This window comes from uncultured Zhongshania sp. (genome assembly GCF_963975605.1).
Lineage (GTDB): Bacteria > Pseudomonadota > Gammaproteobacteria > Pseudomonadales > Spongiibacteraceae > Spongiibacter > Spongiibacter aquimaris.
In genome coordinates, this window is record NZ_CAXBHN010000023.1 from 1 (window position 1) to 46,906 (window position 46,906).

The 46,906-nt window shown below is 50.6% G+C and carries 48 protein-coding genes and 1 riboswitch; of the genes, 13 read left to right on the forward strand and 35 right to left on the reverse strand.

The features are described from left to right. Positions 1-236: 236 nt before the first annotated feature. The gene (locus AAC007_RS14840; protein ID WP_339677815.1) at positions 237-1,367 is read right to left on the reverse strand and encodes a PilT/PilU family type 4a pilus ATPase; all 1,131 of its coding nucleotides are present in this window, start codon (positions 1,365-1,367) and stop codon (positions 237-239) included. A 259-nt stretch (positions 1,368-1,626) separates the two neighbouring features. On the opposite strand from AAC007_RS14840, the gene AAC007_RS14845 reads away from it, so the two are divergent. Beyond that, positions 1,627-3,360, forward strand: a complete 1,734-nt coding sequence (locus AAC007_RS14845) for an HD domain-containing phosphohydrolase (protein ID WP_339677817.1) — start codon at positions 1,627-1,629, stop codon at positions 3,358-3,360. A gap of 394 nt (positions 3,361-3,754) precedes the next feature. Here the strand turns inward: AAC007_RS14845 and ilvA are convergent, their stop codons facing one another. After that, positions 3,755-5,272: a threonine ammonia-lyase, biosynthetic gene (ilvA, locus tag AAC007_RS14850; protein ID WP_295874870.1), complete on the reverse strand. Its 1,518-nt coding sequence runs from the start codon at positions 5,270-5,272 to the stop codon at positions 3,755-3,757. 102 nt (positions 5,273-5,374) lie between these two features. Then, a complete protein-coding gene (locus tag AAC007_RS14855; RefSeq protein WP_339677819.1) occupies positions 5,375-5,578 on the reverse strand; it encodes a hypothetical protein in 204 nt (67 codons plus the stop codon). Between the two features lie 127 nt (positions 5,579-5,705). Here AAC007_RS14855 and rpiA point away from each other — a divergent pair, with 127 nt between their 5' ends. Then, the gene (rpiA, locus tag AAC007_RS14860) at positions 5,706-6,377 is read left to right on the forward strand and encodes a ribose-5-phosphate isomerase RpiA (RefSeq protein ID WP_339677820.1); all 672 of its coding nucleotides are present in this window, start codon (positions 5,706-5,708) and stop codon (positions 6,375-6,377) included. Positions 6,378-6,523: 146 nt separating this feature from the next. On the opposite strand, the gene AAC007_RS14865 is transcribed toward rpiA, so the two are convergent. Together AAC007_RS14865 and AAC007_RS14870 are read right to left on the reverse strand one after the other, a co-directional pair. Next, positions 6,524-7,183 carry a fumarylacetoacetate hydrolase family protein gene (locus tag AAC007_RS14865; RefSeq protein ID WP_295874862.1) on the reverse strand — a complete coding sequence of 220 codons (660 nt, stop codon included), beginning with the start codon at positions 7,181-7,183 and terminating at the stop codon, positions 6,524-6,526. Between the two features lie 32 nt (positions 7,184-7,215). Beyond that, positions 7,216-8,625 carry an FAD-binding oxidoreductase gene (locus AAC007_RS14870; RefSeq protein ID WP_295874860.1) on the reverse strand — a complete coding sequence of 470 codons (1,410 nt, stop codon included), beginning with the start codon at positions 8,623-8,625 and terminating at the stop codon, positions 7,216-7,218. Positions 8,626-8,717: 92 nt separating this feature from the next. On the opposite strand from AAC007_RS14870, the gene serA reads away from it, so the two are divergent. After that, a complete protein-coding gene (serA, locus tag AAC007_RS14875; RefSeq protein ID WP_295874857.1) occupies positions 8,718-9,944 on the forward strand; it encodes a phosphoglycerate dehydrogenase in 1,227 nt (408 codons plus the stop codon). Between the two features lie 25 nt (positions 9,945-9,969). Next, a complete protein-coding gene (locus tag AAC007_RS14880; protein ID WP_295874856.1) occupies positions 9,970-10,341 on the forward strand; it encodes a hypothetical protein in 372 nt (123 codons plus the stop codon). A 172-nt stretch (positions 10,342-10,513) separates the two neighbouring features. On the opposite strand, the gene AAC007_RS14885 is transcribed toward AAC007_RS14880, so the two are convergent. The 3 genes from AAC007_RS14885 to AAC007_RS14895 form a co-directional block, all read right to left on the reverse strand. After that, positions 10,514-11,143, reverse strand: a complete 630-nt coding sequence (locus AAC007_RS14885; protein WP_295874854.1) for a DUF998 domain-containing protein — start codon at positions 11,141-11,143, stop codon at positions 10,514-10,516. Positions 11,144-11,223: 80 nt separating this feature from the next. Then, complete coding sequence (locus AAC007_RS14890; protein WP_295874852.1) at positions 11,224-12,171, reverse strand: alpha/beta hydrolase; 948 nt, start codon at positions 12,169-12,171, stop codon at positions 11,224-11,226. Positions 12,172-12,250: 79 nt separating this feature from the next. Continuing rightward, positions 12,251-13,018 (reverse strand): SDR family NAD(P)-dependent oxidoreductase, encoded by a 768-nt coding sequence (locus tag AAC007_RS14895; protein ID WP_295874849.1) that lies wholly within the window; start codon positions 13,016-13,018, stop codon positions 12,251-12,253. A 177-nt stretch (positions 13,019-13,195) separates the two neighbouring features. Between AAC007_RS14895 and AAC007_RS14900 the strand changes: the two genes are divergently transcribed. The 3 genes from AAC007_RS14900 (at position 13,196) to mscL (ending at position 15,252) form a co-directional block, all read left to right on the forward strand. Beyond that, entirely contained in the window at positions 13,196-14,263 is a 1,068-nt protein-coding gene (locus tag AAC007_RS14900) for a nitronate monooxygenase (RefSeq protein ID WP_295874846.1), read from the forward strand. Positions 14,264-14,301: 38 nt separating this feature from the next. Beyond that, the gene (locus AAC007_RS14905; RefSeq protein WP_295874843.1) at positions 14,302-14,691 is read left to right on the forward strand and encodes a hypothetical protein; all 390 of its coding nucleotides are present in this window, start codon (positions 14,302-14,304) and stop codon (positions 14,689-14,691) included. Positions 14,692-14,796: 105 nt separating this feature from the next. Continuing rightward, positions 14,797-15,252 carry a large-conductance mechanosensitive channel protein MscL gene (gene mscL, locus AAC007_RS14910; RefSeq protein ID WP_339677822.1) on the forward strand — a complete coding sequence of 152 codons (456 nt, stop codon included), beginning with the start codon at positions 14,797-14,799 and terminating at the stop codon, positions 15,250-15,252. A gap of 45 nt (positions 15,253-15,297) precedes the next feature. On the opposite strand, the gene AAC007_RS14915 is transcribed toward mscL, so the two are convergent. Then, complete coding sequence (locus AAC007_RS14915; protein WP_339677824.1) at positions 15,298-15,819, reverse strand: hypothetical protein; 522 nt, start codon at positions 15,817-15,819, stop codon at positions 15,298-15,300. Between the two features lie 293 nt (positions 15,820-16,112). After that, positions 16,113-16,652, reverse strand: a complete 540-nt coding sequence (locus AAC007_RS14920) for a DUF924 family protein (RefSeq protein WP_295874834.1) — start codon at positions 16,650-16,652, stop codon at positions 16,113-16,115. Between the two features lie 146 nt (positions 16,653-16,798). Between AAC007_RS14920 and AAC007_RS14925 the strand changes: the two genes are divergently transcribed. The 4 genes from AAC007_RS14925 to AAC007_RS14940 all read left to right on the forward strand — a co-directional run bounded on the left by AAC007_RS14925 (position 16,799) and on the right by AAC007_RS14940 (position 20,705). Next, positions 16,799-17,032, forward strand: coding sequence for an exodeoxyribonuclease VII small subunit (locus tag AAC007_RS14925; RefSeq protein WP_295875476.1), 234 nt, complete (start codon positions 16,799-16,801; stop codon positions 17,030-17,032). 3 nt (positions 17,033-17,035) lie between these two features. Next, entirely contained in the window at positions 17,036-17,953 is a 918-nt protein-coding gene (locus AAC007_RS14930; RefSeq protein WP_339677827.1) for a farnesyl diphosphate synthase, read from the forward strand. Between the two features lie 146 nt (positions 17,954-18,099). Further along, complete coding sequence (gene dxs, locus AAC007_RS14935) at positions 18,100-20,028, forward strand: 1-deoxy-D-xylulose-5-phosphate synthase (RefSeq protein WP_339677829.1); 1,929 nt, start codon at positions 18,100-18,102, stop codon at positions 20,026-20,028. A 326-nt stretch (positions 20,029-20,354) separates the two neighbouring features. Beyond that, a complete protein-coding gene (locus AAC007_RS14940) occupies positions 20,355-20,705 on the forward strand; it encodes a DUF2200 domain-containing protein (protein ID WP_339677831.1) in 351 nt (116 codons plus the stop codon). 75 nt (positions 20,706-20,780) lie between these two features. On the opposite strand, the gene ribA is transcribed toward AAC007_RS14940, so the two are convergent. The 4 genes from ribA to AAC007_RS14960 all read right to left on the reverse strand — a co-directional run bounded on the left by ribA (position 20,781) and on the right by AAC007_RS14960 (position 24,297). Next, a complete protein-coding gene (ribA, locus tag AAC007_RS14945) occupies positions 20,781-21,365 on the reverse strand; it encodes a GTP cyclohydrolase II (protein ID WP_295874820.1) in 585 nt (194 codons plus the stop codon). 89 nt (positions 21,366-21,454) lie between these two features. Beyond that, positions 21,455-22,096, reverse strand: coding sequence for a TIGR02281 family clan AA aspartic protease (locus tag AAC007_RS14950; RefSeq protein ID WP_296435258.1), 642 nt, complete (start codon positions 22,094-22,096; stop codon positions 21,455-21,457). Continuing rightward, positions 22,096-23,577, reverse strand: a complete 1,482-nt coding sequence (gene thiE / locus AAC007_RS14955; RefSeq protein ID WP_339677833.1) for a thiamine phosphate synthase — start codon at positions 23,575-23,577, stop codon at positions 22,096-22,098. The genes AAC007_RS14950 and thiE overlap by 1 nt, the downstream gene beginning before the upstream one ends. Positions 23,578-23,691: 114 nt before the next feature. Then, positions 23,692-24,297, reverse strand: a complete 606-nt coding sequence (locus AAC007_RS14960) for a hypothetical protein (RefSeq protein WP_339677835.1) — start codon at positions 24,295-24,297, stop codon at positions 23,692-23,694. Between the two features lie 233 nt (positions 24,298-24,530). On the opposite strand from AAC007_RS14960, the gene AAC007_RS14965 reads away from it, so the two are divergent. Next, complete coding sequence (locus tag AAC007_RS14965) at positions 24,531-24,935, forward strand: PaaI family thioesterase (protein WP_295874810.1); 405 nt, start codon at positions 24,531-24,533, stop codon at positions 24,933-24,935. Positions 24,936-24,953: 18 nt separating this feature from the next. Here AAC007_RS14965 and AAC007_RS14970 read toward each other — a convergent pair whose 3' ends face one another. Then, positions 24,954-25,718, reverse strand: coding sequence for a sulfite exporter TauE/SafE family protein (locus AAC007_RS14970; RefSeq protein WP_339677837.1), 765 nt, complete (start codon positions 25,716-25,718; stop codon positions 24,954-24,956). Positions 25,719-25,826: 108 nt separating this feature from the next. Then, positions 25,827-27,623, reverse strand: a complete 1,797-nt coding sequence (locus AAC007_RS14975; protein ID WP_339677838.1) for a monovalent cation:proton antiporter-2 (CPA2) family protein — start codon at positions 27,621-27,623, stop codon at positions 25,827-25,829. A gap of 286 nt (positions 27,624-27,909) precedes the next feature. On the opposite strand from AAC007_RS14975, the gene AAC007_RS14980 reads away from it, so the two are divergent. After that, positions 27,910-28,212, forward strand: a complete 303-nt coding sequence (locus tag AAC007_RS14980; protein ID WP_296435211.1) for a hypothetical protein — start codon at positions 27,910-27,912, stop codon at positions 28,210-28,212. 130 nt (positions 28,213-28,342) lie between these two features. Here the strand turns inward: AAC007_RS14980 and AAC007_RS14985 are convergent, their stop codons facing one another. The 19 genes from AAC007_RS14985 to AAC007_RS15075 all read right to left on the reverse strand — a co-directional run. Continuing rightward, entirely contained in the window at positions 28,343-29,173 is an 831-nt protein-coding gene (locus AAC007_RS14985) for a TIGR03619 family F420-dependent LLM class oxidoreductase (protein WP_339677839.1), read from the reverse strand. A gap of 166 nt (positions 29,174-29,339) precedes the next feature. After that, positions 29,340-29,978, reverse strand: coding sequence for a glutathione S-transferase family protein (locus tag AAC007_RS14990; RefSeq protein ID WP_339677841.1), 639 nt, complete (start codon positions 29,976-29,978; stop codon positions 29,340-29,342). Positions 29,979-30,089: 111 nt separating this feature from the next. Then, entirely contained in the window at positions 30,090-30,905 is an 816-nt protein-coding gene (locus AAC007_RS14995) for a thiazole synthase (protein WP_339677843.1), read from the reverse strand. A gap of 103 nt (positions 30,906-31,008) precedes the next feature. After that, positions 31,009-31,224, reverse strand: coding sequence for a sulfur carrier protein ThiS (gene thiS, locus AAC007_RS15000; protein ID WP_339677844.1), 216 nt, complete (start codon positions 31,222-31,224; stop codon positions 31,009-31,011). Positions 31,225-31,399: 175 nt separating this feature from the next. After that, positions 31,400-32,506 carry a glycine oxidase ThiO gene (gene thiO, locus AAC007_RS15005; RefSeq protein WP_339677845.1) on the reverse strand — a complete coding sequence of 369 codons (1,107 nt, stop codon included), beginning with the start codon at positions 32,504-32,506 and terminating at the stop codon, positions 31,400-31,402. Positions 32,507-32,509: 3 nt separating this feature from the next. Next, a complete protein-coding gene (thiC, locus tag AAC007_RS15010; protein WP_339677846.1) occupies positions 32,510-34,423 on the reverse strand; it encodes a phosphomethylpyrimidine synthase ThiC in 1,914 nt (637 codons plus the stop codon). 111 nt (positions 34,424-34,534) lie between these two features. Beyond that, positions 34,535-34,643, reverse strand: a riboswitch (TPP riboswitch). 89 nt (positions 34,644-34,732) lie between these two features. Then, positions 34,733-35,929 carry a formate-dependent phosphoribosylglycinamide formyltransferase gene (gene purT, locus AAC007_RS15015; RefSeq protein ID WP_339677847.1) on the reverse strand — a complete coding sequence of 399 codons (1,197 nt, stop codon included), beginning with the start codon at positions 35,927-35,929 and terminating at the stop codon, positions 34,733-34,735. Positions 35,930-35,966: 37 nt separating this feature from the next. Then, complete coding sequence (locus tag AAC007_RS15020) at positions 35,967-36,443, reverse strand: phosphatidylglycerophosphatase A (protein ID WP_219042873.1); 477 nt, start codon at positions 36,441-36,443, stop codon at positions 35,967-35,969. An 18-nt stretch (positions 36,444-36,461) separates the two neighbouring features. Continuing rightward, complete coding sequence (gene thiL, locus AAC007_RS15025; RefSeq protein WP_339677848.1) at positions 36,462-37,430, reverse strand: thiamine-phosphate kinase; 969 nt, start codon at positions 37,428-37,430, stop codon at positions 36,462-36,464. 18 nt (positions 37,431-37,448) lie between these two features. After that, positions 37,449-37,952, reverse strand: coding sequence for a transcription antitermination factor NusB (gene nusB / locus AAC007_RS15030; protein WP_295874775.1), 504 nt, complete (start codon positions 37,950-37,952; stop codon positions 37,449-37,451). A 104-nt stretch (positions 37,953-38,056) separates the two neighbouring features. Next, positions 38,057-38,536, reverse strand: a complete 480-nt coding sequence (gene ribE / locus AAC007_RS15035; RefSeq protein WP_295874772.1) for a 6,7-dimethyl-8-ribityllumazine synthase — start codon at positions 38,534-38,536, stop codon at positions 38,057-38,059. Between the two features lie 36 nt (positions 38,537-38,572). Continuing rightward, the gene (gene ribBA / locus AAC007_RS15040; protein ID WP_339677849.1) at positions 38,573-39,700 is read right to left on the reverse strand and encodes a bifunctional 3,4-dihydroxy-2-butanone-4-phosphate synthase/GTP cyclohydrolase II; all 1,128 of its coding nucleotides are present in this window, start codon (positions 39,698-39,700) and stop codon (positions 38,573-38,575) included. A gap of 36 nt (positions 39,701-39,736) precedes the next feature. Then, positions 39,737-40,390, reverse strand: a complete 654-nt coding sequence (locus AAC007_RS15045; protein WP_339677850.1) for a riboflavin synthase — start codon at positions 40,388-40,390, stop codon at positions 39,737-39,739. Next, positions 40,391-41,548: a bifunctional diaminohydroxyphosphoribosylaminopyrimidine deaminase/5-amino-6-(5-phosphoribosylamino)uracil reductase RibD gene (ribD, locus tag AAC007_RS15050; protein ID WP_339677852.1), complete on the reverse strand. Its 1,158-nt coding sequence runs from the start codon at positions 41,546-41,548 to the stop codon at positions 40,391-40,393. A gap of 2 nt (positions 41,549-41,550) precedes the next feature. Next, the gene (gene nrdR / locus AAC007_RS15055) at positions 41,551-42,024 is read right to left on the reverse strand and encodes a transcriptional regulator NrdR (RefSeq protein ID WP_219042880.1); all 474 of its coding nucleotides are present in this window, start codon (positions 42,022-42,024) and stop codon (positions 41,551-41,553) included. 125 nt (positions 42,025-42,149) lie between these two features. Beyond that, complete coding sequence (gene glyA, locus AAC007_RS15060; protein ID WP_295874756.1) at positions 42,150-43,412, reverse strand: serine hydroxymethyltransferase; 1,263 nt, start codon at positions 43,410-43,412, stop codon at positions 42,150-42,152. Between the two features lie 515 nt (positions 43,413-43,927). After that, positions 43,928-44,374, reverse strand: a complete 447-nt coding sequence (locus AAC007_RS15065; RefSeq protein ID WP_339677854.1) for a hypothetical protein — start codon at positions 44,372-44,374, stop codon at positions 43,928-43,930. A gap of 183 nt (positions 44,375-44,557) precedes the next feature. Then, complete coding sequence (locus AAC007_RS15070) at positions 44,558-46,576, reverse strand: ATP-binding protein (RefSeq protein ID WP_339677857.1); 2,019 nt, start codon at positions 46,574-46,576, stop codon at positions 44,558-44,560. Continuing rightward, positions 46,573-46,906: Shedu anti-phage system protein SduA domain-containing protein (locus tag AAC007_RS15075; RefSeq protein WP_339677859.1), on the reverse strand; the 334-nt coding region annotated here is incomplete at its 5' end. The genes AAC007_RS15075 and AAC007_RS15070, both read right to left, overlap by 4 nt.

Consider the following 46,906-nt stretch of genomic DNA (forward strand, 5'->3'; position numbering starts at 1 on the left):
ATGCCTTAGCCGAGATTGCAAAGGATAAATAGAGTGGGGTTTATTGAGCGCTTACTTTATTTTCATAGTAAATCCACGACCTAATACAAGAAGGTGCATTACTCCGAACATGTATAGCTATGGCTAATTCCCTGACTAATATAATTTAGCCACTATTCTAATTAAAAAATATAACTTAGAGCCTCTGCTAATTAAATGAATCTTTATGCAGGGATGACTCAATTAAATTAGTAGCCTTAGTGATCTTCAGGAAAACGTGCCCCCTCCGCATCTATTTGTAGAGATGGTGCATCATCTGTGGAATGCTTTTCCGACAGGCGGATACGTAAGGCAAGATTTGTATGGGAATCCGCGTTGTGAAGCGCCGTTTCTAAAGTAATCCTACCAGACTCATACAAATTGAATAACATCTGATCGAAAGTGTGCATCCCAGATTCATTACCTTTGCCCATAGCATCTCGAATTTCATCCACACGACCATGCTGAATTAAATCGGATATATGTGATGAGAGAAGTAATAACTCTGTACAGAGCGCTCGATCGCCGTCTATCGAAGGCACTAATCGCTGAGCAACAACTCCTTTTAAATTAAGCGACAAATCCAGAAGAAGTTGTTTATGAGCCTGTTCCGGGAAAAAATTTAGTATGCGCTCAATCGCTTGGTTCGCATTATTCGCGTGCATTGTTGCTAAACATAAGTGCCCAGTTTCAGCGTAAGCTATTGCGTGTTTCGCCGTTTCAACATTGCGAATTTCTCCGATCATAATGACATCGGGGGCTTCTCGCATTGCGTTGACCAATGCGTCGTCAAAGGTTTTTGTATCAATCCCAACTTCACGCTGATCCACAAGCGATCTCTTGTGCGGAAAAAGAAATTCAATTGGATCTTCAATAGTCAGAATATGGCCATCCACATGCTCGGAGCGGTGTCCAATCATGGCGGCAAGCGTGGTGCTTTTACCTGAGCCCGCGGCGCCAACAACTAACACCAAACCGCGTTTGAGCATAACCAAATCACCGCATGGCTTGGGCAAACCGAGCTGAGTAAATGAGGGAATTTTTGATTTTATTAGGCGGGCAACAAGGGCAACTTCACCGCGCTGATAGTAGACGTTTATCCTAAAACGAGCCAACCCCGAAACTGAAACAGAAAGATTTGCCTCGAAGGTTTCCTCAAAATCAGAGGTTTGACGATCTGTCATTATCTCGTAAGCCATTTGTTTAACTTCACCAGGCTCAAGTATTCCAGTCTTAACGGGATGTGTAATACCGTTGATTTTAACGTGAGGGGGAGCACCGCAAGTTAGAAACAAATCTGACGCTTCCTTCTTAACCATTAAGCTAAATAGCTCATGAATATCCTGCATATACGCCCCCAAATAAGTAAGCCATAAAAAGACCAAGCCCCTTCATCATACAAGTCTGCCTAGGCTTCAACCATAGGGAAATCACAAATGAAGCGAGACACAAAAATCGACTTTGTGAATTAGAAGCTAACACGAAGTGCCTGTTTTAGAAAAAATAAGTAATCTCCCATCTCCCTTTATTGTATTTCGCCTAAAAACATAGCTAATTTATTGTTTTATGCTATATATGCACAGATGGTAGTAAGCGGCGATACGTGTCATGGCAGACAAAAAGAGGCTTAAGAAGCCGAAGTCAGGGAAGCTAGAGCCTGATGATTTATATGCGATTATAAATACATCGAAGGACTTTCATTGGATTCTTGACGAAGACAGGATCGTAAGATTTGTCAACGCCAGCTTCGACTTGGGATTCGAGCCCGATGAAATTGTCGATACGCCATTCATTGAGTACCTACACCCCGAAGACCTAAAATCCGCACAAAATTTCCTTGAAGAGCTACGAGCGAACCATACGCCATCGCTCCGCTGCAACTGGCGAATACGCTCAAAAAAAGTAGGCTGGGTAGCGGTGGAAGCTTGGGGATCTCCCCTGCCGCAAACCAGCAACATGACAGGGTCAGTTTTACATATGACCGATGTTTCACTTCGTTCTAACATCGCTGAAAATTCAAATTTAACCAAACAAGCTCGAAATCTTCTAGAGATCGCAAATTTTCTTCCCGATGTTTTTTGGATTACAGAGTTAAAAACCAATACTGTCCAGTATATTAGCCCCGGCTATGAGCGGGTGTGGGGAAAATCCTGTGCAAGCCTTTATGAGGACGCAGATTCTTTTTTGTATTCAATTCATCGCGACGATATATCTAGGGTAATCCAAGCTCGCAATAATCGATTCCAGCACAAGAGCTATGAAGTGGAGTTTCGAATTGTTCGACCCGACGGTGAGGTTAGGCATATTTGGGCTCACGGCCATACACAAATAAATTGCAGCACAAATGAGACTGATCGGTTTATTGGGATCGCAACAGACATTACCGAAAGAAAGCAAAATGAATTAAATTTGCGTCTTTTTAGAAAACAAATAGACGGCGCTAACGATATTATGATTTTGCTAAATGCGGCGACGTTAGAAGTAATTAACATAAACGACCGAGGCTTAAGCACCCTAGGCTATACCGTAGAAGAGATATTGAACACACCGTTTAATAGTATAACCGCCTCCAACCGCGACGCCTTGCTTTTAAAATTAAACAATCGCGACATGGGAGCGCCCTCGATTAGGTACGAAGACGAGCTTATTTGTCGCGACGGATCAACTTTCCCCGTCGAGATTAACGTAAATATAGTGTCGACTGATTTAGAATATCTATATGCCGCAATACGTGACATTTCAGATAAAAAGCGTCTTGCGGATAGCATGAGATCAACCGTCTACGCCCTGGCAAGTGCGCTGGAAACAAGAGATTTGTATACGTCTGGACATCAAGAACGAGTAAGTCTACTCGCTGCAGCAATAGCTGAATTATTGGGTTTGCCACCCGGGGTCATTCAAGGCTTAGAATTGGCCGCAACGGTTCATGACATTGGGAAAATAGCCGTTCCCTCTCAAATACTTTCAAAACCAGGTCGATTACTGCCACCGGAGTTCGAGTTAATCAAACTGCACGCGCAGACCGGTTACGATATCCTAAGTAAAGTCGACTTCCCCTGGCCCATTGCCAAGATAGTTCAGCAACATCATGAACGATGTGATGGGTCGGGTTATCCATTAGGCCTTTGCAAAGACGAGATATTGATTGAGGCCAGGATTATTGCCGTCGCAGATGTGATTGAGGCAATGACCTCTCACCGCCCATATCGACCGGCTCTCGGCATCAATGCCGCTCTAGATGAAATTAAACGTGGCCGCGGAAAAATCTACGATGAAACAGTTGTAGACACCGCACTATCATTGCACTCTCTGGACAAACTAATGCCTTTGATAGCTTGCTAGTAAAAGAAGTTGTAGACACGTAAATTAATTAACAACGGCTCACACCGCAAAGCCCACAAAATTTTCAAACACACGCGCAAAGCAGCCTTGGCTAGTCAAGACGCAGAGCGCCAGCCTATCTGTCTCAAACATGTAGTAGAACACTTCTCAGACTTAAATGCTTTTAAGGAAAGCGTAAACACGCTTTCCATTTCTGCTAGGGAGCTTGAGAGATCCTCCACTTTCGAGTGATATCTTATCTGAGCATCAATGAATCACAAATCGACAAGCTTAGATGCCCCCACTAATTACAGCGCCACCCCGTGAAATACTTTCCTCCAAAAAAATAGCCCTCACAAGGAGAGCCATTTTTTCAACGCAATGGATAAGCTACAACACCTACACCAAACTCCAGCTAACTCAAAAACAATTGATACGCAGGATTGTCGCTTTCTTCATGGTAGGGGTAGGCTAGCTTATCTAAGAACGATTCTATTTCTGATCGCTCTTTTTTGTCCGCCTGTAAACCCACTAATACCCGACCATAAGCCGCGCCGTGGTTGCGGTAGTGGAATAAGGAGATATTCCAGCGATTGCCGAGTTTGGTCAAAAAGTTCATCAAGGCGCCGGGGCGCTCGGGAAATTCGAAGCGGTATAGCAATTCATTTTTTACCGCCGCAGGTCGGTGCCCACCGACCATATGGCGAATATGCAGTTTCGCCATTTCGTTGTCGGTAAAGTCCGCTACGGGGTATTCCATTTTTTGCAGCGTTTCGACCAATTCCTGCCGGTCACCGCCACCCGCTGCCACCGAGATGCCCACAAAGATTTGGGCATCGCGGTCATCACCAAAGCGGTAGTTAAACTCAGTGATATTGCGCTTACCCAAGGCACCACAGAACTTTTTAAAACTGCCGGGACGCTCAGGTATAGTGACGCTTAAAATTGCTTCGCGCTGCTCGCCAATTTCGGTGCGCTCGGCGATATAACGCAGGCGATCAAAATTGGTGTTGGCGCCGCTGTCTATGGCCAGCAATGTTTGACCACTGCAGTCATTTTGCTCTGCGTATTTTTTCAAACCCGCCAAGGCCAACGCACCAGCGGGCTCGGCAATCGAGCGGGTATCGTCAAAAATATCTTTGATCGCTGCGCAAATTTCATCGGTGCTTGCTGTTATTACGCCATCGATGGTTTTACGCAAAACACGGAAAGTCTCTTTGCCAATTTGCGCAACGGCAACGCCGTCAGCAAACAAGCCGACTTCTGGCAGAATAGCGCGCCGGCCTTTTTCCATCGCTAATTTAAGGCAGGCTGCGTCTTCTGGCTCTACCGCAATTACTTTGACTTCGGGGCGTACATATTTGATATAGGCCGCCACGCCCGCCGCTAAACCACCGCCGCCAACAGGGACAAACACTGCGTCGAGTGGACCGGTAACTTGGCGAAGAATTTCCATGCCCACGGTGCCCTGACCCGCAATCACTTCTGGATCGTCGTAGGGATGAACGTAGACCATGCCTTTTTCTTCTACTAACTTCTTGGCGAAACTTGATGCCTCGTCGTAGGTGTCGCCATGCAACACAACTTTGCCACCGCGCGCGCGCACCGCATCGACTTTAATTTGCGGGGTGGTTCTTGGCATAACGATTGTGGCTTTTACGCCGAGCTTTAGTGCAGAAAGCGCAAGACCCTGAGCATGGTTACCGGCTGAGGCGGCGACCACACCTTTGCTGCGCTCCTCCTCAGTCAGGCTCATCATTTTGTTGTAGGCGCCGCGCAGCTTAAATGAAAAGACCGGCTGCAAATCCTCACGCTTTAACAAAATTTCATTGCCCAAGCGTTTGCTCAGCAGGGGCATATAATCAACCGGCGATTCGATAGCAACATCGTATACGCGGGCTTTGAGGATTTTTTTGATGTAACTCTGTGGCATAACTCTGTGCGGCCTCCATTGCTACGCTAACAACAGCGCAAAAATTCAAGCTGGCAAGTCTACCGCGTCTACAGCCAAAGCGCAGCAAGACCGCGAAAACAACTAGCTGCCACCCCCGCAGCCACAGCCACGCCACTCGGCCATATCCGCTAAGGTCATCAGCTCTTCGGCGGGAGAATCGCCATGCTCAAAGGCCTTTTTGTGCCCATCGCCCTCGCTTGAGACCAACCACGCTAAATCCTCGGCAATCGCGAGCCGCTTGAATTCGTCAAACCATACCTGGTAACTTTTATAATTTGAATTCATACCCCACTCCCATGTCTAAAGGGCAGTTAAACAAGTAACGAGCAAGACGGCCGCTCGCAATTAGCGCTCGTGAATTTTATACTTGCCCGCAAACCCCGCCACCAGCGTACAACAGCAAAGGCCGACAATGACACAAGATGAGCTAAAACTTGCGGTAGCCCAAGCCGCAATAGACCACATCAAGCCCGCCATCCTCGACGGCGAAATTATCGGTATTGGCACCGGTTCCACCGCCAACTTCTTTATCGACCTTTTAGCGGAATTTAAAGACGACATAAAAGGGACAGTCGCTAGCTCGGAAGCCTCTGCGCAGCGTTTACGCAAGCACGGTATCGACGTACTCGAGCTGAATTCCACCGGCACTATCGCGGTCTACGTTGACGGCGCTGACGAGGCCAATGATCGTCTGGAGTTAATTAAAGGCGGCGGCGCAGCCCTCACCCGTGAAAAAATTGTCGCGGCGGCCAGCAAGGAATTTGTGTGTATTGCCGACGGCAGCAAATTGGTTAATCAACTCGGCGCGTTTCCTCTCCCTGTAGAAGTCATCCCCATGGCCCGCAGTTACGTGGCGCGGGAACTGGTTAAACTCGGCGGCAATCCGGTTTACCGCGAAGGCGTAGTCACCGACAACGGCAACATTATTCTCGACGTCTACGACTTTATGATCAGCACGCCGCGCACAACCGAAGAGGCGATTAACAATATAACCGGCGTAGTCACCAATGGACTGTTTGCCTGTCGGCCAGCAGATGTATTGTTATTAGGAACGGCGGAAGGTGTAAAAACGCTGAAGGCGTAAGGGGCGAAGTCGGATGTCGGATGTCGGATGTCGGATGTCGGATGTCGGATGTCGGATGTCGGAAAATTTCTACATATACGCAGGCACTGTCAAATGCCGCTTTTGAATTTTCGTCAGACCTCCGACGCCAGACCTCCGACCCGCCTTTAAAGCACTACCGTTTCAACCCGCAAATAATCCCCTAGCTCAGCGACTAGCTGGTCTCCCGAACTCAAGGGACCGACGCCCGCCGGTGTTCCCGTTAAGACCACATCACCGGGCATTAAGGTGAAGCTGTGACTTATTTCGCTCAGCAAGTTTTCGACGCTGAATAACATATCACCGCAGCTACCTTGCTGCTGCACGCCGCCGTTGCGCGTTAAGCGCAACGTGAGGGAAGCGAAGTCCAGGTTTTGATCGAAAGCCGCAAATTCAGATAAAGGACAGGCACCGTCAAAGGCTTTTGCGCGCTCCCACGGATGGCCTTTTTTCTTTAGCTCGTCTTGCAGTTCGCGCAGCGTTAAATCCAAGGCGAGGCCAATGCCGGCAATGGCTGCCCGACACTGATCTGGCGCCGCCTTAGTCAAAGGTTGACCAATCAACAGCGCCATTTCCAATTCATGATGGCAGGCACCAAAGCCTTCCGGCAGCGCCACGGGCTCGGTCATGGCCACCATCGCGGTCGCTGGCTTAATAAATAGTAGCGGCGAGCTAGGCACGGCATTGCCCAACTCTTTGGCGTGATCAGCGTAATTCCTGCCCACACACACCACCTTGCCCGGCGTATACGAGTATTCACTGCCTACCGCTAAACGATGACGATACATTGCTGCACTCCGTCTTACTAAACCGAGGTCTTTTAATCGAAAATTTTGCCGGGGTTCATAAGCCCCTTAGGATCAAAAACCTGCTTCACCTGACGCATTAAGGCAATTTCGGTTTCTGAACGGGAATACGGCAAATACGCTTTTTTCAGCAGACCGACGCCGTGCTCAGCCGATACGCTGCCGCCATACTTGGCGACAATCTCAAACACGCCGGTGCTGACTTTGCCGCATTTTTCAAAGAACTCATCCTTATCCATATCGTCGGGCTTAAGGATATTCAGATGCAAATTACCGTCGCCAATATGACCGAACCAAATAATTTCAAAATCGGGGTATTGCGCATCTACCAAGGTCTCAACGGCCTCTAAGAAATCAGGCACCCGCGAAATAATGGTGGAAATATCATTTTTATAGGGCGTCCATTTAGAAATAGTCTCCGAGATATCTTCCCGCAGGCGCCACAGATTTTTAAGCTGCTCCAAGCTCTGGCTCATTACCCCGTCAGTCACCCAGCCCTCTTCAACACAGGCCTCGAACAGCGCCATCGCCTGCGCCTCAACTTCCTCATTCAGACACTCAAATTCTAACAGCGCGTAATAGGGGCAGGTCGATTCAAAGGGACGCGGCACATTGCTATGGGCAACCACCTTTTGCAGAGCTTGTTCGGAGAAAAATTCAAAGGCGGTCAGATCCATCTCGGCCTGAAAGCGATTAAACAAATTCATAATGCCGCTAAAATCTTCTACCCCGAGAACAAAGGCCGTGAGATTTTTGGGAGCGCGGGTGAGCTGCATGGTTGCTTCAACAATCAAGCCCAAGGTGCCCTCGGCGCCAATAAATAGCTGACGTAAATCGTAGCCCGCATTGTTCTTTAGCAAACCGCGGTTCAGCTCCAGCATATCGCCATTGCCCGTCACCACTTTTAAACCGGCCACCCAATCGCGGGTCATGCCGTAGCGAATCACCTTGATGCCACCCGCATTGGTGGCGATATTGCCGCCAATTTGCGAGGAGCCCGCCGAGGCAAAATCGACGGGGTAAAATAAGCCACGCTCCTCTGCGAAATCTTGCAGCTGCTCGGTGATAACCCCCGCCTGACAAACCACTGTGCGATCGATGGGGTCAAAATCGCTGATATGACTCATATAGTCAAAAGACACCACCACCTCACCGCTGGCCGCTACCGCGCCACCACTTAAGCCGGTGCGACCGCCGGACGGCACAATGGCAAATTCTAAATTATTAGCCAGTTTAACCACTGCCTGAACCTCGGCTGCGGTGCGCGGAAATACCACCGCCAGGGGCGCCGGAGTGTGGGCTTTTGTCCAATCTCGACCATGGCTAAACAGGATTTCTGCGTCGTTGCGTACTTTGTCGCTGCCGACGATGGCCTGTAGCTCACTAATAATGGTTTCGGAAGACGGAATAGGGCTCGCCGACATGGTAAAAATGCCTCTCTGAATCGCGCTTAGAAAAGGCGGATATGATACCATACTGCGCTTTCACTGTACCTCAGAGTGGGGCGAGCAATCTCATGGCAAAAACATCCCTCGACAAAGCCAAAATCAAATTCCTGTTATTGGAAGGGCTTCACCAGTCCTCTGTCGATGCGCTTCACGCGGCTGGCTATACCAATATTGATTACTATCAGAAGGCCCTGCCCGACGAAGAGCTAAAACAAAAAATTGCCGACGCCCATTTTGTTGGCATTCGCTCGCGCACCCAGCTCACCCCAGAGGTATTGGACGAAGCCAAAAAGCTCATCGCCGTCGGCTGCTTCTGCATCGGTACCAACCAAGTTAATTTACAGGCGGCTACCGAGCGCGGCATTGCGGTATTTAACGCGCCCTTCTCAAACACCCGTTCAGTCGCCGAATTGGTTATTGCCGAAGCCATACTATTAATGCGCGGCTTGGCCGAGAAAAACGCCGCCGCGCACCGCGGTGAGTGGATGAAAACCGCCGTTGGCTCCTACGAAATTCGCGGCAAACGCCTTGGCATTATCGGCTACGGCTCTATCGGCATGCAGTTGTCTGTTATTGCCGAAAGCCTGGGCATGGAAGTGTGCTTTACTGACGTGGTCAATAAACTGCCACTCGGCAATGCCAGCCAAGTTAGCCTCGGCGAGCTGCTGGCGACTGCCGACGTTGTCAGCCTGCACGTGCCAGAAACTGCATCCACGCAAATGATGATCGGAGCCAGCGAATTAGCCCAAATGAAGACAGGCGCTATTTTAATTAACGCGGCGCGCGGCACCGTGGTAGATATCGACGCACTGGTCAATGTACTGCGCGATAACAAACTCGCCGGCGCGGCTATCGACGTATTCCCAGAAGAGCCACGCAGCAATAACGATGAATTTATTTCACCGCTGCGTGAGTTCGACAATGTGTTTTTAACACCCCACGTTGGCGGCTCAACGGTAGAAGCCCAGCTTAACATCGGCATGGAAGTCGCCGACAAACTGGTGAAATACTCAGACAACGGTACCACCACCTCGTCTGTCAACTTCCCAGAAGTGGCACTGCCTGCGCATCCTGGTAAGCACCGTATTCTGCACATTCACCACAATATGCCCGGCATACTCAGCTCCATTAACCAAATCTTTTCCGACAACAACATCAATATTTGCAGCCAATACCTGCAAACCAGTGAGAAAGTCGGCTATGTGGTCATGGATATCGACGAAGGCTCAAGCGAGTTCGCTGTCGAAAAACTACTAGACGTAAAAGGCACAATTCGCTGCCGCGTACTGTTCTAAATTCATCAAGGAAGCACTGTCGACTATGGCTGATATACTCTCTCCCGAACTCGCCGCGCTGATAGACAAGCGCGCCCTAGTCGGCATCAGCTATTTCGACATTAACGGCGATGCCCTTCAGCAAAGAATGCTGGCGGGCACCGTTGTTAGAGTCACTGCAAAAGACGGCATCACGCTGCGCCAAAACGATGACGAAGAATTTACCCTGCCCTCATCAATGGCGTCGTGGTTTCACGCCCCCGCCGGCAACTACAAAACCGATAGCAACGAAGCGATAAGCAATCCCGATTATTTAGTTACCTGGGATGTGCACCGCTGCCAAGATATGGACAAGCCCGAGGGCGAACATCAGTGGTGGGAATGGATGGCGAATACCACGCCACCGTCGGTGGGTTAAGCTTCCGAGCTCTGCAAGGTACTTAAACCAAAAGCATTCGCTTACGCTCACATGGATCCCCGATCGGTGTCGGGGATGACAGTGGTTTTTGCACAGCCCGATACAAGCGGAGGATGGCAGTGGTTTAGTTTAAACAAACCTCTATTGCGACCATAAGCCCTACCGCAACTTATCAACTACGGCTACTATTCCGCTTAAATAAAACATACGCTAGCCCCGCAACCCAGACAACAGAGGCACCATAATTAAGACGCTGGTAAAGGCCAAAACCTAAACCGGATTCAATAGCTAAAATCATAGGCGGCAATACGACAATGGCTAATAGGGTGCATAGCAGAGAAAAAATACCTAAGGCTTTAGACTCTACTAACTTCGGCCCTAAATGCACCCATACACCACTGGCTATAACAAGCGAAAGAAACATCACCAAGCCAGATAGGTTATGAATTATCTGAGACTCAGAAGGCCTTTGAGGGTTGCACCCAACGTCACATGAGAAATAACCAGCCGTAATACTGCCCACTCCGTGTATAACAATTAAGACTCCTGTAAATCTAGCGAGTTTTGAGTACGGAAACTCCTTAATTATAGAAGTACCAAACAATGCAAACAGAACACCGAGGGGGTAATTATTAATCATTGGCGAAATGAGATGAGTCGGCGCGCCAATCGCGCCAAGCTCACTTAAAGCTTGGTTGAACTGGCTATATCCTGGATACAATGCGCCCGCAACAGTTACGCCAACTATCAACCAGATTGGGGTTAAGATACCAGATAAGAATCCTAAGTTTTTAAATTCCATTTTCAACGCGCACTCCTTTGTACTTTCTTACTTAGCAACCAAAGCCACACGAATATCCTATGTGGCGACTCCCGAGCCAATTAAAGATAATCATCACAAGCTTGCCATAACTGCTCGCGGTAAACCTCGCCCTCTTTTGCGAGATGATGCCTGGCACCCGGTACGTGCACGATCTTCGCATTGGGAAACTTAGCTTGGATGCGCGGCAGGTTGTAACGCCACTCGACGGTTTCGTCTTGATCGCCCTGCAAAATCATTAACGAGCTGGACACCGGTTGTTGTCGATGGAACCATGTCTGCCATTTTTTAAGTGCGCCCACCCAGCTCAGCGGTAAAAACCGAGCTTGCAGTGGGTCGCGCTCTCGTAAAAATTCTAAGAATAATTGATCGTCGGAATTGTCGGCAAATTTGCGCGGCAGACTATGTATAAAATATTTTAATAGGCTATGCGCAGGTTTGCCCCACCACCAATCGCAGGGCTTTAACAATGGAGCCAACAGCACCACACGTTCAAAGTCCGCGTCGCCACCACTGAGCAAATGTGACATAAGTACCGCGCAGCCCGTACTTTGCGCCAAACCAACACGCCGTGCTGGCAAACCAAAATCTGCAACTACTTTAAAGGCATCACTCAGCACTTGCCGGTAGCACATAAAGTCATCAATGGCGGCGCGCTCACCGGTCGACAAACCATGACCGGGTAAATCGTAGGCCACAACGGAATAGCCATGTTTTAAAAAATAATTAATTACATTATTAAAAAGACCTACGTGATCGTAGTAGCCGTGATATACAAAGGCGGTACTGTGAGCATCCGCCAAATTAAACACTTGTATGGCAATGCGCTCGCCCGCACTGTCAAAGGCGCCGAATAAGTGGGTCAAGCCGGGATAGCTATCTTCAAAATTTATATCGTAGTAACGGCTGTATTCTAATGCCCATTCAATATCTGAAATTTTGCTATCCACCGCAATGTTCGGTAGCGACGGCAAGGCAAGCGGGTCGAAATTTGGCGACCAAGTAGTCAACGTTAATTGCTCCAAAAATTTATTTACCGCGCATTAAAAACACAATTACGCGACACAGTCGGCTGGAAAAATAAGGCATTTAAAGTAGCCCAGCAGCCTGCGCCATCAAACCTTTATTCGCTAAATCTCTATTATTTTCAGTAAGACACATCACCGCCTCACTCGACGAATCCATATGCGCAATACTCGCCGCAGCAACGTCCGCAGCGCTCATCCATAATTCATCTGGTACTTTGCTGGAATCCAGTTCGGCTAAAAGTTCGCGATCACTAAAATCACTGCGGGTATAACCGGGGCATAGACACTGCACACGAATACCATCGGCCTTCACTTCCTGCTGCAATGCCTGTGAAAACAAGTTTAAAAAGGTTTTGCTGGCCCCGTAAACAGCGGAATTTTTTACCGGGAAAAAGCTACCCAGCGAGGATACGTTAATGACCGCACCACGCCCCGCCTCTTTCATATACGGCAATGCGGCACGGCTCAGCGCCAAGGTCGCATTGCAGTGCAAATTAACCATGGCCATTTCGATGTCTAAATCAGACTCTGCAAATTTTCCATAGCTCGCAAAGCCAGCATTGTTAATTAATATGGTCACGGGGCCTTTCTGGCGAATAGCTTCCATGACCCGGGTTACGCCTTCGGTCGTCGTCAAGTCCAAGGCGAAGCTGGTGATACTAAGGCCTGGCTGCTCTAACTCCGCAACCACCGCAGCCAACTTATCTGCGTCCCTGCCAATCAAAATTAAACCCTTACAGCGCGACGCCAATTGCAAAGCAAATGCCCGTCCAATACCCGCCGAGGCACCTGTAATTAATGCGATTTCTGTTCGCGAATGCGCGTTCATTCCCTGTCCTTTTTTCATTATCATTAAATCAGTGCGCCATAGTACCCCAGCTCTGAATCACTGCAAAACCGCAAACACCCCCTGTATAAGGTATTACTAAACGCAGATGGCATTTGTCGCTAAGTGCCACCCTGCGCTAAGCTCGCTATATTACTTTGAAGCCAAGCAGAAAAATCTATGTCCAATGTTGCGCCGCACAAACTCTCATCAGTCTTTGCTACTGACCGACCTATCGTGCAAGCGCCCATGGCGGGCATACAAGGCAGCAGACTCGCCATTGCGGTATCGAACGCCGGCGGCCTAGGCTCGCTGCCCTGCGCGATGCTCAGCGAGGAGAAAATAGAAGCTGAACTCACTCTAATCAAGAGTCAAACTGACAAACCCTTTAACCTCAATTTTTTTTGCCACACCTCTCCGCAGGCTGACCCAACAGCCGAGGAGGCGTGGCGGCAATTACTCAGCCCCTACTATGATGAATTTGGCTTAGAGGTAAAGGACATAAAAGACGGGCCGGCGCGAAATCCCTTCACTAGCGCGACCGCCGATTTAATAGAAAAATTTGCCCCACCGGTAATCAGCTTTCACTTTGGATTACCCGACGCCAAACTGGTCGACCGCCTTAAATCCTGGGGCAGCAAAATACTCGCCAGCGCCACCACCGTCGACGAAGCTTTGTGGCTGGAAGCGCATGGCGCCGATGCCATTATTGCCCAAGGACTTGAAGCGGGTGGGCATAGAGGCATGTTTTTATCTGACAATATTGACGAACAAATCTCGCTGAAAGACTTACTGACCGCCATCACTCCCCTGCTACACATTCCGGTCGTAGCGGCAGGGGGCATCGGCTGCGCGGCGGACATTTCGGCGGCTATGTCGCTCGGCGCCTCCGGCGTGCAAATTGGCACTGCTTTTTTACTGTGCCCAGAGGCGGATACCAGCTCCGTTCACCGCCACGCACTGCGCAATCAACATAACGCCGAAACCGCGTTAACCAATGTTTTTTCTGGCCGTCCCGCCCGCAGTATTATCAACCGCATAATCGATGAAATAGGCCCATTCAATCCGCTCGCGCCGACATTCCCCTTAGCCGGCACCGCAATTGGCCCGCTGCGCAGTCACGCAGAGTCGCTGGCGAGTGGTGATTTCTCTCCTCTCTGGGCGGGCACGAACAATAAGCACTGCCGAGACATTCCCGCCGCACAGCTGTTAGCTGAGCTGGCAACTGGCCTAGCTCAGCGCATTTAAATAACTAATCAGCCTGCAAACAGAATGGGAAACCGCAAATGAAAAAGCTCATGATTTATTTTAGCGCCGGCAGCATTGGCGCGCTGGCAAATAGCCTCATGCTTTGGTGGGTCGGCTACTACGGCTTTACCTCGCGCTTTGATATTGCCATTGCACCGCATCTCAGCCCCGAATGGCTCTACCCACGCATTGTGTGGGGCGGCCTGTGGGGGCTGTTATTTATATTGCCCATGCTACAGTCTCGACTGTGGCTCAAAGGCTTGATCATCAGCCTTGCCCCAACTGCCGTGCAGCTTTTGTTGATTTTCCCCCAAGCAGGCAAAGGAATCGGCGGTACAGAACTGGGCATGCTCACACCGATTCTAGTGCTACTCGTTAACGGTCTCTGGGGAGTCACCGCAGCACTTAGTATTCGATTTTCTCGCTAAACACCTTGTGATTCGTTTTTACTTAGCTAACCTAACTGAGCATAAAAATCGACTTCGCACTTAACGATCGTAGTAACCCACTTAAACATGAAAAAGGACTAAGCAATGCTTGATGAATTTAAGAAATTTGCCATGCGCGGTAATGTAGTAGATATGGCTGTGGGCATCATCATCGGTGCTGCATTTACAACTATCGTCAAAAGCTTGGTAGCCGACATCATTATGCCGCCGATTGGTATTTTGATGGGCGGGGTCGATTTTGCTGAGCTATTTATAACCATAAAAGAGGGTAGCGAAATCGCTGCGCCCTACGCCACACTCGCCGCAGCCAAAGCCGCTGGCGCGGTTACGATTAACTACGGGATTTTCGTCAACGCCGTCATTAGCTTTATTATCGTCGCGTTTGCCGTATTCCTGCTGGTAAGAGCCATGAACAATATGAAAAGCAAGGAAGAGGAAGCCGCACCAGCAGAGCCCACCACTAAAGAGTGCCCTTACTGCATTAGCGCCATCCCACTCAAGGCAAGTCGCTGCCCAAGCTGCACATCAGAACTGGCCTAAGCCGCTAAAACAATCACCGGCGGGCACTTCCACTGGTGATTCACACTAGTTTGCTGCAAGAAGTTTTAACCACTCGTCTTTGCCGATTTGAGCGACCAAGCGTTTTTTGTTTGCGTTCAACACTTCTTTTTTAGCAACCGCAATCAAGGCGTCGCGAACTTCCGGCTTAACACCCGCTAAAACATAGAGATGGCGCTGCGGACTAGCCGCCTTTTCTAAAATTTTCACGCCTTTGAATTTTGCCACCCGGCTCAAATCTTCCGCGGCTGGCAAAACAAGTTCGGTTTCGGCAGGAAGCTGTGTGGCAAGCTCCGCCTTTGCATAGGCCAACAAATTACCCACCACCGCAATCATCGCGTCCTTACCGGCAAGTCGATTTTGCAAAGATATAGACGGCAGACGGCTTTTATCTCCATAAGCAAGAAAGTCCGCCCCTTCATAGTTATCCAGACTGCACAGCCACTCAGGAGCCTCACGCCTATCACTATCAGGAAAGGCGCACTCAGCCTGAGCCGAGACGGCAAATAGGCAAAACAATACTACGCTCAGCGGCAACAGGTGTCGCATACATCTACTCCAGTGCGATTATCTTGGCGCAGCCTACAAGGAAATTTCTCGTTCAGCCACCCTAGCAGGCTGTTGATTATCTCTCTGCGTAGCCACTGCCGCGTCGCCTAAAGCGCCTGCTGTTGGTTAAAGCGCGGCTCAAATTGGTCATTTATAACGTATAAACTCCCTCATTTCGCCCGTTTTTGTCGGGGCGGCCTTCCGCTTGCATTGGCGCCCTCGAAAACGAAAATCAACAGCCTGCTAAGTGGCCGCGCTAGGTAATTCACATGAATTATATGACCTGGTAGGTCTTAAAAAGATGAGCCCGGTTCTTTCAAAAACGCGAGTTCTTCGTCTGATGAGGCCCGACCCAAAATCGCATTGCGATGTGGATAGCGACCAAAGCGCTCAATAACCTGCTGATGAGCAAGGGCAAAGCGATAATTTTCTTCTCGGCCCAGTGTTTCGTATAGTCGCACCGACGCGTTGTGAATTGCCGCCGATTCGCTATGCATATAAGGCATATACAAAAAAACGCGCTGCTCCTCCGTTAATTCAGCATCGGCATGCACACGCAAAGCTTCCTGAGTGAGCACTAAAGCCTGCCCATCGGCGGCAAATGCCCGCGGGGTATCGCGATAAATATTGCGCGAGAACTGATCCAACACAATAATTTCTGCTAAGCGACCCTGTGGCTTATGGCGCCAGGAATATAATTCACCAGCAAGCGCGGACTGATGTATATCGCCAAAACGTCGCGCGATTGTGCTATCTAGTTCCGCGCTACTCGTAAACCACGCCGAGGGCGGCAGCTCGGCGAACCAAAATTCTAATATCGACCGGTAGTGCATTGCGAACCACTTTTCCCTATTTCTTAAGAACTGCGCCTATTATCATCGAAAATCCCGCCGCTGACAGTGCGGAATTACCCTCATCGCTGCAGACACTGCTAGAATACGCCCCCACGACGATCCCACTCACCGCTCAGGAGAGGCTGATGCCCAAGGCAAAGACTGTCAATTTTGAAACATCACTCAGCGAACTGGAAAAGCTGGTTCAGAGTATGGAATCTGGCGAACTCAGCTTAGAAGATTCGCTAAAAGCGTTCGAAAGTGGCATGCAATTGAGCCGCGATTGCCAGCAGTCACTGGCTGACGCCGAGCAAAAAGTGCAGCTATTAATGGAAAAAGACGGCGAAATCGTCAGTAAAACCCTCGATACGGATAATTAATACATGAGTTGGGAGTTTTCGGACTTTCTCGCTGCTTGCCAGCACCGAGTACAGCAAGCCCTGCCCGCGCGCCTGCAAAATACCGGCAGTGAGTTCGCCGATATGGACGCCAGCAAGCACTTAAACACCCTTGGCGAAGCGAGCTTGTACAGCCTAATGAATGGCGGCAAACGCGTGCGCGCGACCTTGGTTTATGCCACTGCACAAGCGCTAAATAGCGATATAGACGGCCTTGACGACATCGCCTGCGCCATTGAAATGGTTCATGCCTACTCACTGGTTCACGACGATCTACCGGCCATGGACAACGACGAGCTGCGCCGTGGCAAGCCCACATGTCACATCGCCTTTGACGAGGCAACGGCTATTTTGGTCGGCGACGCCCTGCAAGCGCGGGCTTTTGAATTACTCGCCAACCTGCCGGGAAACAACAAGGCCGACACCAAACTCGCGCTTGTTCGCCAACTCAGTGCCGCCGCCGGCCCACGCGGCATGGTGGGCGGGCAAGCGATTGATCTCGCCTCGGTGAATCAGCAACTAGACCTGCACTCCCTGCAAACCATGCACCAGCTTAAAACCGGTGCGCTCATTCGGGTGGCAATCAGTATGAGCGCAAGCTGGTGCCAAGCCAGCCCAGCCCAAGCCGCCAGGTTAGATGAATACGGCAAGGCCATCGGACTGTCATTTCAAGTGCAAGACGATATTATCGATATTGAAAGTAATACCGAAACACTGGGTAAAACCCAGGGTGCCGATCAAGCGCTCAACAAGCCGACCTTCCCTGCTCTGCTGGGTATGCCGGGAGCCAAAGCCCTGGCGGCAGAACTGCACCAGAGGGCACTCGACGCCCTGAGCGAGTTCGATGAGCGGGCCGCACCACTGCGCGCGCTGTCTCACTATATTATTGACCGCCAACATTAAGTCTTAATGGCAGCGCAACCACGTAGTATTGAGTTGTCGAATACTCGGCTAGCCTTAGAAATAGCCACAATGCCGCGTACGAATAGGTAAAATAGGTTAAATTCGTTTACAATCTCGCCCCTTTACAGGTACTGGGTTTACGCTAGATGTTTCAGGAAATCCCTCTCATAAGGCCAGCGACACCACTGCTGGACACGATCGACTCTCCAGCCGATCTTCGCCGCCTAGATGAACACGATCTCGGCGCGCTGGCCCTGCAATTAAGGGAATACCTGCTCTATACCGTCGGCCAAACGGGAGGCCACTTTGGCGCTGGCTTGGGCGTCGTCGAACTCACCATTGCCCTACACTATATTTACAACACCCCCGACGACCGTTTGGTCTGGGATGTTGGCCACCAATGCTACCCCCATAAAATTTTAACTGGCCGCCGCGAACGCATGGGCGGCATGCGCCAAGCTGGCGGGCTAGCGGGCTTTCCTAAACGGGAAGAAAGCCCTTACGACACCTTTGGCGTTGGTCACTCCAGCACCAGCATCAGCGCAGCCTTAGGCATGGCGATTGCCGCTCGTCAACAGAAGCTAGACCGCCACACCGTCGCCGTTATTGGCGACGGTGCTATGACTGCCGGCATGGCCTTTGAGGCCATTACCCACGCCAGCCACACCGGCGCCAATATGTTAGTGGTGCTTAACGACAATCAAATGTCGATTTCCAAAAATACCGGCGGCCTGAATACCTATTTCTCAAAAATGTGGGCGTCCAAAACCTACAACCAAATTCGCAGTGGCGGCAAATCCGTTCTCAAAAAATTCCCGCGCTCGGCAACCGACATTGCCGCTAGACTCGAAGAATATATGAAGGGCATGGTCTCACCTGCGACCCTGTTTGAAGAGCTGGGCTTTAATTATATCGGCCCCATCGACGGTCACGATCTCAACATTTTGGTGCCAACCCTGCGCAATTTGCGCGAGCTACCCGGCCCACAAATGCTGCACATCATGACCAAAAAGGGCAAAGGATTTACCCCTGCGGAAGAAGACCCGGTGGGCTTCCACGCCATTTCAAAAATTGAGCCCAAGCCTAAAAATGGCCAGATTCCAGTAGCAAAAGCCAAGCTGCCAAAGTATCAGGATATTTTTGGTAGCTGGCTCTGCGATCAAGCAGAGTTAAGCCCCGAGCTAGTCGCCATCACCCCAGCTATGTGCGAAGGCTCTGGCATGCTGGAATACTCTGAACGCTTTGCCGAGCGTTTCTACGATGTCGCCATTGCCGAACAACACGCGCTAACCCTCGCCGCCGGTATGGCCTGCGATGGTCTCAAGCCCGTCGTCGCTATTTATTCCACCTTCTTACAGCGCGCCTACGATCAGCTCATTCACGATATTGCGCTGCAAAATTTAGATGTTACCTTTGGCATCGACCGCGCGGGCTTAGTCGGCGAAGACGGCCCCACCCACGCCGGCGCCTTTGATCTGAGCTTTTTGCGCTGCATACCCAATATGATTGTGATGGCGCCCGCCGACGAAAACGAAACACGGCAAATGCTTCATACCGGCTATGTATACCCCGGCCCAGCGGCCATTCGCTACCCGCGAGGCACTGGCCCCGGTGTAAACATTGAAACGAATATGACCCCACTGGAGATCGGCAAGGGCAGACTGGTTCGCAAAGGCACACAAATCGCTATTCTGAGTTTTGGTACCCTGCTGTCATCGGCGCTGAGCGCCGCTGACGAAATAGGCGCCACGGTGGCCGATATGCGTTTTGTTAAACCGCTAGACACCGCGCTGATTGATTCGCTGACTGACAGCCACACACTGCTAGTCACACTAGAAGAAAACGTGATCGCCGGTGGCGCGGGCAGTGCCGTGTGCGAGTATCTGAACCAGCAAGGTCGCTGCATACCCGTATTGCAACTTGGCCTACCTGACCAGTTTATTGACCACGGCAAGCACCCGCAATTGCTGAGCGATATTGGCTTAGATAGCAACGGTATTATCGGCAGCATTCGCCGCCGCAGCGCCTCCATTCCAGAGCTACACGCCAGTCTTAGCGCCGCTGCACAAAGCTGAGGTAGCACAGCATTAATCTGAACAGCACCACCTGCTAAATTATCCGCGACCAGCACTAACGGTCAAATTAAAGCGGAGAGGCATAAGCTTCGCTCAATGAATATTTAGCAAATATAAATAGTAGGCGCCATGCCGCCAACGCTCATGAAAACAAAATAAATAATAATTTTATTCCCTATTTTTATAGTGCGAATACTTTTTACGATGGGAAAACCCCCCGCAAACCGGCAGCCGTTACCTTTACACTTAATTATGAAACGGAAACCAATCCCGACACTGGCTGTTCAGGGCAGCGATCACTACCTCCATATTCCAGGAGATGCACAATGTCCAAACATCGAATCTTCAGCATGTCATTTGTCAGCCTTTATCCGATGTATCTCAATAAAGCAGAACGCAAGAATCACAGCAAAGCGGAGGTTAACGAAATAATCTACTGGTTAACCGGCTACGACGAGGCCGGCTTGCAGCAGCAACTGGAGCAGAATAACGACGTAGAAACATTCTTTGCGCAAGCACCGAAGTTACACGCCAACACATCGCTTATCAAAGGGGTGGTATGCGGAGTCCGAGTAGAGGAGGTTGAAGACCCCTTAATGCAAAAAATTCGCTATTTAGACAAATTGATTGACGAGCTGGCTAAAGGGAAAGCAATGGAGAAAATTCTGCGTCAGTAAAATTAATTACTGATTTTAAAACGACAGATTAATAAAACGCATAAATACTCCCTATTAATCTGCCCATCAAAATGGCTAAAACAAATGCCCGAGCTTGCCAGACTTAGTCGCCAAATATTTTGCATTGTGGGGATTTTGTCCCGTTTGCAAAGGAAGACGTTCTACAACCTCAACACCCTGATCGGTAAGGGCGTTTACCTTGCGCGGGTTATTGGTCATCAAGCGCACTTTGGTGATGTTCAAATGCTCGCACATCACCGCCAGTAAACTGTAGTCGCGCATGTCAGCACCAAAGCCTAGTTGCTCGTTGGCTTCGACGGTATCGGCGCCGGCATCTTGCAGTTTATAGGCGCGAATTTTATTCAACAGACCGATGCCACGACCTTCTTGGCGCAAATAAAACAAAGCGCCGCGCCCTTCTTCAGCAATTTTTTCTAAGGCTGCACGCAGTTGCGAGCCACAGTCACAGCGCATGCTGAACAGCGCGTCGCCAGTAAGGCACTCAGAATGCACCCGCGCCAAAACAGGCTCACCATCGCTGATGTCGCCAAGGCTTAAAACAACATGCTCTTTGCCGTTGTCGGTGTCCTCAAAACCATGAATATCAAACACCCCCCAAGGGGTGGGAAGCTTAGAGGATTCTATAAAGCTAACTGCCACGGGTATCTCCACGAGCAAATCCGGTCGCGCATTTTACCAGCACGACGACCGCGAGGCGACCACTGAGGGAATAATCATTGGCGAGGTCTCTAATAACGGGGGGTTAGGACTAGGATATTGTCCCGCTCCTGCAGATCGATGTGCTCTAAAAAGCTCATTCCAAGCAAAATAATATGGGGGTAATCGCCTTCAATAATCACCGCAGCGACCTGCTGTGTCTTGATATCACCCACTTCAACGCGGCTTAACATTATCCCAAAGGCCGGCTTAATACCTCCTGCTGTGGCGACTGAGGTCGGAACACCATCGCGATAAAAAATACCCAGCTGATCTGCCTGGCTCGAACTCATGGCGACCGAGGTGGCGCCGGTATCCACAAGCGCATCGGCGCTCTGACCATTAATGCTGACGCGGGTGCGGTATTCTTTATTACTGTTTTTGTGCAATGACACTGAGCTTGGCGAGGGCTCGCTGTACTTCGCGCCAATATGTTTGCTCAGCGTCAGTGTTTTACGTCGCCCCTCGATGTCTACCACGGCCTCGCGGGGGGTGGCCGACACCAATAATATGCCCGAGGAGTCTCGCTGACCCGCGCGCAGCAATTGCTGACGCCCGTCGATTTCTAATAGCGCAGCCTGTTGAAACAAGCCTCGCACCACAATCTGGGCCGGCGCCGCGACCGCGAGGGCGCTAGCCAAAACAGCAAGCAACACACTGATAGTTCTTACCATCACGCGCGAGTCTCGTGAAGTGCCATTAATTCTGCGACAACGGCCTCTGGGTCGTCGGCCTGGGTAATGGCACTGATCATGGCAACACTACCCACCCCCGTTGCCAGAACGTCTTTAGCGCGCTTGCTATCAATACCGCCGATGGCGGTTAAGGTGTAATCCGCAGACAACATGCCCACCCAGCGTCGCAGCTGTGGCAGGCCCTGGGGAATCCAAGGCATTTGCTTACTGGTGGTGGCGTACACCGGGCCGATGGCAATATAGCTCGGCCGCAAACTATGCGCCCGTGCTACTTCGTAATAGGTGTGGGTACTCACCCCCAAGCGCAATCCGGCCTCCGCAATGGCGGCAATGTCGGCGGTATCTAAATCTTCCTGCCCCAGATGAACACCGTAGGCGCCCTCGCTTATCGCGAGCTGCCAGTAATCATTGATGAAAACCCGCGCATTAAACTTTTTACCAATCGCAACAGCCTCGCGAATTTCTTGCTGCAGGGCATCGCCGGATAAATCTTTAGATCGCAGCTGGATAGTCTTTACGCCACAGGCCAATAAACGAGCAATCCAAGCGGCGCTGTCTACCACCGGATAAAGCCCTAACTCTCCGTCACAGGAAGCAAATTTCACCCGCTTACCATGTGCGGGTAGCCGGCGATTCAAACCCGGGAAATCGATGGCATGCTGTGGCCAACCTATGTGCACCACCGGCCCGGGGCCACTGCCAAGCTGTACCGACATACGCAGCCCCTGGCTGACATAGGCCTTGGCAATCACTAAGGCATCTGGCAATGAGTAACCCCGCGCCACCACCGCCGCAATCGCGGAGGAAAGGCTACAACCAGTGCCGTGGGTATTTAGGGTATCGATATTGGGGCCGCTGAGCCAAAAGCCACGCTCACCGTCGGTCCAATAATCGTGGCGCTCATTGTTGCGCGCACTTAAATGACCGCCGGTTATCAGTACCGACCGCGCACCCAGCGCAACGATATCTGCCGCGGCTCGCTCGACATCGTCAAGGCCATCAATACCGCGATTAAGAAGGGTTTCTGCCTCGCTCAAATTCGGCGTTAGTAAATCTGCGCGGGGTAATAATTTCTCGATCAGTAGGTCACAGATGCCGCTAGGCATCAGCTCGCCACCGGAGCTTGATACCATCACGGGGTCGCAAACGACAAATCCTGGGAAGCTATCTAAATACTTGCTCACCATCGTGACCACATCTTCTGAGGCGAGCATGCCTAGCTTGATAACATCCGCCTGCAAGTCGCTGTCGAGGGCATTTATTTGCGCGGCCAAAGTACGCCGAGGTGTCACCGAGACATGACCAACAGCAAAACTATTTTGCGCAGTGATGGCGGTAATGACTGTGCAGCCATGTACACCAAAATCATGAAAGGTGGCTAGATCGGCTTGGATACCAGCTCCACCGCCGGAATCTGAACCGGCAATAGTCCACGCGATCGGCTTTTTACGACTTGCCATAAATCCTCTAAATATCGGTCTCCGCTATGATCAGTATAGCGGAGGCTAGCAAAGGCGCATTGTCGCCTATCTCAATGAATTGCTTAAGACCGACGATGCGCTCGCGATGACGCTCTAAAATCGAAGGTGGGCCATCAAGCCAATGTGGTTGCCGTCGAAGGACTCCGAGCCAAAATAAGTCTCTTTCTTGTAGTTGATCAGCGTAAAGCGGGTACCCAGCCACAAATGATCCATGACTAGATAGTCATACTCCAGAATCAATCCGGCAGCGGGATCAAAATTGATAGAATCTCGCCCAGCTCCATCCATTTTCACCATCGCGGTTGGCGAAAGATGTACCGTCAGCCCCGCGCCAAAGCGATGACGTTCGCGTACGCCAAAGAGAATGGCTTCTAATGGATAGCGCTCAAAACTCGCCTCGCCATTTTCTGCATCGATACTATCGAAATGATAATTAGCGCTTAATTGCACAGCAGAGCGACGGTCAGCAGCTAAAAATTCAACGCCAAACCCAAGCAGGAATGCGCCGCCTGCCTTAATCTGGTCGTCATCACCACCCTCAAACTCCACATCGACTAAGGTGTCACCGCCGCTGGTAAAACCGGCAGTGACAATTGCACGAGCCGAATAGCCTTCTTCCGCCAGTGTGTCTTGAGCTTGCACCTGAGTGCAGAATAAAGCCCAAATGAGCAGTACCTTATTGAAAAAACTACGTGGCATCGTGACCACCTCCCTGTGTGATACATTCTTATAATCAGTTAAGAATGACGTAATGGCAGTATATGTTTAAATACCCTACCGTGCGTTTACACTCATTTTTGAGCTTGCGAATACTGGCTGATCGCATCGGTTAGGTCAATAAAAGCGGGATAACAAAAACAGCTGTATTATAATTACCGCCACTCGAAATAGCCCTCAAAAATCTACTGCCGCACACTCTAAGGAATTCAATAATGGCCAACATCGACGAAATCAGCACTTTCCTTGCGCGGGAGTTCCCCCAAAGCCCCTGTTCAGTAGATGCCATTGGTCCGCAATCTGCCACGGTGCGCTATCGCGTTGACGAGCAAGCCCTGCGACCTGGTGGCACTGTGTCGGGCCCAACCTTAATGACCACCGCTGACGTCGGTCTATACGCTGCAATTCTCGGCGAGATTGGCATTGTTGCGCTGGCAGTTACCACAAGCCTAAATATTAACTTTTTACGCAAGCCCAGCGCCGGCAAAGATATTATCGGCGAATGTAAGCTTATTAAAGTGGGCCGCCAACTGGTGATCGGCGAAGTGTCTTTGTACTCAGAGGGTGACGACAGAATGGTTGCTCACGCGGTGGGAACTTATGCCATTCCAAAGAGCTAAACTACGTTTAAATACCGCTTAAAAATACGTCGACCAAGCGCCTTGACCGCCGTCGAACAATAGCTTGATACCGACAATAAAAAGGAAAAAGTAGCAAATTCGATAAATCGTTTTTTCGCTAACTTTATGCAGTAAATAAAAGCCCAGCCGAACACCGACTGGCGCCAGCGGCATTAACACCGCGGCAGTGAGTAAGTTAGTGTGATCGAAGCTACCCTGCAGGCTGTAGGGAATAAGTTTTATCACATTCACTACCGCAAAAAATATCGCCATTGTGCCCATCAACAAGGATTTCTCTAGGCGCTGCGGCAACAGATACATATTCACCGGCGGGCCGCCCGCGTGAATGCCAAAACTGGTAAACCCCGCAACTGCGCCCCAAAATCCACCGCGAATAATACTTACCCCCTGCGCCTTCGCCGAACTTGGTTTAAACCAGTAATTCAAACAAAATAAAACCGCGATCACGCCAATGAGAATGCGGATCATGTCTTCTGATAAATAGCGAAAGCCGATGCTACCCAACACAATACCAATCACTGCGCCAGGTAGTAGGATTTTTATATTTGGCCGGTCCCACTGCCCACGAAAGCTCCAGAGCGCAACCGCATCCATCACTAATAGAATTGGCAGCAATATCGCTGCAGCCTGTATCGGCGAAATAGCCAAGCTCATTAACGGCACCGATACCACCGCAATGCCGCCGCCAAAACCACCCTTTGCCATACCAAAGATCAGAATTGCCGGCACAGCACAAAGATAAAAAAATGGGTCTATGATCACCGGAACACCAATCCTATTTATAAATTTTTAGCTACACCGCGCAGTACATGATACGCACGCGCACTATTACCTATCGCCCAGCCAACCGCTGTTAATAGTGCGACGAACTCAAACGCCGCGCTCTTCAATCACATCGGCATCAAATAATGCCTGCAGCTCATCGTGGGCTTCGCGCGCACTTTGAATTAGCGCATCGCGATCGTTGAACACTTTGTGCTGCTCGGCCAGCAACGCTTCGTCGTGACTCTGGAAGCGCTGTATACGAGCCTCGGCACGCTCGGGGCTCAAGCCAAGTCCAATCAAGGTCTCGCGGCTAATCTCCAAACTCGAGTGAAAGGTTTCGCGAATTGGCCTTGCGCCCAATTCCAACAAGCGGTGAACATGGAATCGACTGCGGGCACGGGCAATAAATTTGATATGCGGATACAGGCGGCTGACCAACTCGGTAATCTTAATATTTGTCTCCGGGTCGTCGGCGGTCAGTACAAAATACTCGGCCTTGTCCGCGTCAACCGCGCGCAGTATTTCTGGCCGCATCGGGTCGCCATAATATACCGGCATGCTGTCGATACTACGGGACAGCTCAATGGTATCAACCGACAAGTCTAAGGCCACAAACGGTATCCGCTGCGCCCGCAAAATACGGGCAACAATTTGTCCCATCCGGCCCATGCCGATAATCACCACCCTTGGCTCGTCGCTCTCGATCTGCTCGTACTCCGGCGGCACTTCCTGGCTGACCGGCACTGGCTTGTGCATCTTTACCAGCAACATAATCAGCAGTGGCGTTAGCGCCATCGACAAAGTAATGGCAAGGATTAGCGTGCTATGTAATGTCACGTCTAACAGCTGATGATCTTTCGCGATTTGAAACACCACAAAGGCAAACTCACCTCCCGCCGCGAGAACAACACCTAAACGCAGCGCACTGCGACGATCCAAACCGCCCAGCACATTGCCGACCAAGGCGAGTATTGGCAGCTTTATTACCATGAGCAAAACCGTTAAACCCAGCACCGTCAACGGCATTGTCGCCAGCAATTGGATGTCGGCAGTCATACCCACGCTAATAAAGAAAAGCCCTAGCAATAAGCCTTTAAACGGCTCTATCTGCGACTCCAATTCGTGGCGATACTCCGAATCAGCTAATAGCAATCCGGCTAGGAAAGCGCCCAGCGCCATCGATACGCCCACCGCATCCATTAACCAAGCGGTGCCCACCACGACAAGCAGCGCGGTGGCCGTCGATACTTCCTGCAGGCCGGTCTTCGCCACCATGCGGAATATCGGGCGTAGCAAGTAGCGGCCACCCACCACCACCGCCGCAATGCTCAATAAAATACGCAGTACCGAACCCGCACTGGCGTCATCGGCACCACTACTGCCGCTCAGCAACGGCACCAAAGCTATCAAGGGAATGGCGGCAATATCTTGAAATAACAATATCGCGAATGCCATGCGCCCATGGGAGCTGTTTAACTGCTTGCGCTCGGCAAGAATTTGCAAACCGAAGGCGGTGGACGACAGCGCCAAGCCTAAGCCCAGTACCACACTGGTCTGCCACGACTGCGAAAAACCGAGATAAGCGACACCGCCAATTACCATTCCGCTCAGCGCAACCTGCGTCAAGCCGACACCGAATACCGCCTTGCGCATTAGCCACAGTCGGCGCGGTGACAACTCTAGACCAATGATAAACAGTAGCAATACCACGCCGAATTCTGAAAAGTGCGCGACGTTTTCGGGGTTGTGTATCAACTGCAGTGCAGCGGGGCCAATCACAACACCCGCGATCAAGTAGCCCAACACAGCGCCGAGCTGCAAGCGCTTTGCCAAAGGCACAACGAATACCGCCGCCAATAATAAAACGACTGTTGCCTGTAAAAGGCTGCTTTCATGTGGCATGCACGTCTCCTGGCGGCAATGAAGTGATGATCCATATTCAGTGCTACATGATAACTGCCTTCATGAAAAATGGGGCACTTTCACGGCACCTATTTCCATTTGCTTACGGTTTTATCAAGGTACATAAAGAAAATGCTAACGATGGCAAGAGATCGTATTTCCTCCTTGCGCATATTCAATCTCAGTCGCGACCGAGTATCCAGGTGAACAAGGCGAATGCCTTTGGGGTTTGCGAAGTGCGGTGTAATTCCTAGTTGCTTTTGTTCAATATCCGATTTTGGACTTTTTGCTTCAGATATCTGCGAACCTTGGTTTCGCCCTGCTGGGCGACTCACTTTCTTTTTGCTTGCCAAAAAAGAAAGTAAGCAAAGAAAAAGGGCACCCTGCACCACCGTCGATGGCAAAAAGCGCCATCGATGCCCTCCGCGCTTCGCAAGTAACGGCGCGGGAAAAACTCGCCTTCGGCTCAAACAATTTCCCGCTTAACCCGTTACTTGCTGCAGTGCTCAGCGGTGTTGAAGGGACGTTGGTGTATTCTCCGAGTGTTGCGGTGACAATTATCGCCTTCACGGTGCTGAGAATTCTTTAGTATCTTGCCATACTCGGACACGACCGAGTATCCAGATGAGCAAGGCGAATGCATTTAACGTCAGACGTCCGACCGCCGACGTCCGACGCACCCAGGCGCAGGCCTTTGGTTTTACAAAGCGCGATGCGGCTTATAACTGCGCAATGATTTTAGAGTATTGCTCAATCATGGGCATGACGATCTCTGGCTTATTCCAATTTTGCATGCCGACACCAATATTACAGCGAGCCACCCCGCAGTCTCGGTAGTGCTTGAGTAAATCAGGCGTTATCTCGCCCATCACCACCAAGGTAATCTCTACTGCGTCGGGATCGCGACCAAAGTCACTTACCTGTTTACGAAAATCTTTAATAGCGGCACCGACGTCCGGCAACACCACATCCACGGGCATCCAGCCGTCTGCCCACTGCGCAGTGTGACGCACACCCAGCGGCCCCATCGCACCAAATATCATCTTTGGAATGTGCAGGGGTTTTGGCTCAAACCACACCGGGTCAAAATCAATGAATTCACCGTGATACTCTGGCGCCTCGTCCTTAAACAGGGCTCTCGTTGCCGCCACAGTTTCTTTCATCGCCAAATAGCGGCGCTGCCAAGGCAGGCTTGTTACATTCTCAAACTCTTCCTGATTCCAGCCCACGCCAGTGCCAATAATAACTCGGCCACCAGATAGCCGATCCAGTGTGGCAATGGTTTTGGCCTGGGAAAATAGCTCACGCTCCATCAGCAGCGCAATGCCAGTGCCCAGCTTTAATCGCGTGGTCGACGACGCCGCCGCCATCAGCGAAATATAAGGATCCATCATTTCCTTGTACGGCTCGGGTAACTCACCGCCCGGCGGGTAAGCTGTTGTTCTACAGCGTGGAATATGACTGTGCTCGCCATACCACAGGGACTCAAAACCGGCGTCCTCCAATGTTTTCGCGAGTTGTGCCGGTTCTTGATCGTTGACAGTGTTCATGGAACTAAAGCCGAGATGCATATTATCGCCTCTTACTATTTTCATTATTTTGTAAGAGTGTAATTCACTGCCATATCAGCCGACATACTTCACTTTGATGAGGGAGTAGCTCCCTCAACAAGCCCGAGGATGGTCGAGTCACGTAAAACGGGAGTAAGCAACAACATCACGCCTTAAAAATCGCCTCCGCTTTTGACCACGCTGGCCGCGCGCGCAGGCGATTTAAGTAAGCCTGAATAGCTGGATAAGGTAAAAACGCCTTGCCCGTCTCGTCGCCGGCTTGCGCAAATAAGGGTGACTCCAACATCATCAAAGGAAACGCGACCATAATATCGGCTCCGGAAAAGTCCCCGGCAATATAATCCCGCTCGCCGAGAATATTATTCATGTAAGTGAACACGGTTTTAAACTCGCCGTCGCAAAAGGCTTTTAAGCCCGGCGCATCACTCGCCGTCATCACACTTAACATATTAATAAATATCGGCGTCATCAATGTCGACTCGGCGGCATGCATCCAGTGTAAATAATCAATATAGGCTGGCGTACCTTTCGCTGGCCTTAAACGCCCCTCACCATAATTTTCTAGAAGATACTCAACAATCGCACCGGATTCAGGAATTGTCTGGCCCTTGTCTTCAATTACAGGCGCCTTACCCATCGGACTGACATCCCATAGCGACTGCGGTGAACGAAACGTTTCCGCATTGCGAGTATGGGTCACCAACTCATATTGTAAACCCAATTCTTCGGCCAACCAGATGCTGCGATCTGAACGAGACATACCTAGATGATGAATTTTGAGCATAAGATCCTCTGCTATTGTTATGTATTTTTAGTCTAAGCCACGCCAAGATTGGCGAACTGCGCGTAACGACGTTTACGCAGACAGCCTGTGTTCGGATTTAAAATCGCCGTTTCACTGCTGATGCCAAAACGGCATCCCTAAGGTCGGCGTCGACGGCGATGCCGTCTGGCGCTCTGGCATCGCTCCCGCTAGGGCAGCTTGGCGACCGGCCTCAATCGCGTGCTTAAATGCGCTGGCCATCAAAACCGGATTACCCGCCTGCGCAATCGCAGTATTCAACAGTATCCCGTTGTAACCCAGCTCCAAGGCTTGTACCGCGTGAGATGGTTTGCCAATGCCGGCATCCACAATTAATGGCAACTCGGGAATACGGTCACGAATAGTCTGCAAATTATAAGGGTTCATCAAACCGCGTCCGGTTCCGATGGGCGAGCCCCAAGGCATTAAAACTTGGCAACCGACATCTCGCAGTCGCTGGCAAATCACTAGATCATCGGTGCAGTAGGGAAACACCTTAAAACCAAGTTTAATTAATTGCTCAGCAGCCGCGACCGTAGCAAGAGGATCGGGCTGTAGATTGTAATCATCGCCGACAACTTCTAGCTTCAACCAGTCTGTTTCAAATAATTCCCGCGACATCTGCGCTAAGGTCACCGCTTCTTTGGCGTTATGGCAGCCAGCGGTATTTGGCAGCATGGTTTTCCTTAACTCTTTGAGCTGGCGCCAGAATGATTCGCCACCACCCTGCTCTGGAGACTGGCGGCGCAGAGACACGGTAACAATTTCCGCGCCGGACTCGGTGATTGCATCGCGCATAATGGCAGGCGATGGATATAACGCACTACCTATTAGCAGACGGCTATTGAATGTTTGACCGTAAAGGGTCCAGGTATCGCGGGTCATAGTGGCTGTTGCTGGCATCTTCATTTTGAAACTCTAGGTTATTGGCCGGACGCCGGAAGTCTAAGGTCTAATGTGAAAACCGTGCTTATCGTCAGACACCTGACTTCGGACATCCGACATCGCATCATCACCCTCCCTGCACCGGCGCTAGCACATCCACTTTGTCGCCATGTTCCAAGCAGTAACTTTTATACTGCGAACGCGGCACAAAGCTTTGATTCACTGCGATTGCGACCTTCCCCGCTTCAAAACCCCAGATCGTTAATAACTGAGCTAGGGGCTGATCTGGGGCGCAATCTCTGCTTTCATTATTTACACTGACGGTAATAATTGATGTCGTCATTTTAGTACTCTGTATCACCGGCCGGACGTTGGAAGACTGACGTCAGACGTAAAACCACCTATATCGCCCGACATCGGACGGCATCGTATCCCCTAACTACCGAGCTGAACGCTTGATGGGAGACGGTAAACGCAGAACCGCAGATGCAAGTAGCCTTTGCATCTGCCATCACCCGTCAAGCATATCGCTGCCCGACTCCCGGCTTCCCCAGCATCGCCAAGGCCGATTCAAGCACATGAGGACTGAGTAAATAGCCGTGCCGATAAAGTCCATTCACCACCAACAAGCCATCTGCACATTTTATTTCTGGCAAATTATCTGGCATCGCCGGTCGACAGTGAGCGTAGGCGTGCAGTACGGTCGCCTCGGCAAAACCACTGTGTACGCTATAAAGCGCCGACATGAGTTCAAGGCTAGAGCGCACCGTGACTGGCTTCATCGATTCACTTTCAATTTCCGTCGCGCCAATCACATAGCGATTTCCGGCGCGCGGGGAGATATATAATTTATAGCGCGGGTGCATGAGACGAATGGGGCGTTGCAGATTTACTTCCGGTGCGTGTACCCACAGCACTTCACCACGAACACCGCGCAAATTTGGCAGCTGTACTTTCGCGCCCATGCCTCGGCTATCGATAGCCCAATCAAACGAATAGTCTTCGTTTGCCAAGCGAATCTTCCCAGCATCAACGCTCAGCACTTCGCTAAACTCCCGCCACTTGCCACCGAGCTTGCTAATCGCTGTTTCCAAGGAAATGAGCAAGGCCTCGTTATCGAGATACGCCTCTTCCGCCAAAAACAATCCGCCGTGGTATCGCTCTGCCAACTCTGGCTCTAACTCGGCTAATCGGCGCCGATCAATCCGCTCAATAAATTCGTCGCAGTCTTGCACCTTGCCGCGCAGCTGTTGCTCAAAATGGTTTAAGCTGGATTCATCTAATTTATGCGCCACCACCACGCTGCCCTTGTTGCCAAAATCAACGTGCTGCCCGGTTATCTCCGCCAAGGCAGCCAATTCCTGGGGCCACCATGCCAAGGCCATTCGCCCCCAATCAAAAACGCAGCGCTCAGCGCTAACTACTTCGCTATAGGGCGCCAACATAGATGCCGCAACCTTAGCCGCACTGAGTTCAGCGGCGCGACTACCGCGCTCGAATAGGGTTACCTGGTGGCCACGCTGCAGCAACTTCCACGCAAGCAAGCGACCAAGCAAGCCAGCGCCGGCGATACCAATGCTTTGAGTGTCTGACGTCTGGGGTCGGACGTCGGATGCAGAGATCACGCGCTAAACCTCAGACGCCCGACCCGAAAGATATATCTCGCTTCCCAACTCTTTAAACTCTGCGGACTTTTTCTGCATTTCTAATTCCAAATCATCTGATTCAAGTTTGGCGGCGTAGTCACGCACGTCCTGGGTAATTTTCATTGAGCAGAATTTTGGCCCGCACATGGAACAAAAATGTGCGACCTTGGCAGATTCTTTGGGCAGGGTTTCATCGTGATATGAGCGCGCTGTGTCCGGGTCTAAACCAAGATTAAATTGATCTTCCCAACGGAATTCAAAACGCGCTTTACTCAAGGCGTTGTCGCGCAGCTGAGACCCCGGATGACCTTTGGCTAAATCAGCTGCGTGCGCGGCGATCTTGTAGGTAATGATGCCGGTTTTGACATCGTCTTTATTGGGCAAACCCAAGTGTTCTTTGGGGGTGACATAGCAGAGCATCGCACAGCCGTACCAGCCGATCTGGGCCGCACCAATACCGGAAGTAATGTGATCGTAGCCCGGCGCAATATCTGTCGTCAGTGGCCCAAGCGTGTAGAACGGCGCTTCGTCGCAATGCTTTAACTGCTCGGTCATATTTTCATGAATCATTTGCATGGGAACATGGCCCGGCCCTTCGATCATCACCTGCACGTCGTGCTCCCAGGCGCGCTTGGTCAATTCACCTAGGGTACGCAACTCACCAAACTGCGCTTCGTCATTGGCATCGGCTACTGAGCCCGGACGCAGACCATCCCCCAGGGAAAATGACACATCGTAGGCCTTCATAATTTCGCAGATATCATCGAAATGGGTATAAAGAAAATTTTCTTTGTGATGTGACAAACACCACTTCGCCATAATCGAGCCACCGCGAGATACTATGCCGGTCACCCGCTTCGCGGTCAGCGGCACATAACGCAGCAAGACACCGGCATGGATCGTGAAATAATCCACACCCTGCTCAGCTTGCTCAATTAAAGTGTCCCGGAAGATTTCCCAAGTTAAATCTTCGGCAACGCCATCCACTTTTTCAAGGGCCTGATAGATAGGCACGGTACCAACCGGCACCGGTGAGTTGCGTACGATCCACTCCCGGGTTTCGTGAATATTCTTGCCGGTGGATAAGTCCATCATGGTGTCCGCACCCCAACGAATACCCCACGTCAATTTAGCAACTTCTTCTTCAATAGAAGAACCCAAGGCCGAGTTGCCAATATTGCCGTTCACTTTCACTAGAAAATTACGGCCAATAATCATCGGTTCTAATTCAGGGTGATTGATATTGGCTGGAATAATGGCGCGGCCACGGGCAACTTCATCGCGTACAAATTCCGGCGTGATTTCTTTGGGAATACTGGCACCAAAAGCATTGCCGGGATGCTGATAACCCAGCTCCCCCGGCTGCTCGCCCGCTTCACGCGCCGCAGCCAAAGCCATATTTTCACGGATGGCAATGTATTCCATTTCCGGCGTAATAATACCGCGGCGGGCGTAATACATTTGACTCACATTCTTGCCCGCCAGCGCGCGGCGAGGCTTGCGCTTTAGGTCGAAACGCAGTTGCTGAAGATTCAAATCTGCTGCGCGCTTGCGGCTGTATTCTGAGCTGTCGCCAGCAAGCAATTCAGTATCCTCGCGGTCGAGAATCCACTGATCCCGAATGGGCACGAGACCTTTGCGAATATCGATATTTGCTTTGGGGTCAGTGTAGGCACCAGAGGTATCGTAAACCCGCACTGGCGGATTTGGCTCCAAACGCGTGCTGCCATCGGCGGCTTGTACCGGGGTTGAGGTAAGCTTAATTTCGCGCATCGGCACCTGAATGTCGGCGCGACTTCCCTGCATATAAATTTTTGAGGAACCCGGTAAGGGCTCTACAGAAGCATCGTCAACTTTGGCGGTATCACGCAATAATGGATATTCAGATGAACTCATATTCTTTCCCCTTTTTGCCAAAACGCACGCAGCGTTAAGCAATAGCGTTGAACGATAACGCCAAATAGGGATTAGATCGGCTCTAGGATTACCACGACGCAGGGAAAGCCCTGCAGAGAAGATCTTGTTTCCTACGCTGGCATTATCCAGATCAGGTAATACGGGATTCGAAAACGATCTCAGCCTATGCGCTTACGCGCGGGCACCCCGACAAGAGTTAAGAAGTGTAGGCGCTAAAAATACGAATAACAAGCCAGTACGCGTATTGATTTCGCCAAAAATATAAAAACTTAATTTATAAAATGCTACTTATAAAGTCACTATCACAGCACCCGCCACCGCGAGCGCTTTTGCGCGGGCCTCTTCAATATCTGCGCCGCGGGCTAAACCTACTCCCATGCGACGCTTACCACTCACCTCCGGTTTACCGAATAAGCGCAGCTGGGTATCTGGCGCCTCTAAAGCGTATTCAAGATTACCAAACGACACGCGCCTAGACTCGCCCTCGACCAATATTACCGCCGAGGCAGAGGGACCACATTGCTGAATATTGGGAATCGGCAAGCCGAGAATGGCGCGGGCGTGCAGGGCAAATTCGGATAGATCTTGGGAGATAAGCGTCACTAAGCCTGTATCGTGAGGTCGCGGCGACACTTCGCTAAAAATGACGTCGTCGCCTTTTACAAATAGCTCAACACCAAATAAACCCCAGCCACCGAGGGCTGTGGTTACCTGCTTAGCGATGTCTTGTGAGCGCTGCAATGCTTTTTCCGACATCGGCTGTGGCTGCCAAGACTCCTGATAATCGCCGTCTTTTTGCAAGTGACCGATGGGTGCGCAATAGCTTGTCGCGGTATCGTCACTGCCACAGCGATGGCGAATTGTTAATAAGGTAATTTCGTAATCGAAATCAACAAAGCCTTCGACGATAACCCTGCCAGCGCCTGCTCGCCCACCTTCCTGCGCATAGCTCCAGGCGGCGTCAACTTCCGTCAATCGTCTTACTAAACTTTGCCCCTTACCCGACGAACTCATAATGGGTTTCACTACACATGGCAAGCCAATCTCGGCGATAGCGGCGTCGAATTCGTCTTTGCTATCTGCAAAGCGATAGCTAGAGGTTGGTAATTCCAGCTTTTCTGCCACTAGGCGACGGATGCCTTCGCGGTTCATAGTGAGCTGTGCAGCGCGGGCGGTGGGCACCACATTAAATCCTTCACGCTCTAGTTCGACGAGGGTATCGGTGGCGATCGCTTCAATTTCCGGCACGATATAATCTGGTTTTTCTAACTCTATAATGCGGCGTAACTCGGCACCGTCTAACATCGAAAACGTGTAACTGCGATCGGCAACCTGCATCGCAGGTGCATTTTCATAGCGATCGCAGGCGATCACTTCCACACCCAGACGCTGTAGTTCAATAGCGACTTCCTTGCCAAGTTCGCCCGCGCCACAAAGTAATACCTTGCAGGCACTATCACTAAACGGAGTTCCTAAGGTGACCATAATATTCCTCTTGAAATTTCACTCGCTATCGAGTTTATCAGCTCAAAACAAAGCACAGTTGCAATACTAAAAATGCATAAACACCGGCGAGTACATCGTCGATCATAATACCAAAACCGCCGTGGACTTTTGCGTCCAACACCCGGATCGGCCAGGGCTTCCAAATATCAAATAAACGAAATAGCGCGAAACCGAGGGCTATCCAAAATATATTCACAGGGACTAAAAATAAAGCAATCCACAAGCCGACAAACTCATCCCAAACGATGCCGCCGTGGTCGTGAACACCTAATGCTTTTGCCGTTTCGCCACAAAAATATACGCCTGCTGCGAATGCTAAAATTAATACAATGATATAATTTGCCGGCGATAAAAATTGCAACACATACCAAAATGGCAGCGCCGCAAGCGTACCGAAGGTTCCCGGTGCCTTTGTCGCTAAACCGCTGCCAAAACCGACAGAAAGTAAGTGCACTGGGTTTTTTAATAATGTCACTGGAATTTTTGTTGCCATATTTTATGTAAGCCAGTTTTAAAAATGTTGGTAGCCACCGCGAGGTGAATACAAATTTTGTTGCGCGTCATAGCAGCGCAAACCACTGCCAGCTTCTATATAACCAACTTCGGTAAGCGCCAAATTCAAGCTCGCACTTAAGACCTCAACGTCCGCACGGCGCGATGCCGGCACGGTAAAGCACAACTCATAATCATCGCCGCCACTGAGTGCAGAATCAATCGCGCCACCGTGTTTTATCAGCGCCGCCGACAGTGGCAGATCTTGCAGCCGTAGCACAGCCGCAACACCACTGGCTTTTAAAATATGGCCTAAATCTGCAACGAGGCCGTCTGAAATATCGATGGCTGCGGTAGCGAGATTTCGCAGTTTTTGCCCTAGCGCTAAACGCGGTGCAGGAGTGTGATAGCGCGTTAAAAGCTCGCGCTGGTAGGGCTGTAAGTCCGAGGACTGCGTATCTAAAAACGCCAGGGCCGCGTTGGCATCACCCACGTTGCCCGACACAAAAACAATATCGCCGACTTGCGCGCCATTTCGCAATAATGCTTGCCCAGAAGGGGCCGAACCCATTACTTGAATGCTCATGCACAGTGGCCCACGGGTGGTATCGCCACCTACCAAGACCACCGCATATTCACTGGCGGCCTCTGCCAATGCTGCAGAAAATTCCGCCAGCCAAACTTCGTCAACCTCTGACAGTGTTAGCGCCAACGTAAACGCTAGTGGAGTCGCTCCACTGGCAGCCAAATCGCTCACACACACAGCAAGTGCTCGTCGCGCGAGCAAGGCGGGAGAATAGCTCTTTGGGAAATGAACCGTTTCAACTAAGGTGTCGACCGAAAGCAGTAACTCTTCACCGGCGGGAATGGCTAGCACTGCACAATCATCGCCAATACCACAGCGAATAGTGTTTGCGTTAGTACCAGAAATTTGTCCGGCACCTTCGCGAAAATAACGGTGAATTATATCGAATTCAGATGCCGGCATAGGTATGTTCGTCGCAGATTATTCTGCGTTTTTCGGCGCGCTAGGCTTGGCGGTCTTGCCCTTTTCTGCAGCCACTTCAACCGCGCGACACTCCACCGCAACCCGGTCTAGCACGCCATTTAGATAGCGGTAACCATCGGTGGCGCCAAAACGCTTACCCAAATTAATAGTTTCATTGATGGCGACTTTATAGGGCACATCAATACGACGCAGAAGCTCATAGGAGCCCATGCGCAACAAGCACAACTCAATAGGATCCAGGTCCGTTAATTTTCGATCTAAATGCTTTTCGAACAGACCATGCAATGCCGTTAGTTGTGCAGGAATATTATGCACAAGGTCGTGGAAAAATTCTTTGTCTACATGGGTCATGTCATAGTCAGCTTGAAACTGGGCTTCGATTTCATTTAAGGCCTGACCAGCCATATGCCATTGATACAATGCCTGCATAGCGTAATGACGTGCTTTGCGTCGGTCTGCCGCCAACTGATTACGGGATGGGTTCTCAAGACGATTAGCCACAAAATATTCTCATGCTAGTGGTTAAAACCACAAATAAAAAACCGTGCAAGCGCGTGAAGGCTGCACGAAACAATGATGAGCACACGCTCAATGTTTTAAAACAATTACAACTGCTTGAGGAGGCTAACCATTTCAATGGCTGACATCGCCGCCTCTTCGCCTTTATTTCCAGCCTTGGTGCCTGCGCGCTCTACTGCCTGCTCAATGGTATCGACGGTCAGCACACCAAACGCCACCGGCACGCCATATTGCATTGTCACCTGTGCCAAACCTTTTACGCACTCGCCCGCGACATATTCAAAGTGCGGGGTACCGCCGCGAATGACAGCGCCAAGCGCAATAATGGCATCGTAATTTTTACTGTCTGCAACCTTCTGGCAAACCAGCGGAATCTCAAAGGCGCCCGGTGCACGGACAATAGTAATATTGTCATCTGCAACACCGTGACGACGCAGTGTGTCTAAGGCACCTTCTAATAAACTTTCAACAACAAAGCTATTCCAGCGACCAACCACGATCGCAAACTTTCCAGCTACCGCGACGAAATTACCTTCGATGGTTTTCATATCTACTTTCCTTTCCATTTTGCAGTTACTTCACTCACGTGATGTATACCGTCATTAAGCACTTATATTATCTGGGCTAACAAATTCCACAACTTCCAGATCGAAACCCGAGATCGCATTATATTTAACCGGTGCACCCATCAAACGAATTTTTCCAACGCCAACATCACGGAGGATCTGCGAGCCCAAACCAACATTAAAGTAGGTCGTTTGATACTGCACACTATCTCCCTGCAATGGCGATTTAGTGCCCTGCGCGATTCCCAGCTCCGCCAGAATCGACTCAGGTGTTTCACGGTTGGCCAGTAGCACCACCACGCCACCGTGGGCAGCGATTGTTTCTAAGCTGCGGTGCATATTCCAACCGGTGGTTGAACCCGGTGGCTGGGTTTGCAACAGGTCGCGAACTGACGAACCCAGGTGCACACGCGCTAAGGTCGGCGTGTCAGAACTAATGTCGCCCTTCTGTACCGCGAAATGGATTTCACCCGCCACAGAATCTTTATAGGCATGCAGAACAAAATCGCCAAAGTCGGTGGAAATGGTCGCGCTGCTAATTTTCTCAATGGTTTGCTCATTCAACACCTGATAGTGAATCAGATCGGCAATGGTTCCCATTTTTAAATCGTGTTCAGCAGCGAAGATTTCCAAATCGGCGCGGCGCGCCATGGTGCCGTCTTCGTTCATAATCTCGCAAATCACGCCAGTTGCTTCAAACCCTGCCAAGCGCGCTAAATCACAGGCGGCTTCGGTGTGACCGGCGCGGCTCAACACCCCACCCGGCTCAGACATCAGCGGAAAAATATGGCCGGGCTGAACGATATCGGCTGCCACCGCATTACGCGCCGCAGCGGTTCTTACAGTATGGGCTCGGTCAGCGGCAGAGATCCCTGTTGTCACGCCCTTGGTCGCTTCAATCGACAGGGTAAATTTGGTGCCAAAGCCTGAGGCGTTGCGGTCTACCATGAGCGGCAGAGCTAGCTGTTTGCAGCGCTCGCGGGTCATCGGCATACAAATTAATCCGCGGCCATATTTAGCCATGAAGTTAATATCTTGTGGACGCACGCATTCCGCCGCCATAACGAGATCACCTTCATTTTCGCGATCTTCGTCGTCCATTAAAATAACCATCTTACCCAGGCGGATATCCTGAATTAGATCTTCTATTTTGCTCATTGCCATAATACTGTCCTAGCTCGTCGAGACGATTGGCGGCGACTATTTCCGCGTCTTTATAAATCCATTGTCGGCCAAAGTGGCCATAGAAAGCCCCGCAGGCTTGTCCGCCTGCAATAAGCGCTCGAGATAACGCGCCACCATATCGACTTCCAAATTAACTTCCGTACCGACACCGTAGTGTTGAATAATGGTTTCCGCTGCGGTGTGCGGCACAATATTCAAATCAAACGTGCTAGCCTCAACTCGGTTAACCGTCAGGCTAACACCATCTACACAAATCGAGCCCTTGCTCGCAATATAGCGGGCCAACTCACTTGGCGCCTGAATACGTAAGCGAAGTGAACGGGCGTCTTTGTGGCAAGCTGTCACCCGTCCCACACCGTCGATATGACCACTGACGATGTGTCCGTCAAAACGGCTACCCACCAACATTGCGCGCTCTAAATTTAAAGATTGACCAACAACAGCCTTGGCAAAGGTACTGAGTGAGAGTGTCTCATTAGAGACGTCCGCCCAAAAACCATCGCTTTCGATAGCAACCACGGTCAAACACACGCCGTTGCTCGCTATACTGTCGCCCAATTTCACATCAGCCATTGGCAGGCTGGCACAGCTAATCCGTAGACGCATATCACCACCGCGCTTTTCAATCGCGGCGATACTACCTTGCGCTTCTACAATACCGGTGAACATTTACGCCTGCTCCGCGCCATTGTGCTGGGCTTTTGGCACGCGGCATTGAATACGCCAATCTTTACCCACCGCGCGGATATCAATGATATCAATAGCCTGTTGCTCTTGCATCGCGGCCATCGGCCAGTCGACCAATGGCCGGCCACTACTCCCCATTAAACACGGGGCCATATACACAAACCACTCATCCACCAAGCCCGCGCGAAGTGCAGCGCCAGCTAACACCGCCCCGGCCTCAAGCAATACTTCATTACAGCCGCGATCCGCCAAGTAACGCATCAAAGCGGGCAAGCTGACCTTGCCGCCGCCATCATCCTCAATGACTACAATCTTAGCACCCGCCGCAATTAGCGCTTTTTGCTTGGCAATATCCGTCACTCGCGTTGCGATTAACACCTCGCCACCGCCGGCCAACAACTTAGCTGTTGGCGGCGTGCGCAGCGAAGAGTCGACAATCACACGCAACGGCTGACGCCATTTACCTTTGAGTGCCTGGGCCGACACATCCTCTACTGAAAAACTGTCTGGTCTCACCGTCAGCGCGGCGTCGTCGTACAGAATAGTTTCTACACCGCTTAAAATCGCGCAGCTTTGGGCGCGCAATTTCTGCACATCAGCTCTGGCCTCAGGGCCGGTAATCCACTGGCTTTCACCGGATGCCATGGCGGTTCTGCCATCTATACTACTGGCCGACTTTAAACGCAGCCACGGCAGGCCACCGCGCATGCGACGCATAAAACCAGGGTTTAGCGCTTCGGCCTGCGCGGCCATTAAACCCAAATCAACATGAATACCCACCTCTCGCAGACGGGTAATTCCGCGGCCGGCGACTAAGGGGTTGGGGTCTTCCATCGCCACTACAACGCGGCTCACTCCGGCATGAATAAGCGTATCCGCGCAGGGCGGCGTTCGACCTTGATGACTGCAGGGTTCCAGCGTGACGTAAGCGGTAGCACCCTTAGCGTCACTCAATTGCGCCAAGGCATTCACCTCGGCATGACCTTCGCCGGCGCGCTGATGCCAGCCCTGCGATATCAGCTGACCGTCGCGACAAATAACACAGCCAACGCGGGGATTTGGACTCGTTGAATAGCGACCGCGTTCAGCTAAGCGCAGCGCCTCAGCCATCATCCGCAGGTCGACATCGCTAAAGCTCATAACTACTCGTTAAATCCAGAGCGGGGTTCTGCCGACAGGCGGTCAATTTCAGCCCGGAATTCATCTAAGTCTTGGAAGCTTCGATATACAGACGCAAACCGCACATACGCAACGTGATCCAAGGCTTTCAAGGCTTCCATAACCTGCTCACCCACATCTCGACTGTCGATCTCGCGCTCACCGGTCGCCTGCAAGCGACGCTTAATGCCGCTAATCTCAGCTTCGATATGCTCAACACTGACCGGCCGCTTTTCTAGTGCTTTCAAGACCCCTGAGCGCAATTTTGCTTCATCAAAAGGCTCTCGTGAGCCGTCTGTTTTGATGATTTTTGGCATCAATAGCTCAGCACTTTCGTAGGTGGTAAACCGTTCCGAACAAGACAGGCACTCACGACGACGGCGAACCTGTCCGCCTTCCGCCACTAAGCGTGAATCGATTACTTTGGTATCGTCAAAATTGCAAAACGGGCAGCGCATATTAGGTAATGCCTCTTTGCGAGTTTATTGCAGCACAGCTTGGCGCACCATGCATAAAGCCCTGGGACAGATGTCGGACGTCAGACGTCGGAAAAACCCGACACGTCAGACATCCGACACCAGACTTATCCGTAAACAGGATAGCGCTTACAAATTTCCAGCACTTTCGCTTTCACTTCGTTGATTTTGGCAGTGGCATCGCCTGCTTCCAGCGCTTCCAATACATCGCACATCCAATTCGCCAACTCGATACACTCAGCTTCTTTAAAGCCGCGAGTAGTTACCGCCGGCGTGCCCACACGCAAACCGCTGGTGATGAACGGCGAGCGCGGGTCATTTGGTACCGCATTTTTGTTCACGGTGATGTTTGCCGCACCCAGTGCTGCATCTGCATCTTTACCGGTGTAAGACTTGCCGATCAGATCAACCAGCATCAGGTGGTTTTCAGTACCGCCAGAGACGATATTAATACCGCGTTCGATGAAGGTCTTGGCCATTGCCTTAGCATTGCTTACTACCTGCTTTTGGTAAACCACATACTCAGGCGCCATCGCTTCTTTAAAGCTAACAGCCTTAGCGGCGATCACGTGCATCAAGGGGCCGCCCTGACCACCGGGGAATACCGCCGAATTTAGCTTCTTCTCGATTTCTTCATTGGCCTTAGCCAGGATCAAACCACCACGCGGGCCGCGCAGGGTTTTGTGAGTCGTCGTCGTGACAACGTCTGCGTAGGGCATTGGGTTGGGGTAGACACCCGCTGCAACCAAGCCGGCCACGTGTGCCATATCAACCATGAGATAAGCGCCAACCATGTCAGCGATTTCGCGGAATCTAGCCCAGTCAACAATACCTGAGTACGCCGAGAAACCGGCGACAATCATTTTTGGCTTGTGCTCAAGGGCCAGTGCCTCAACCTGAGCGTAATCGATCTCGCCGGTATCGTTGTTCAAACCGTACTGAACCGCGTTATAGGTTTTACCTGAGAAATTGGGTTTAGCACCGTGGGTTAAGTGACCGCCAGCATCCAAACTCATCCCTAATACTGTCTCACCCGGCAATACCAGAGCTTGGTAAACCGCGCCATTGGCCTGTGAACCCGAGTGGGGCTGCACATTGGCGTAATCTGCACCAAACAGCTTTTTTGCACGTTCAATGGCCAGTGTTTCAGCCTTATCAACGTATTCACAACCACCGTAGTAACGCTTGCCAGGATAACCTTCAGCGTACTTGTTAGTCAGAACCGTACCCTGCGCCTGCATGACTGCGGGACTGGTGTAGTTTTCAGAAGCGATCAGCTCGATATGCTCTTCCTGACGCACCTCTTCTTCTTGGATCGCAGACCAGATTTCGTCGTCGAAACCGGCAATTGTCATCTCTTTGCTAAACATCACTACCCCCGAGGTATACACAGGCTTTGAAAAGCCGCGCATTGTACAATAAATGTGCGCTTTCGGCACCGTTTAATGGCATCCTCCGCGCCCTCAAAATAAATTTTTATCCGCGCCGCTACTGGCTCGACAAAACATTGCGGAACCGCCCAGCTTTCGGTACCTTTCCGTCTATTTAATCGTCGCCGAGCCTCGGCGACACAGTGCTTTGTCAGGAGTCAGCATGGCGCAATCTGCTGAAGAGTCCTATTATTTTTTCGTAACCTTTGGTGAGAGTGCTGATGAAAGCCTTTATATAAGCCCTAAAGCCCCAAAGCCACTCAGAACACCTCTCGTTTCCCTCCAAAAATTAGACATTTAGTTAAGTTTTACGAAAAACGGCTGCTAAACATAACTTTTTTCCGCCGATTTACGATGTAATTTTTCTGACTCAAGGCTACTCAAAGGGGCAGTCTGTTGACTTCCTTTTCGACACTAACCATTTATTTTAATAACCAAAAACAGGCGGTAGTGCTTTATACATAAGTTCCCGAAAATTCTTCAAACGAGCTGGTCACTGAAAACCCAACGTCACTACCAAGTGCTTTGAAGTGCTCCTTGCCACATGCGATCTTAGCTTTCTCGGCTGGACGAAGTGCATCGGTGAAGAGCGAGCCCTTGGTCTCCACAACGAAGTACAGCTTCTCCTTGCCGTCAGCCTCGATCAGTACGGCCCAGTCGGGGTTATAGGTTCCCAGAGGGGTCTCGATCTTGAACCAGTCAGGCAGCTTGGCGTAAAGCTTTATATCGTCACTGCCCTCGAAGGACTTGGCAAACTCCAACTCAACATCAGAGTCGTAAACCACGTGGTCAAACACCGACTTCTCGCTCTCGACCATGTTCTTCTGCAGATAGCCGAACAGTTCGTTGTCGCTGAAAAGCTCCTGGGCATAGAACTGATCATCTCCAATTTTGTGGCACACAAAAGAATGAGAACATTTTTTGTTGAGTTTCCTGTGTTTGTCATCAGGCCATGCAAGCGGCCAACAATGCGCTGTTTTGCGTCACGTGGGCATTCCAGTGCACCTATAACTATAGTGTTGCGACGGATCGGAAGTATGGCGACTTTCATCGCAGTAGCCGTTATATGTCGTCATTAGGCACTCCTATACAGTGGGCAAGCCAAGCTTGTCAAAGAATGCCCGGTTGCGCTCTCTGGCCGCTTTCACTAATTGGTCGAAACTAATTACTTCAATGTAAGCATGGGAAGGCTCGTTGTAACCGAAATAACCCATGCCGTCAGATGTAATACGCAAGTTCGCTCTGCGGCAACGTCGATGCATGGATTCAGTTAGGTCGCAGAGCACATAGCAATAGCCAGGGATGTCATTATTGCCTGGGATCGGACGACCGGATTTTGTAGAGACCTTTCCCTCTCGTATTCGCTCTAAATAGCTAAGTGCCTGATCAATCGGGTCCTTATCTTCGCCTTCACGCATGTCGTTGCGCATTGGACGTTTGATTTCGACAACGGTAATAGCTGCAAGGGGAAAACTGGTTTGATCATTAACAAGCAGTGGGTTATCAAACACTCTAAGGCTGAGCAAGTCAGGCTCTTTGGTGGACTTATTGCCAGTAATTGGCATGGCATTCAGTGTTTTGTCTGAGGCCAAGTAGTTATGAAATGCCAAGCGCTCATCGATCAGCCAAAGGTTGCAAGAATCCAGAAAAACCTCGCTGGAATCTTTGCGCATAGGCATGATCAGCTCATGAATCATATCTTCACGGGCGTACTTGCCATTATCTAAGCGCTCGATGGATTTTTGTAGCAGATCAATAATGACCTTGCGATGTGAAACGTAATTGGCAAGGTCTGATTTTTTAAGGTCTTCTGCCTTGCGTAGATATTCACTCAGCCGTTCTTTGTATTCTGCTACATGCTCCTCATTCTGAGGCTGCATGATGTCGTGCCCTTCGCTCACCAACTGCCGCTCCACTTCATACCACTGAGCATGCAGATGTAGTTCTAGATCCTTGTCAGACTTTTCCGGGTCAACAATGAGAAATTCTTCGGCTACATAATTGGCAATGGGGCGGTAGCGCGGTGCGTGATTGTTAATAAAATCATCCACCCGTTTGCGACCGGCTGACACATTTTCTGACAGGACATCCTGCAAATACTCTCTAGTCCGCTCTAACACCGCATCGCGAATGTGTTTGAAGCTGACTTCATTGAGCATGTCCTCTACGTCTTCGGCAATATCAAAGGAGATACGCTCACTGCGCACGTGCTCGTTGAGATAATCGGAAGACACATAGCAGGTGTATGTGAACTCGCCGGAAGCGTCTGAAATTTTACCGTACAAGCCAGTGAGTTTGCCTTGAATAGACTCTTCTTTAACCAATCGGTTGGCCGCACATAGAGCCAGTTGATGCTTTTTATTTACAGATGCTCGAAACTTAATGTGGGTCAGGTCGAAGGAATAATTACGAATCTTGATGGTTTCGAGGAACGCACTCGCGTGCATATGTTCTTGGAGCAAGAGATCAAGATCGAATACCTCTCTTGCATCTTCTACCAGAATCTTAGGTGCGCTGCCCTCGCGAACAAAATACCAAAGCACATGCTCCAGCAACTGATTGGCGATGGACTGGCCTTTGGTGGGCACCTGCTTTCGAAAGTTTTCATCAAACCCTACCAGCTTGACCAGAGTGCCTGACTGCTGGTCGGTAGCCGTCACAACTTTTTCACCGTGGACACCCAGTTTATCGTCAAAGCGGAATACGCGTTTTTTTAGTTCCCCATCAGCATCGAGAAAGTGGCTCTCCACTTCGACCAGATCAAACACCTTCAGCCACATCAAGCGGCCAACACCCCGGCAGCCCTTGGCAATTTTATGGTCGGAATCTAGGGTTTCAAATGATTTAAAGTTGGTTTCATCAAAACCACAACCATTGTCAGTGATGGTGAAACCGATAATAGGCGGTAGAGCTTTGGCGTCCAAATCCAAACCGCCTTGGGTAGCTCGATTGATACGAAGAACAATCTTGCCATTATCGGCATTGCCTTTTTCTTCAATTGAGTGAATAGAGTTTACCACCGCCTCAAATACCGGCATTAAGCCGTGGCTCTTGGGCAATGAGGTATTGCGTAAACGGCCCTTTAAATTTGTTTGTAGGCTCACGGCGCACCATCCTCTTTTTCTTCGTTGTTGCCAAGAAATTCGTGCAGTTGTTTTAACTTGAGTAAGAGCTCGTCAAAGGTAATAATTTGCACATTCTTCGAGTTGCGACGATACATCTCAAAAGACTTCTTCTCGTCTTCATTGCTAGGCATCGTACCAATTACCAAAATGCTGTTAACAGCATACGATTCAATGTCATAAATTCGATTGTTGTTTTTAATAGAGGCGATGTTTTGCTGTAGCTGATAACACTGGTCAAGCACTTGTGTTACAGATGTTGATTTGCATTTAAAACTGACCCAGGATTTGCATCTAAAATTGACCCACCCT

What these genes read in the sequence shown, in the direction of transcription:
- AAC007_RS14840 (WP_339677815.1), bottom strand. Translation starts at nt 1,367, where the DNA reads ATGCAGGATATTCATGAGCTATTTAGCTTAATGGTTAAGAAGGAAGCG.
- AAC007_RS14845 (WP_339677817.1), top strand. Translation starts at nt 1,627, where the DNA reads ATGGCAGACAAAAAGAGGCTTAAGAAGCCGAAGTCAGGGAAGCTAGAG.
- ilvA (WP_295874870.1), bottom strand. Translation starts at nt 5,272, where the DNA reads ATGCCACAGAGTTACATCAAAAAAATCCTCAAAGCCCGCGTATACGAT.
- AAC007_RS14855 (WP_339677819.1), bottom strand. Translation starts at nt 5,578, where the DNA reads ATGAATTCAAATTATAAAAGTTACCAGGTATGGTTTGACGAATTCAAG.
- rpiA (WP_339677820.1), top strand. Translation starts at nt 5,706, where the DNA reads ATGACACAAGATGAGCTAAAACTTGCGGTAGCCCAAGCCGCAATAGAC.
- AAC007_RS14865 (WP_295874862.1), bottom strand. Translation starts at nt 7,183, where the DNA reads ATGTATCGTCATCGTTTAGCGGTAGGCAGTGAATACTCGTATACGCCG.
- AAC007_RS14870 (WP_295874860.1), bottom strand. Translation starts at nt 8,625, where the DNA reads ATGTCGGCGAGCCCTATTCCGTCTTCCGAAACCATTATTAGTGAGCTA.
- serA (WP_295874857.1), top strand. Translation starts at nt 8,718, where the DNA reads ATGGCAAAAACATCCCTCGACAAAGCCAAAATCAAATTCCTGTTATTG.
- AAC007_RS14880 (WP_295874856.1), top strand. Translation starts at nt 9,970, where the DNA reads ATGGCTGATATACTCTCTCCCGAACTCGCCGCGCTGATAGACAAGCGC.
- AAC007_RS14885 (WP_295874854.1), bottom strand. Translation starts at nt 11,143, where the DNA reads ATGGAATTTAAAAACTTAGGATTCTTATCTGGTATCTTAACCCCAATC.
- AAC007_RS14895 (WP_295874849.1), bottom strand. Translation starts at nt 13,018, where the DNA reads ATGAACGCGCATTCGCGAACAGAAATCGCATTAATTACAGGTGCCTCG.
- AAC007_RS14900 (WP_295874846.1), top strand. Translation starts at nt 13,196, where the DNA reads ATGTCCAATGTTGCGCCGCACAAACTCTCATCAGTCTTTGCTACTGAC.
- AAC007_RS14905 (WP_295874843.1), top strand. Translation starts at nt 14,302, where the DNA reads ATGAAAAAGCTCATGATTTATTTTAGCGCCGGCAGCATTGGCGCGCTG.
- mscL (WP_339677822.1), top strand. Translation starts at nt 14,797, where the DNA reads ATGCTTGATGAATTTAAGAAATTTGCCATGCGCGGTAATGTAGTAGAT.
- AAC007_RS14915 (WP_339677824.1), bottom strand. Translation starts at nt 15,819, where the DNA reads ATGCGACACCTGTTGCCGCTGAGCGTAGTATTGTTTTGCCTATTTGCC.
- AAC007_RS14920 (WP_295874834.1), bottom strand. Translation starts at nt 16,652, where the DNA reads ATGCACTACCGGTCGATATTAGAATTTTGGTTCGCCGAGCTGCCGCCC.
- AAC007_RS14925 (WP_295875476.1), top strand. Translation starts at nt 16,799, where the DNA reads ATGCCCAAGGCAAAGACTGTCAATTTTGAAACATCACTCAGCGAACTG.
- AAC007_RS14930 (WP_339677827.1), top strand. Translation starts at nt 17,036, where the DNA reads ATGAGTTGGGAGTTTTCGGACTTTCTCGCTGCTTGCCAGCACCGAGTA.
- dxs (WP_339677829.1), top strand. Translation starts at nt 18,100, where the DNA reads ATGTTTCAGGAAATCCCTCTCATAAGGCCAGCGACACCACTGCTGGAC.
- AAC007_RS14940 (WP_339677831.1), top strand. Translation starts at nt 20,355, where the DNA reads ATGTCCAAACATCGAATCTTCAGCATGTCATTTGTCAGCCTTTATCCG.
- AAC007_RS14950 (WP_296435258.1), bottom strand. Translation starts at nt 22,096, where the DNA reads ATGGTAAGAACTATCAGTGTGTTGCTTGCTGTTTTGGCTAGCGCCCTC.
- thiE (WP_339677833.1), bottom strand. Translation starts at nt 23,577, where the DNA reads ATGGCAAGTCGTAAAAAGCCGATCGCGTGGACTATTGCCGGTTCAGAT.
- AAC007_RS14960 (WP_339677835.1), bottom strand. Translation starts at nt 24,297, where the DNA reads ATGCCACGTAGTTTTTTCAATAAGGTACTGCTCATTTGGGCTTTATTC.
- AAC007_RS14965 (WP_295874810.1), top strand. Translation starts at nt 24,531, where the DNA reads ATGGCCAACATCGACGAAATCAGCACTTTCCTTGCGCGGGAGTTCCCC.
- AAC007_RS14975 (WP_339677838.1), bottom strand. Translation starts at nt 27,623, where the DNA reads ATGCCACATGAAAGCAGCCTTTTACAGGCAACAGTCGTTTTATTATTG.
- AAC007_RS14985 (WP_339677839.1), bottom strand. Translation starts at nt 29,173, where the DNA reads ATGAACACTGTCAACGATCAAGAACCGGCACAACTCGCGAAAACATTG.
- AAC007_RS14990 (WP_339677841.1), bottom strand. Translation starts at nt 29,978, where the DNA reads ATGCTCAAAATTCATCATCTAGGTATGTCTCGTTCAGATCGCAGCATC.
- AAC007_RS14995 (WP_339677843.1), bottom strand. Translation starts at nt 30,905, where the DNA reads ATGAAGATGCCAGCAACAGCCACTATGACCCGCGATACCTGGACCCTT.
- thiS (WP_339677844.1), bottom strand. Translation starts at nt 31,224, where the DNA reads ATGACGACATCAATTATTACCGTCAGTGTAAATAATGAAAGCAGAGAT.
- thiC (WP_339677846.1), bottom strand. Translation starts at nt 34,423, where the DNA reads ATGAGTTCATCTGAATATCCATTATTGCGTGATACCGCCAAAGTTGAC.
- purT (WP_339677847.1), bottom strand. Translation starts at nt 35,929, where the DNA reads ATGGTCACCTTAGGAACTCCGTTTAGTGATAGTGCCTGCAAGGTATTA.
- AAC007_RS15020 (WP_219042873.1), bottom strand. Translation starts at nt 36,443, where the DNA reads ATGGCAACAAAAATTCCAGTGACATTATTAAAAAACCCAGTGCACTTA.
- thiL (WP_339677848.1), bottom strand. Translation starts at nt 37,430, where the DNA reads ATGCCGGCATCTGAATTCGATATAATTCACCGTTATTTTCGCGAAGGT.
- ribE (WP_295874772.1), bottom strand. Translation starts at nt 38,536, where the DNA reads ATGGAAAGGAAAGTAGATATGAAAACCATCGAAGGTAATTTCGTCGCG.
- ribBA (WP_339677849.1), bottom strand. Translation starts at nt 39,700, where the DNA reads ATGGCAATGAGCAAAATAGAAGATCTAATTCAGGATATCCGCCTGGGT.
- AAC007_RS15045 (WP_339677850.1), bottom strand. Translation starts at nt 40,390, where the DNA reads ATGTTCACCGGTATTGTAGAAGCGCAAGGTAGTATCGCCGCGATTGAA.
- ribD (WP_339677852.1), bottom strand. Translation starts at nt 41,548, where the DNA reads ATGAGCTTTAGCGATGTCGACCTGCGGATGATGGCTGAGGCGCTGCGC.
- nrdR (WP_219042880.1), bottom strand. Translation starts at nt 42,024, where the DNA reads ATGCGCTGCCCGTTTTGCAATTTTGACGATACCAAAGTAATCGATTCA.
- glyA (WP_295874756.1), bottom strand. Translation starts at nt 43,412, where the DNA reads ATGTTTAGCAAAGAGATGACAATTGCCGGTTTCGACGACGAAATCTGG.